The organism is Mycolicibacterium wolinskyi str. Jessa 2025 (assembly GCF_049241375.1).
In the GTDB taxonomy this organism is placed as follows: Bacteria; Actinomycetota; Actinomycetes; order Mycobacteriales; family Mycobacteriaceae; genus Mycobacterium; species Mycobacterium wolinskyi.
This window is the reverse complement of record NZ_CP185960.1, coordinates 6,286,413-6,341,527: the sequence shown is the minus strand read 5'-3', so window position 1 is coordinate 6,341,527 and position 55,115 is coordinate 6,286,413. Positions and strand designations below refer to the sequence as shown.

Below are 55,115 nucleotides of genomic sequence, written 5' to 3'. Positions count from 1 at the left end.
GACTGACAGGATTTTCTGGTCCGGTCCAGTTCATGCGCCGAGATCCTGGAGGCCTGGTAGAAGCTGCGTTCGACCATCCAACACAGCACGCGTGCCAGCGCACGAGCATCGTCGGGCCCGTCACCGAGCGGTACCCCACCTCGGACCAGCAGTGCCGTAACAGCTTCCGAGATCGCATACGCGGTGTCGGTCCACAAGCGGTCCACCTCGGGGATGGTGGACGCGAAGTCGACAGCCGCGCGCATCACGACACCGTGCTCGCGCCACTGTCGGGCAGTATGTTCCAGCGCGGCCTCGATCACCTCATGGATGGGCGCGGCGCGGCTGAGTGCTGACACTGAATCCTGTTGCAGCGCAGAGACGGTCCGAGCCACCAGGGCGATCAAGATGTCCTGCTTGGAGGCGAAATAGAAGTACAACGCGCTGCGGGTTATACCGGCCGTCTCCGCGATGTCGCCGACCGTCATGCGTACGTAGCCGCGGGTCGTGAGCAGAGTCTCGGCAGCATCGAGTATCTGCTGCTCGCGGAGGTCCCCCTTGCGCACCGTGGGTGGTGTTCCCCGGCGGGAAGGCCACGACTTGCTCATCGCGACCACGTCTGGCTCTTGTAGGTGCTAGTCGGCTGCAAGCTGTGCTCCGTCGGCGAAATCGGTGCTGCGGGAAAGGCTCTCCCACCGCCGGATGTCGTCGTCGACCGCGCTGCGGGCAGCGGCGATCAATCGGAGAGCGTCGGAGCCCAACACCAGGTGTGCGGGTGGTTCGTCGGTATCAAGGATCGACAACACCGCCTGAGCGGCTTTCGCCGGGTTGCCCAACTGGTTACCGCTCGCGTTGACGCGGGCAGTTCGGATCGGATCGAACAACGCGTCGTAGTCGGCGATGGAACGTTCGGCGCGCGTCATCGAGCGGCCGGCCCAATCGGTGCGGAAGGAACCCGGCTCAATCGCGGTGACGTGAATGCCGAATCCCGCGACCTCCTTGCGCAAACTCTCCAGCAGACCTTCCACCGCGAACTTGCTTGCGCAGTACGCAGACATCCCGGGGACCGCCATCAGGCCACCCATGGAGGTGACCGCCATCAGGTGGCCGGCGCGGCGTTGCCGCATGTAGGGGAGTGCCGCCTGCAACGTCGCGGCGACTCCGAACACGTTGGTGGCGAACTGGGCGCGGACCGCCGACAGAGGCGTCTCCTCGAAGATGCCCTCCAGGCCGTACCCCGCATTGGCGATGACGACATCGATGGGGCCGATCTCCGATTCGATGTCGGCCACTGTGCGGAACACCGCCGCATCGTCCGTCACGTCCAATAAGCGGGCATGTGCGCGTCCCGGCGCCAGTGCCTCGAAAGCCGCGACCTCGGCCGGTTTTCGCAGAGTGCCGACCACCCGGTCACCGGATTGCAGGGCGGCTGTCGCGAAGGCGCGCCCCAAGCCGGTACTCACTCCGGTGATGAAGATGGTTCGCACTGCGCCTCCCCGTCGATCGAGAACTTTGTTTCGAACTACTCGACATAGTGTCAAGTATAAATCGACGTATCGTCAACTCATAGCGCTCGGTGCTCTCCGTCCCCGACCCGTGTGACAGCTCGTAATACCTTGGCCGACAGGCTGTTCAACGATTGATATGCGTGGCAGAAGTCGGCTTCGATCACGACAAGATGTCACCGCTTGCACGCCTACCTACCAATAGGTAGGCTCAGGATATGGCTGCTGCCTCATCGACTTCGGAAGCGATTCTCCGTTGCGCACGCGCGTCCATCGTCGCCGGCGGCTACAACGGCTTCAGTTACGCCGATATCGCCGCGGTTGTCGGAATCCGCAAGGCGAGCATCCACCATCACTTCCCAACCAAGGTCGATCTCGTGCGGACGCTCGTGAGGCAGTACCGCGCGGAAGCCGAAGCGGGTATCGCCGAGATCGAGCGGCACGTCCCGGATCCGCTCGACCAACTCCGTAGTTATGCCGGATATTGGGAGTCCTGCATCGGCGATCCCGAAACCAGTTACTGCCTATGCGCATTGCTGGCCACACAGATTCCGATGTTGCCCGATGAGATCGTCGTGGAGCTGCGTGCGTACTTCCGGACCTTGTCGGCCTGGCTGACATCTGTACTGGAGCGCGGCGTGCGCCTGGGCAGTATCACCTTGACCGATGAGGCCCATTCCGAAGCTGAGACGCTGATGGCTGCCGTCCACGGCGCGATGTTGTCCGCGCGGGCCTACGGCGATCCGCAGGCCTTCGCTGCCATTACTCGACCGGTGATCGACCGACTCCGATCACGTACTTCACCGGACGAAAGCGGCACCTGAAACGACCATCCAGTAGGTAGCAAGGTCTCGAACCCGGAGCCGTGGCTGCCCGTGCCCTCATTCGAAACGACAGGAACAGATATGACGACGACGCGCGAACTTCGAGGCACCACTGTCGGGGGCGACACGTGGCTCAAACGGTATTACTTCACCCGAGCGGCCTTCTCCGTTGCGTGGGTCGGTGCCGCCTTCGGCTTCGGCGACGGCCCGGCGGCCGTTGTCGCTGCGCTGTTGCTGATCTATCCGGCGTGGGACGCCGTCGCCAATCTTGTTGATGCGCAGCGCAACGGCGGGCTGCGGCGTAATCGCACCCAGGCTTTCAACACCGCCGTGAGCCTCCTGACAACGGGCGCGGTAGCCATCGCCCTGACTCAGAGCATGAATGCGGTGCTGGGTGTGTTCGGAGTGTGGGCCGCCCTGTCGGGCACCCTGCAGCTTGCGACCGGTGTGCGGCGCTGGAAGAGCGTCGGTGCGCAGTGGCCCATGATTCTCAGCGGTGCCCAATCCACCTGCGCGGGAGTGATGTTCCTCATCACGTCGAATGCACCAGAGTCACCGCACATCACCGCCATCGCCCCTTATGCCGCCTTCGGCGCGTTCTATTTCCTGATCTCGGCGGTGTGGTTGGCCGTCAGCGATGCTCGTCGTCGCCGTGTGTCGCGGTGAAATGCACGACCGCGCCGGATCGGTCGAGCCGTTCGACGCGTAACCCCGCGTCCGTGAGCCAGCCGCGCAGGTCATCGGCCGTGCCGCCTGGCCCGAACGCCCCGGCGCGTTGGAAAGCGGCGATCAGCAGATCTTGCCGGATGCCGGCGCCGCGAACCACGGCGTCACCGACGATCTGGCCACCGGGTTTCAGGCAGCGGGCCATCTCACGCACGGCTGCCGCGGGATTGGGTAGGCAGTGCAACCCGTTGAAGCTCAGGCATCGGTCGAACTCGCCGTCGGCGAAGGGGAGGTGCTCGATGTCGGCTTCGGCGAACTCGATGTCGGAACGTCCCAATGCGGTTGCCCTGGCCCGGGCCCTGGCCAGCATGTCCGGTGAGATGTCGGCCGCGACATAGCGCAGCCGCTGATCCGGGCGCAGCCCGCGGAGCGCCAAACCACCCCCACACGGGATATCCAAAACCACTGTGCCGTCGGGCAGTTCGCCCAGCTCGGCGATGCTTTCGAACAGCAGCCGAGTGTCGGTGCCCCACAGCGCAAGCCCGGCCGGCCGGGCCAGCCACTCCCGCTCGACGCCGCTGTCGTACACCGCTCCGCCGAACCTGCCGATGGGGCCGGCCCAGTTCTTGGCCAGATCAGCCATGACTCCACCTTCCCGCCGTCCGGGTGGGCCGTCAAGGGGGCAGGCCGGTACATCAACGCGTCGCCGGGACTGATCTCGCGGAGCACAGATGCCGGTTACGGCTCGATGATGTGCGACGGGTCCGGTCTGCGCTCCGGCGGAGCCTGGCTGTAGTCGCCCCACGGTCCGTCGCGGCGCTCGATCGCCGCGCGCACACCCGCGTGGGCGGCGGTGTCGATGAAACTCAGCGCGTCGGGCGTGTTGCGCATCAAACCGTCGAGGATGCCGCCGAGCGTCTGGGTAGATGCCAGACCCATGTTCTCGTAGGCCTGATTGACGATGAGCTTCTGGGCCTGCAACTGCGACAACGGGATCCGCGCCAACTTGCCGGCGATCTCGGCAACCCTGGCCTCAAGATGCTCGAACGGAACGGACTCGTTGATGAGTTCGACTGCGGCGGCTTCTTTTCCGGTGAGCGGTTCACCGGTCAGCGAATGCCATTTCACCTTCGCCAGGCTCAGGCGGTACAGCCACATGCCGGTGAGGTAGGCACCCCACATGCGGGCATACGGGGTCCCGATGACCGCGTCGTCACTGGCGATCACGATGTCGGCGCACAGCGCATAGTCACTCGCACCGCCCACGCACCAGCCGTGCACCTGCGCGATCACCGGTTTGGATGCGCGCCAGATGGCCATGAACTTCTGGGTCGGCCCGGTTTCGCGGGCACTGACCATCGCGAAGTCCTTACCGGGATCCCAGCGGCCGTCGGTGTTCATCGCTTCGCCCCAGTGCTGGAAGCCGCCGCCGAAGTCGTATCCGCCGGAAAACGAGCGGCCTGCGCCTCGCAGGATGATCACTTTGATCTCCGGGTCGCGCTCCGCCAGGCCGATGGCCTTCTCGATCTCGTCGGGCATCGGCGGCACGATCGTGTTGAGCTGATCGGGCCGGTTCAGCGTGATGGTCGCGACCGGCGCGGCGGTGCGGTAGAGCAGGGTTTCGAACTCGTGGGCCATGGCAGCAGTCGAGTCACTTCGGACCGCGAAGTCAAGAGTCGTCGTGGCGCCGGCGAAAGTTCTGGAATGCGACCGCGAGGCGGACATCGGTCGGTGTGCGGTCCTCTTTGAGGCTCGATTCGGTGACGGCCAAGGCGATGAGGACGTCTGCCGCGGTGATGAACAAGCCGAACCAGTACATCCATTTGAGGCCCGGTTCCGGTTGGACGGCGAAGTACACCACGAGGAAGATCGGCCCGACGATGCCGAATATCAGGGTCATGCCCTGGATCGCGAGATAACGCCGGAATGCGTGCATCGGCGTCAGCATAACGTCGTCGGCATGCTGCGGCGTCTTGTTCGGCGCCGGTTACCCGCCGAGCATCCGCCACAGGAACTCGTAGGTCAGCGCTGCCTTGAACGCGGCCTGCTTGTTGTCTGCGGCGCCGCCGTGCCCACCTTCGATGTTCTCGTAGTAGTACACGCGATGACCGGCCGCCTCGAGCGCTGCGGTCATTTTCCTGGCATGGCCCGGATGCACCCTGTCGTCGCGGGTCGACGTGGTGATCAGGATGGGCGGGTACCGGCGGTCGCTCGAAATATTCTGGTATGGCGAGTATTTCGACATGAACTCCCAGTCGGCCGGGTTGTCCGGGTCGCCGTACTCGGCCATCCAGGAGGCGCCCGCGAGCAGCAGGTGGTAGCGCTTCATGTCCAGCAGCGGCACGCTGCAGACGAGCGCGCCGAACAACTCCGGGTACTGCGTGAGCATTACGCCCATGAGGAGCCCGCCGTTGCTGCCGCCCGACGCGCCGAGCTGCTCGACCGTCGTGATGCCTCGTCGCACCAGATCGGCGGCGACGGCGGCGAAGTCCTCGTACACCAGGTGCCGGTTCTCCCGCATGGCCTGGGTATGCCACCGTGGACCGTACTCGCCTCCGCCGCGGATGTTGGCCATCACGTAGGTGCCGCCGCGCGTCAGCCATGCCCGGCCGAGACCACCGGCATAGCTCGGTGTCAGCGAGTTCTGGAATCCGCCATACCCGTACAGCCACGTCGGTGAAGGCTCTGCGCGTTGCCCGACCACGAAATACGGGATCGCGGTGCCGTCGGCCGACGTCGCGAAGTACTGGGCGACGTTGATTCCGTCGGCGTCGAAGAACGACGGCGCGGACTTGAGCTGTTCCAGTGCGCCGCCCGCGGTTCCGTGCAGGAGCCGCGACGGCGTCGTGAATCCGCTTGTGTCGTAGAAGACTTCGTCGCCGAATGGGTCGGTGTCCACCACAACGGTCTCGTCGGACGGCGGGATGCCAGGGGCGTCCACGCGTTCCCAGCTTCCCGGTGTGACGATCTCGATGTGGCTCGCGACGTCGCGCCGCGTGACGAGCACCAACTTGTCTTTCGTCCAGCTGGCGCCCGACAGGCAGCTGTGCTCGTCGGGCTCGTACACGACGGTGAGATCGCGTGCACCGGAAAGGAAGTCCTCGAACTTGGTGGCCAACAGGCTGCCCGCGGTGTAGGTGACATCGCCGACCTGCCAATCCGTCCGCAACGAGATCAGCATCCACTCGCGATGTGTCGCGGTCGTCGCGTCGGTCGGGACATCGATGAGAATCAGTTCGCCGTCGCGGAGCTCGTAGCGGATGCGGTTGTAGAAATCGGTGTACCGGCCCAGCCGGGTGTGTTCAAAGCCGGGGGTGCGGTCCACGCCGGCGATGACGCGTACATCCGTCGGCTCGGCCTCAAACACCGTTTCGGCATTCTCCAGCGGCTCGCCGCGGCGCCAGCGCTTGGCGATGCGCGGATAACCGGACTCGGTCATCGAGCCCTCACCGAAATCGGTGCACACCAAAACGGTGTCCTCGTCCTCCCAGGACACCGAGGACTTTGCCTCCGGCAGCTCGAAGCCGCCTTCGACGAACTGTTTTGTCCGCATATCGAATTCACGGACCACCGTGGCGTCGGCGCCGCCGCGGGACAGGCTGATCAACGCGAGCGTGTGTTCGGGTTCGATCACCTCCGGGCTCGACCACACCCAGTTCTCGTCCTCGGCGCGCGCGAGTTCGTCGACGTCGATGAGCACCTCCCACACCGGATCGTCGGTGCGGTAACTATCCAGTGTGGTGCGTCGCCACAGACCACGTGGATTGGCCTCGTCGCGCCAGAAGTTGTACAGATAGTCCCCCCGCCTACCCACATAGGGAATGCGGGCGTCGGTGTCGAGCACCTCGAGCACTTCGGCGCGCAGCTCCTCGAAACGCTCGCCGCCGAGCTCTGCGAGCGTCGCGTCGTTGTGGGCGCGCGCCCATTCCAGCGCGTCCTCGCCGGTGATGTCCTCGAGCCACAGATACGGGTCGTCTGCCATCACCCCATTGTGGCCGTGGGCGTAGTGTGAGCTGCGTAACACCGCTGACGAGGAGTCGACAATGACCGTCTTTTCCCGGCCGGGTGCGGCCGATGCCTTGATGTCGTTCGAGGCCCGTTATGACAATTACATCGGCGGTGAGTGGGTGGCTCCCGCCGAGGGCCGGTATTTCGAGAACCCGACACCGGTGACGGGTCAGGTGTTCTGTGAGGTGGCGCGCTCGACGGAGGCCGATGTCGAGAAGGCGTTGGATGCCGCGCATGCGGCGGCGCCGGCGTGGGGTAAGACCGCGCCTGCCGAGCGGGCGGTGATCTTGAACAAGATCGCCGATCGGATCGAGGAGAATCTGGAGTCGATCGCGCTGGCGGAGTCGTGGGACAACGGTAAGCCGATCCGTGAGACGCTCAATGCCGATATCCCGTTGGCGGTCGATCATTTCCGCTACTTCGCCGGAGCCATCCGCGCGCAGGAGGGAAGTCTGAGCCAGGTCGACGAGGACACGGTCGCCTATCACTTCCATGAGCCGTTGGGTGTGGTCGGTCAGATCATTCCGTGGAACTTTCCGATCCTGATGGCGGTGTGGAAGCTGGCGCCGGCGCTCGCCGCTGGTAATGCGGTGGTGCTCAAGCCGGCTGAGCAGACCCCGGCTTCGGTGTTGTATCTGATTTCGTTGATCGGTGATCTGTTGCCCGCGGGTGTGGTCAATATCGTCAACGGGTTCGGGGTGGAGGCGGGCAAGCCGCTGGCATCGAGCAATCGGATCGCCAAGATCGCTTTCACCGGTGAGACCACCACGGGCCGGTTGATCATGCAGTACGCGAGCCAGAACCTGATCCCGGTGACCTTAGAGTTGGGTGGCAAGAGCCCCAACATCTTCTTCTCGGACGTGATGGCGGCCGGCGACGACTTCCAGGACAAGGCTCTTGAGGGCTTCACGATGTTCGCCCTCAACCAGGGTGAGGTGTGCACGTGCCCGTCGCGATCGCTGATCCAGGCCGACATCTATGACGAGTTCCTGGAGCTGGCCGCGATCCGCACCAAGGCGGTGCGCCAGGGTGACCCGCTCGACACCGAGACCATGATCGGATCGCAAGCGTCCAACGACCAGTTCGAAAAGATCCTGTCCTACATCGAGATCGGCAAGAGCGAGGGTGCCCGCGTCGTGACCGGTGGCGAGCGTGCCGACCTCGGGGGTGACCTGTCCGGCGGCTACTACGTGCAGCCGACGGTGTTCGAGGGCAACAACAAGATGCGGATCTTCCAGGAGGAAATCTTCGGCCCCGTCGTGGCCGTGACGTCGTTCAAGGATTATGACGACGCCATCTCGATCGCCAACGACACCCTCTACGGCCTCGGCGCCGGCGTGTGGTCGCGCGACGGCAACACCGCCTACCGTGCGGGTCGTGACATCAAGGCCGGTCGGGTGTGGACCAATTGCTACCACGCCTACCCGGCACATGCGGCGTTCGGCGGCTACAAGCAGTCGGGCATCGGCCGCGAGAACCACAAGATGATGCTCGACCACTATCAGCAGACCAAGAACCTGCTCGTCAGCTACAGCAACAAGGCCCAGGGTTTCTTCTAAAGTGCCCAGCGTCGGCTTGTGTGCGAGAAATCGCGCAGAACTCGCACGCAAGCCAACGTTCGAAAGGAAAACATGACCAGTCGAGCTCTGATCACCGCGGCCGCCGCCGACCTCCTCGCCAAACTGCAGGATCGCCACGGCGCGTTGATGTTTCACCAGTCCGGCGGGTGCTGCGACGGGTCGTCGCCCATGTGTTACCCCGACGGCGACTTCATCGTCGGCGACCGCGACATCCTGCTCGCGGTGTTCGACGTCGGTGACGGCGTGCCGGTGTGGATCTCGGGTCCGCAGTTCGAGGCGTGGAAGCACACCCAACTCGTGATCGACGTGGTTCCCGGCCGCGGCGGTGGCTTCAGTCTGGAAGCTCCCGAAGGCATGCGCTTCCTGTCGCGGGGCCGGGCATTCACCGAAGCCGAAAATCAGGAGTTGGCCGGGCAGCCACCCATCACCGGGGCGCAGTATGCCGATGGCGCGCGCCCGGTGCGGGAGGGCAGCTTAATCGTCGCCGAAGCCGAAGAGGCGTGCCCGATTCCGGGACGCTGACGCGCTCACGGAACCTTCTGCAGCGTGAACTGGACGACGTCGACCTGGCGTCGCCGGAAGAGTTTCGCGCACCCGGTCAGGTACTTCATGTACCGCTCGTAGACCTCTTCGGACTGGATCGCGACGGCCTGCTCCCAGTTGGCCTCCAGGTTGGCCGCCCAGATGTCGAGCGTCTTGGCGTAGTGCGGCTGCAGCGACTGCTTGCGGGTCACGGTGAACCCGGCCTTGGTGGCGAGTTCGTCGACCATCGGCACCGACGGTAGCTGCCCGCCGGGGAAGATCTCGGTGAGGATGAACTTGATGAACCGGGCCAGCTCGAAGGTGACCGGGATGCCGAGCTCCTGTGCGTCCTTCGGATGGATCCCGCAGATGGAGTGCAGCAACATCACTCCGTCCGGCGGCAGGGCCTGGTAGGTCTTGGCGAAGAACGCGTCGTAGCGGTCGCGGCCGAAGTGCTCGAACGCGCCGATGGAGACGATGCGGTCGACCGGCTCGTCGAACTGCTCCCATCCCTCCAGTAGGACGCGCCTTTTGCGCTCGGTGTCCATGCCCTCGAACATCTGCTTGACGTGCGCGGCTTGGTTTTTCGACAACGTGAGCCCTACGACGTCGACGTCGTAGCGTTCGATCGCGCGGCGCATGGTGGCTCCCCAGCCGCAGCCGATGTCGAGCAGCTTCATACCCGGCTCGAGGCCGAGCTTGCCGAGCGCCAGGTCGATCTTGGCGAGCTGCGCCTCTTCCAACGTCATGTCGTCGCGTTCGAAGTATGCGCAGCTGTACGTCTGGGTGGGGTCCAGGAACAGGCGAAAGAAGTCGTCGGAGAGGTCGTAGTGGGCTTGGACGTCGGCGAAGTGGGGGGTCAACTCTGGCATATTGACACCTTTCTGCTGGGTCGATCGTCTGCGGGCAGGGGAGAGCCACCCGACGACCGCGGAGAAGGGATACCCGGGTCGTCGCCGCCCACACATCGGATTCGTAGCCGGCGGTGCCGTGGATGGGTACGAATCGATCGACCGGATAGTTCAACGCTGCACAACTTCCGTTCATATGTTCAGATAGACAGATGTTGCTGCGGTGTGGCGCTCCCCGGCTGTTCCGGTTGACGACGACGGCCTGCGCCGCGGCTGTGTTGGTGCTCGCCGGTTGTGCGACGTCTTCCGGACCGGGCGAACCCGACCAGATCGTCTTGGCCGACGGGCAGGAACTCGGGAATTACAACCCGGTCTCCGGATACGGTGAGCTCGGTGTATCACCCCTCTACGAGGGGCTGTACCGCCCGCGCAGCACAACCGACGCGGCGGTACCCGACCTGGTGCCCGCCTTGGCGATCGCGCGTCCGGAACCGGTGGGGCCGCGGCGATGGAGAGTAGCGCTGCGCGACGGTGTCAGGTTCTCCGACGGCAGCGCCTTCGATTCCGCCGACGTCGTCGCGACCTACGCCGCGGTCAAGGACCCCGACGTGGCTTCGGAAATCTCGACGCATGTCGAACCCATCGTCAACCTCACGGCCGACGGTCCGAACGCCGTCGTCGTGGAGACGACGACTGCGGCCGACGTGACGCCCTTTCTCCTGCTGGGAATCCTGCCTTCCGAAAAGATCGAGTCGAAGCCCGCTGCCGAGTGGAGCGTGAACGCCCAGCCAGTCGGTACCGGCCCCTACCGGCTGGACAGCCTGCGCCCCGACCAGGCGGTCATGGTGGCCCGCGACGATTACTGGGGCACCCGGCCCAGGTCCGGCGCATCGTCTACACCTACACCCCCGACGACAACGTGCGCGCACAACGCATCGTGGCCGGCGAAGTCGACGGTGTGAACCTGCCGCCCAAGCTGATCGACTCGATCGACAGTGACACCGTGCGCACGGTGGCCGCCCAGTCGGCCGACTGGCGTGGCGTCGCCCTGCCGGCCGGAAATCCGTTCACCGCCGACCCGCGAGCACGTTTGGCGATGAACTTCGGTGTGGACCGCGACGCGGCGGTTCGCGACGTGCTGGCGGGGCATGGCCGTCCCGCGAGCACTCCGATCGCCGCCGTATACGGGTCCGCATTCAATCCCGATGCGCAGTTCGGCTTCGACCTGACGAAGGCGGGTACGATCCTCGATCAGGCCGGCTGGCGCCCGGGTCCCCAGGGTGTGCGCGAAAAGGACGGTGCGAAAGCATCTTTCGAGCTTCTCTACAACGCGCAGGACAGCTTGCGGCGCGACCTCTCGGTCGCATTCGCCGCGGCGATGAAACCGCTCGGGGTTGAAGTGCGCCCACGCGGCACGAGCTGGGACGAGATCGACACCCGCTTCGGTGACTGCGCGGTTCTCCTGGGCGGCGGATCGACTCCCTACAGCATCGATTCGCAGGTGTACGACACCCTGCACACCCGCGTCCCCGATTCGTCCCCGTACTCCAATCCCGGTGACTTCACGGCACGCAACCTCGACGGGCTCCTTGAGCGAGCACGCGATTCCGCGCCGGGAGCAGAGAAAGACAGGCTGTACCGCGATATTCAAGCGGCATACATCGCTGAGCCGTCGTATGTCTTCCTGGCTTTCCTACACCACACATACGGATACCGTGACCTCGGCTGGAAACAGGCCCAGCCCATTCTCGAACCGCATTCCCACGGAGTCTCTTGGGGCCCGTGGTGGGACGTCGCCGCATGGACACGCTGACGTTCCCACGGCCGGACGTCGACCGTCGAGTCCGGGCCGCGGTGCGACTGTTGGGTGTGCGGGCCGCGATCGCCGTGCCTGTGACCGTTGCGGTTTCGGCCGCGATGTTCGCGGTGGCGTCGTTGTCTCCGTTCGATCCACTGGTCGCCCACCTCGGTGCCAACTACCAGACGGCCACCCAGTCGCAGCGCGACGCGGTCCGCGCCGCCTACGACACCGAACAACCGTGGTGGCAGGCGTGGATCGACTGGATGTCGGGCGTGCTCCGCGGTGATCTGGGTTGGTCATCGACTCAGTCGCAGGCGGTCACCACGGTACTGACGGAGCGTATGCCGTTCACGCTGGCGCTGTCCGGCCTGGCGCTGATGACAGCGGCGATCTCGGCAATTCTCTTGGGCTGCATAGCCGGTATGCGACGCGGCGGGGTACTCGACCGGCTCTGCACGGGCCTTGCCGTCATCTGCGCCGCGGTACCGCCCTTCGTCATATCGCTGGCTTTGGTCGCGGTGGTCGCGGTCGGGCTCAGATGGCTGCCTGCCTCGGGAGCCAGCGATCCCGGGGACGACTACACAGTCGGCGGTGTGCTCACACACGGTGTGCTGCCGTTGATTGCGCTTACCGTGTCACAGATTCCCTGGCTGCTGCTGACCATGCGGACAGCGGTGGTGCAGGCTTGTGGTTCCGACGCGGTGCGTGCCGCCCGAGCGCGCGGTATCCACGGCTGGGCACTGTTGCGTGGTCACATCGCACCGGTTTCGGTGTTGCCGACATTGGCGTTGCTCGGCACCCGGCTTCCTGAGCTGATCGCCGGGGCCGCCATCGTGGAAACCGTGTTCGGCTGGCCGGGTATGGCCGCGGTACTCGTGGAATCGGCTGCGGCGCTGGACTTCCGGTTGCTGGCGGCGTTGACGGTGGGTTCGGCGCTGGCAGTCTTGACCGGGTCGGCGCTCTCGGACGCGGCAGCCGTCGCGCTCGACCCTCGGATCGGGCTGACGGCATGACCGTGCTGCAGGATGCGCGAGACCGGGTGGGCCGGCCCTGGCTTGTGATCGGGGCGATCGTCGCCGCCGCCGTGATCATTCCGGTGTTCGCCGGGGAGCAGGTCGCCGATTTCGGTGCGGCGCTTCGTCCGCCGGGCGCGGACCATTTGGCGGGGACCGACCACTCGGGGTATGACCTGCTGGTGCGATCGGCCGAGGGGTTGCGGATCTCCTTGGTGATCGCCGCGGTGTGCGCGCTGGCTGCGACGGTGCTCGGTCTGGTGATCGGCGTGGGTTCGGCCCTGGCCGGTGGGTGGATCGACGCGACCGTGATGCGCGTGGTCGACGGCTTCAATGCGCTGCCGCATCTGGTCGTGGGCATCGTCATCGCCGCGATGTGGCGCGGCGCTCCGTTGGCGATCATCGCGTCGATCGCGCTGACGCATTGGCCCGCGGTCGCGCGCGTCGTTCGCGCCGAGCTGCTGTCGCTGGCCGACGCCGGCTGGGTGCAGTCGGCACGGCTGGCCGGCGCGTCGCACGGGTTCATCGCGCGCCACCACCTGGTTCCGGCCGTCACCGGGCAGGCACTCGTCGCGATGGTCATGCTGCTGCCGCATGCCGTGTGGCACGAATCGACGCTGTCTTTTCTCGGGGTGGGGCTGTCACCGGACCGGGCCAGCCTCGGCACCATGCTGGGTCAGGCCCGCGGCGACGTGCTGACCGGAGCATGGTGGACGCTCGCGGTGCCGGCTTTCGCGCTGATGGTCACGGCGTTGGCATTCGCCTCGGCGGGCGCGGCGGTGCGCCGACGAAACGCCCCGCCGGGCGGGCAGGTGTGGTGATGGCACCTCACGCCGCACAGTTGCGCGAACTGACCGTCGACATCGCCACCCGCCGGGGTCGCGATGCGCGCGCGGTACGCGTGCTCGACGAAGTCGACCTGGTGGTCGAGCAGGGCCGGGTGACCGCGCTGATCGGCGAGTCCGGGTGCGGAAAGTCGCTGGTGGCCGGTGCGCTGTGTGGGCTGCTGCCGCCGGCGGCGCGGGTTTCCGGCCGCATCCTGGTCAGCGGCCAGGACATGACCCTCGCCGGAGAGTCCGGCTGGCGTCCGCTCAGGGGCCGCCACGTCGGGTTCGTGCCGCAGTCGGCGGCCACATCGTTCACACCGGTGCGCACGATCGGATCGCAGCTCGCCGAGGTGTGCGAACTCCTCGATTCCGAACGCACACCCGGGCAACTGATCAACGCGGTGGGGCTGGCCGCCGACGTCGCTGATCGCTATCCGCACGAACTGTCCGGCGGCATGGCGCAGCGGATGGCCATCGCCGCCGCGCTGTCGGGACGACCACGGCTGCTCATCGCCGACGAGCCGACATCGGCACTCGATCCCGACAACGCGGCCATGGTGTGGCGGCTGCTGGCAGACGCGGCGGCCGACGGCGCGGGCGTGCTCGTCGTCACCCACGATCTGCCGTCGCTGCTACGTGCGGCAGCCTGCGACGACATCGCGTTGATGCGAGCCGGAACCGTCCTGCGGCAGGCGGCAGCCGCCGAGTTGCTCGATGACGCGGACGACTATGTGCGGCGGTTCTTCGCGGCGGTCGCGCTGTGAGCGCTCGCTTGGAGGCGCGCGGCGTCACCGTCTCGTTCGGTGGGCGGAGAGTTCTCGACGCTGTCGGACTCGCCGTCGGTGGCGGCGAGATCGTCGGTGTCACCGGACCGTCCGGGTGCGGCAAGACCACACTGCTGCGAGTCCTCGCCGGATTGCGGCGACCGGACGAAGGTGAGGTGCGCTACCACGGGAGCCTCGCCCCGCCCCGGCAGGCAGCGGTCGCGTTGGTGGCCCAGCATCCCCGGCTGGTGTGCAATCCACGCTGGACACTCGGCCGCATCATCGCCGAACCGGCGACCATCCGGCGGGAGACCGTGACCGTCGCCGCCGTCGCGCGTCGGGTCGGGCTCGACGAATCGTTGCTGGAACGCTATCCCGGGCAGGTGAGTGACGGTCAGTTGCAGCGGGCCTGCCTGGGCAGGGTTGTCGTGCAGCGGCCCGAGTTCTTGCTGTGCGACGAGCCGACGGCGATGCTCGATCCGATCGCGACCGACGACGTTGCCAAGCTGTTGCACGACATCGCCAGGGAAGGCGCCAGCCTGGTGTTGGTCAGTCATGACGCGGAACTGGTCAGTGCGTTGAGCACCCGCACACAGGTGTTGCCTGCCGCATGAGCGGCCCAGTTCGCACCGGACCGTGTGGGCGGACAACTCCGCCCACTAGGGTGGGAGCGTGACCCACTTTGACGTCGTCGTTCTCGGAGCCGGTCCCGGTGGATACGTCGCGGCCATTCGTGCCGCCCAGCTGGGGCTGAATACCGCCATTGTCGAACCCAAGTACTGGGGCGGCGTGTGCCTCAATGTCGGGTGTATCCCGTCGAAGGCACTGCTGCGCAACGCGGAGATCGCCCACATCTTCAACAAGGAAGCCAAGACCTTCGGCATCAGTGGTGAAGCCACGTTCGACTACGGCGCGGCATTCGACCGCAGCCGCAAGGTCGCCGACGGCCGCGTCGCCGGTGTGCACTTCCTGATGAAGAAGAACAAGATCACCGAGATCCACGGGTACGGGAAGTTCACCGGGCCCAACAGCCTTGAGGTCGATCTGAACGACGGCGGGACCGAGAAGGTCGAGTTCGACAACGCGATCATCGCGACCGGATCGTCGACTCGGCTCGTACCGGGCACGTCGCTCAGCGACAACGTGGTCACCTACGAGACCCAGATCCTGTCGCGCGAGCTGCCCGGCTCGATCATCATCGCCGGGGCCGGCGCGATCGGCATGGAGTTCGCCTACGTCCTGAAGAACTACGGCGTCGACGTCACGATCGTCGAGTTCCTGCCGCGCGCACTGCCCAACGAGGACGCCGAGGTCTCCAAGGAGATCGAGAAGCAGTACAAGAAGCTCGGCGTGAAGATCCTCACCGGTACCAAGGTCGAGGCCATCGACGATCAGGGCTCGAGCGTCAAGGTCACCGTCAGCAAGGACGGCAAGTCCGAAGAGCTCAAGGCTGACAAGGTGCTGCAGGCCATCGGCTTCGCGCCCAACGTCGAGGGCTTCGGCCTGGACAAGGCGGGCGTCGCGCTCACCGATCGCAAGGCCATCGGGATCGACGACTACATGCGCACCAACGTGCCGCACATCTACGCGATCGGCGATGTCACCGGCAAGCTCCAGCTCGCCCACGTGGCCGAGGCGCAGGGTGTCGTCGCAGCCGAAACCATCGGCGGCGCAGAGACTTTGCCGCTCGGCGACTACCGGATGATGCCGCGCGCCACGTTCTGCCAGCCGCAGGTGGCCAGCTTCGGCCTCACCGAAGAACAGGCCAGGGAAGAGGGCTACGACGTCAAAGTCGCCAAGTTCCCGTTCACCGCGAACGGCAAGGCGCACGGTCTGGCCGACCCGACCGGCTTCGTCAAGCTGATCGCCGACAGCAAGTACGGTGAGCTGCTCGGCGGCCACCTCATCGGGCCGGACGTCTCCGAGCTGCTGCCCGAGCTGACGCTGGCCCAGAAATGGGACCTGACGGTCAACGAGCTGACCCGCAACGTGCACACCCACCCGACACTGTCGGAGGCGTTGCAGGAGTGCTTCCACGGCCTGGCCGGCCACATGATCAACTTTTGAGAAACGAAATCGTCGCCGGCATAGCCGGATTGGTGGTCGGCCACATCCTGTGGCTGGCCGCCATCACGTTGGCGACCGACAGCTCGAGAGTCACCCGGTGGGTGTTGGTGGTCGCCGGGCTGTCGTTCGCCGGTGCGCTGGCAGCCGCGTGGTTCGGCTGGCGCAAATATCAGAACAAGTCACTTGTGTGGGCGGCGTTCCTGTGGTGCCTGCCCGTCTCACCCGTGCTGTTCTCACTCGCCGTGCTCGGGGTGACCTACCTCTAGTCCGGCGACTTGTGCACCTACCGTAACGCCCACCGTTACGGTAGGTGCACAAATCACTCGTCAGTCCGGGAAGTCCAGCGGCATTCGCAGCGTGGCCATCGTGGCGGCCAGGCCGTCGTATTGCGCTGCCAGCATGCAGAATTCGATGAGCTGCTGCTTGTTGAGGTGCTTGGTCAGCGTGGCCCAGGTTTCCGACGACATGGAGCGCGTCACGACGAATTCGTCTGTCGCGGTGATGAGTACGCGCTGACGGTCGGTCAGACCCGCGGCGTCGGGCCCCTCGAAGATCTTGGCCTGGGTTTCGGCGTCCACGCCGCGGCTACGGGCGAGCCTGCGGTGCTGCTGGAGTTCGTACTCACAATCCCGCAGATGCCCGACCCGCAGGATGATCAATTCGGCATCCTTGCGGGGCAGCTTGCCGAGCTTGCCGAGCAGCACGCCCGAATACGGCAGCCAGGCCAGGAACAGCAGCTTGTGCTGTCCGAGCACATTGAACAGCGTGAACCTCGGGGCCCGGATGGCCCGCGCGCCAAGCTTGGCGATGGCCCAGTTGATCGGTCCCAGCTCCCGGAATCCGCCCGGTGCGATACGGGCGGGCTCTAATGCGCTCACTCAACCGAGTCTGGCACAGCGAGGCCGTCAGGACTGCTTCACCAGATACGGCGACACGGTCGATCGGTGCTCGTCGAGATCGAGGGCCCGGCCGAGGGCGGGGAACGCGCGTTGCGGGCAGTTGTCGCGTTCGCAGACCCGGCAGCCCGACCCGATGGGGGTCGCGACCTCACCGGACAGGTCGAGGCCTTCCGAGTAGACGAGTCGGTGGGCGTGGCGCAGTTCGCAGCCCAGCCCGATCGCGAAGGTCTTGCCCGGCTGCCCGTATCGCGACGCGCGACGCTCCACGGTGCGCGCGACCCACATGTAATTGCGGCCGTCGGGCATCTGGGCGATCTGCACGCCGATCTTGCCCGGGTTGCTGAACGTCTCGTAGACATTCCACAGCGGGCACGTACCGCCCGATGATGAGAAGTGAAAACCGGTGGCGGACTGCCGCTTTGACATGTTGCCCGCGCGGTCGACGCGCACGAACGAGAAGGGCACGCCCCGCATCGACGGGCGTTGCAGCGTGGAGAGCCGGTGCGCGATGGTCTCGTAGCTCACCGAGTAGAACGCCGAGAGCCGCTCGACGTCGTAGCGGAAGTTCTCGGCCACGTCGTGGAACTGGCGGTACGGCAGCACCGTTGCCGCGGCGAAGTAGTTGGCCAGCCCGAGCCGTGCCAGCGTGCGTGACTCGTCGCTGGTGAACATGCCTTCGTCGACCAGCTTGTCGATGAGGTCGCCGAACTCCAGGTACGCCAGCTCGGCGGCCATCTTGAACACCTGCTGACCGCGGGAGAGGTGATTGCCCATCTCCAGCGTCTTGGTGGCCGGGTCATAGCGGTGCAGGACGGTGTCGCCCAGATCGATGCGCCGCACGATGCGAACGTTGTGCACGGTGGTCAGCCGATTCGACAGCTCGCCGGCCAGATCGCCGCGGTGCATCCGGATACGGGCAGTCAGGTCCTCGGCCGCGGTGTCGAGCTCGTGCAGATAGTTCTGCCGTTGGTAGAAGTAGTCGCGCACCTCTTCGTGCGGCATGGTGATCGATCCGCTGCCACTGCCGTCGGAGTACCGGTCCTCGGTGGCCGCCGCGAGTTGGGTCGTGGTCAGGCGGTAGCGCCGGTGCAGGTTGACCATCGCGCGGGCGAGGTTCGGATGCGCGGAAACCATGTCGGCGATCTCGCTCAGCTCGACGTCCACGCCGAAGTCGCGGTCCATCGTCACCTCGCGCAGTTCGGCGACCAGCCTGGTGTCGTCCTGCGATGCGAAAAAGGTCGCGTCCACACCGAACACCTCGGTGATGCGCAGCAGCACCGCGACCGTCAGCGGCCGGACGTCGTGTTCGATTTGGTTGAGGTAGCTGGGGGAGATCTCGAGCATCTGCGCCAGCGCCGCCTGGCTGAACCCACGCTCGCTTCGCAGCTGCCGCACTCGTGAGCCGACGAAGGTTTTTGCCACGTCAAACAGGCTAACAACGTTGCAAAGAGTTGACTTCGCATTCTTGGCAGATTGGTGCTTAGGGCTGCGTAGAGACGCCTGGCATGATCGCCCTAGGCCACCGATTGGGGGAGATTTAGATGACGGGCACCGCAGGCAAACCGACGACCGGGCTGGGCAAGACGATGATGCCGGTGCCCGATCCCCATCCCGACGTCTTCGACCGGCAGTGGCCACTGCGGGTGGGCGATATCAACCGGGTCGGCCGGCTGCGATTCGACGCCGCGTGCCGTCACATCCAGGACATCGGCTCCGACCAGTTGCGGGAGATGGGGTTCGAGGAGACCCACCCGTTGTGGATCGTCCGGCGGACGATGATCGACCTGATCCGGCCCATCGAGTTTCAGGACATGCTGCGGATGCGCCGGTGGTGTTCGGGTACGTCGAACCGGTGGTGTGAGATGCGTGTGCGCATCGACGGCCGCAAGGGCGGGCTCATGGAGTCCGAGGCGTTCTGGATCAACATCAACCGCGAGACGCAGGGGCCCGCCCGCATCTCCGACGACTTCCTCGAGGGCCTGCGACGGACGACCGACGAGGCCCGGCTGAGATGGAAGGCCTACCTGAAGGCCGGCAGTCGTGACGACGCCGACGAGATCCGCGAATACCCGGTCCGGGTGTCCGACATCGACCTGTTCGACCACATGAACAACTCCGTCTACTGGACGGTGATCGAGGACTACCTGCACACCCATCCCGAGCTCCTTGAGGAGCCCTTGCGGGTGACGATCGAACACGACGCTCCGGTCGCGCTTGGCGACAAACTCGAGATCATCTCGCACACGCACCCGCCCGGTTCGACCGACAAGTTCGGCCCGGAGCTCACGGATCGGACTGTTACAACGCTCACATATGCGGTCGGCGAGGAGACGAAAGCCGTCGCAGCTCTCTTCTCGATCTGAATCCATCAGGTTTAACAGTACGAGCGTACTGACCAGCGAAAACTGGTTACTCGGCGGTAGCTTCTGAACCGGTACAGCCATCATATTTCTTCGCAAACTTTGCAAGTTAACGCGGCGGTTTGGCGAAAGTTGGCAACTGAAACGGGTGGACCTGCGGATATGTGCTGTGCCATGGTCGGATTAGCACAACAGTGAAGCTGCTGCGGCGTTAACAACCAACGACGCGTACGGCGCCGCAGCGTCTTAACAACCGAAGGAGAAGTCCTATGTCGACCGTGGGCACCCCGAAATCACCGGAACAGATCCAGCACGACTGGGATCACAACCCCCGCTGGAAGGGCATCACCCGCACCTACACCCCGGCCGACGTCGTCGCATTGCAGGGTTCCGTCGTCGAGGAGGCCACGCTGGCCCGCCGCGGCGCCGAGGTGCTCTGGGAGCAGCTCCACGACATGGACTTCGTCAATGCGCTCGGCGCGCTGACCGGCAACATGGCCGTCCAGCAGGTCCGCGCCGGCCTGAAGGCCATCTACCTGTCGGGTTGGCAGGTCGCCGGTGACGCCAACCTGTCCGGCCACACCTACCCCGACCAGAGCCTGTACCCGGCCAACTCGGTGCCGCAGGTGGTCCGCCGCATCAACAACGCGCTGCTGCGCGCCGACGAGATCGCCAAGGTCGAGGGCGACACGTCGGTGGAGAACTGGCTCGCCCCGATCGTCGCCGACGGTGAGGCCGGCTTCGGTGGCGCGCTGAACGTCTACGAGCTGCAGAAGGCGATGATCGCCGCCGGTGTCGCCGGTTCGCACTGGGAGGACCAGCTCGCCTCGGAGAAGAAGTGCGGCCACCTCGGTGGCAAGGTGCTGATCCCGACCCAGCAGCACATCCGCACCCTGACCTCGGCCCGTCTCGCGGCCGACGTCGCCGACGTGCCGACCGTCGTCATCGCCCGCACCGACGCCGAGGCCGCCACGCTCATCACCTCCGATGTCGACGAGCGCGATCAGCCGTTCATCACCGGTGAGCGCACCGCCGAGGGCTTCTACCGGGTCAAGAACGGCCTGGAGCCCTGCATCGCCCGCGCCAAGGCCTACGCGCCGTACTCCGACCTGATCTGGATGGAGACCGGCACCCCGGACCTGGAGCTGGCCAAGAAGTTCGCCGAGGGCGTCAAGAGCGAGTTCCCGGACCAGATGCTGGCCTACAACTGCTCGCCGTCGTTCAACTGGAAGAAGCACCTCGACGACGCGACCATCGCGAAGTTCCAGAAGGAGCTGGGCGCGATGGGCTTCAAGTTCCAGTTCATCACGCTGGCCGGCTTCCACGCGCTCAACTACTCGATGTTCGATCTGGCTTACGGCTACGCCCGCAACCAGATGAGCGCCTACGTCGAGCTGCAGGAGCGCGAGTTCGCCGCCGAGGAGCGTGGCTACACCGCGACGAAGCACCAGCGCGAGGTCGGCGCCGGCTACTTCGACCGCATCGCCACCACGGTCGACCCGACCAGCTCGACCACCGCGCTGGCCGGTTCGACCGAAGAGGGCCAGTTCCACTAGGCCGGAGCCACTAGGCCGCATCCGCCGAGCGTGGGTCCTGTGTACGGATATCGCCGATAGTCCGCGCGCAGCCCCCACGGTCGCGGTTGTCAGGAGTTGACAGCGCAGGCCCCGCTCAGAATTCTTGGGCGGGGCCTGTCGCCGTGTTGAAGGGGAGTACGGAGCAAGTGAGCAATCCAATTGAACGAGTAGGCGTTATCGGCGCCGGGCAGATGGGTGCGGGTATCGCCGAGGTGTCCGCCCGTGCCGGCGTCGACGTCCTCGTCTTCGAGACCACTGACGCGCTCGTGACGGCCGGGCGCAACCGCATTACCAAGTCGCTCGAGCGCGGTGTCAGCGCGGGCAAGGTCACCGAGCGCGAGAAGGACGCCGCACTGGCCAAGCTGACGTTCACCACCAAGGTCGCCGACCTGGCCGACCGTCAGCTCGTGATCGAGGCGGTCATCGAGGACGAGGCCGTCAAGAGCAAGATCTTCGCCCAGCTCGACGAGGTCATCGCCGATCCCGAGGCCGTGCTGGCGTCGAACACGTCGAGCATCCCCATCATGAAGCTGGCCGCGGCCACGAAGAACCCGAGCAGGGTGCTCGGCCTGCACTTCTTCAACCCGGTCCCGGTGCTGCCGCTGGTCGAGCTGGTCACCACGCTCGTCACCACCGATTCCGCCGCGGCCCGCGTCGAAGAGTTCGCCAGCACGGTCCTCGGAAAGCAGGTCGTCCGTTGTGCCGACCGGTCCGGCTTCGTGGTCAACGCGTTGCTGGTTCCGTACCTGCTCGCAGCGATCCGGATGGTCGAAGGCGGCTTCGCCACGATCGAAGATGTGGACAAGGCCGTTGTGGCGGGGCTCTCCCATCCGATGGGCCCGCTGCGGCTGTCGGACCTCGTCGGACTCGACACGCTAAAGCTCATCGCGGACAAGATGTTTGAGGAGTTCAAGGAGCCGCTGTATGCCGCGCCGCCGCTGCTGCTGCGCATGGTCGAGGCGGGGCAGCTCGGTAAGAAGTCGGGTCAGGGCTTCTACAAGTACTGAACCCACCCGAGCTGGCACTTGACGCTTGTCTTAGCTAGTCTACCCACCGAAGGGCCTGCTGGCTGGGTCGTTGAGTCTGCGCGGATACGCGTCGGCCCAACCGTTGGGCGTCAGCAGAAGAGAAACGCAAAGGGTTACTAGTCGCATGTCACAAGTCGAGTCCGAACTCGCGCCGTATTACGAAGAGTCGCAGTCGATCTACGACATCTCAAACGATTTCTTCGCGCTGTTCCTCGGACCCACCATGGGTTACACCTGCGGCTACTACGAGCGCGATGACATGACGCTCGACGAGTCGCAGAACGCGAAATTCGACCTCGCGTTGGGCAAGCTCGACCTCAAGCCGGGTATGACGCTGCTCGACATCGGTTGTGGTTGGGGCGGTGCGCTGGAGCGCGCACTCATCAATTACGACGTGAACGTGATCGGAATCACGTTGAGCAAGGCGCAGTCTGATTACGCGCGCGAGCGGCTGGCCAAGATCGACACCCAGCGCCATGTCGAGGTGCGGCTGCAGGGCTGGGAAGAGTTCAACGAGCCCGTCGACCGCATCGTGTCGATCGGCGCGTTCGAGGCCTTCAAGGCCGAGCGTTACCCGGTGTTCTTCGAGCGGGCCTACAGCATCCTGCCGGAGAACGGCGGGCGGATGCTGCTGCACACCATCCTGGCTCACACCCAGAAGTTCTTCCGGGAAAACGGGATCAAGCTGACCATCAGCGACCTGAAGTTCATGAAGTTCATCGGCGAGGAGATCTTCCCCGGCGGGCAGCTGCCCGCGGTCGAGGACATCGAGAAGCTCGCCGACGACTCGGGCTTCAAGCTGGAGCGCATTCACCTGCTGCAGCCGCACTACGCGCGCACGCTGGACATGTGGGCGGCCAACCTCGAGGCCAAGAAGGCCGAGGCCATCGCGATGCAGGGTGAAGAGGTCTACGAGCGGTACATGAAGTACCTCACCGGTTGCGCGGACTTCTTCCGTCGCGGCATCACCAACATCGGCCAGTTCACGCTGGTCAAGTAGGTCTGACGAGCAATAGCTCCTATGTCAAGCGGCAGCTGATTGTTGGGTGTGGTGTGGGATTTGGCGGTCGGTGAGCAGGGCTTGGTAGACGCGGCGGCTGATGCGGCGTTTGAGGCAGCGTCGGGCTTTGGCCTTAGTTTTGCCCTCGGCGATCAGTCGGTGATAGTAGGTATGGCCTTGGCTGCCTTCCATCCGGGCCTGGGTGACGGCGATGCGGTGGATGGCGGTGTTGAGTTGGCGGTTGCCTGAGCGGCTTAACCGCATTTGGCCGGCGTTGGCGCCCGACCATGCCGGGATGGGTGCCACGCCGGCATGGCAGGCGAAGGCGGCCTCGCCGGTGAACCGTTCGATGCCGGCGGCCTCGCCGACGATCTTGGCCGCGGTCAGCTCCGCGCAGCCGTCGATGGCCAGCAGTGTGGGAGCGAGGTCGCGGATGCGGGCGGCCAGGCGCTTTTCGAGGGCGTTGATCTCAGCGGTGAGTCGGATGATGTCGGCCAGCTCGTCACGCGCGATCTCGGCGATGAGCCCGGCAAGGGTCTGCAGCCAGTCCTGTAGGGCTTGCTGGTGTGTGGTCAATTTGAGCTTGCGCGCGGCTGGGGCCTGCTCGGGGTCGAGTTCATGGACATGCCAGCGCAGTCGATTGATCGCCGAGGTGCGTTGGGCGACAAGGATATCGCGGCGGTCGGTGAGCAGCTTGAGCTCGCGTGAGGTCTCGTCATGGCAGGCCACTGGAAGGTCGGGTTCACGCAATACCGCCCGCGCGACCGCCTCGGCATCGATGGGATCGGACTTGCCCCGGGTGCGTGCGGACTTGCGTGTCTGGGCTGAGAGTTTGGTGGGTACCCGCACCACCTTCTGCCCGGCACCAAGCAGGTCACGTTCGAGCCGTGCCGACATGTTGCGGCAGTCCTCGATACCCCAGATCAGATCCGTGCCGAACTGTTCGCGTGCCCATATCAACGCCGCCTGGTGGCCCTCGGTGGTGGCCTTGACGGTCTTTTCGCCCAGCCGCCGGCCCACCTCGTTGACGGCGACAAAGGTGTGTGAGCGCTTGTGCACATCGGCGCCAACAACAATCATGAGAGTTGCCTCCTTCGCTCTGTGGAGAGGGTGTTGAGGTTGGACCGGTCGGCCGACACATCTCAGTCGGGGCGATGCCACGCTCCTATCAAGTCAGGTCGGCCGGTCCGTCTCACCTGATGCCGGCACTACTGCTCAACGCCAACCCCGAGGGCGACAGACGCGTAGGGAGCCAGACACCAGGTGAAACGTAACCAACCACCGCGCCACAGCAGCTGTCACGCAGACCCGCCGTAAACCCGGCACACTCACAATGACACTGAGACGCGTAGGTACCCGAAATCCGGTATTTCGGGGTACCTGCGCGTCTGCTCGCGCTTGAGAGATCAAGCGGAAGCCAACCGCTTCTTCTCCGCCTCGATGTCGAAATCGGCTGGCGGCCAGGTCATGTCGAGACCTTTGAGCGCTTCGATGAGAAGTTCGGTGATGGCCAGCCTGCTGTACCACTTCTTGTCGCTGGGCACGATGTGCCAAGGCGCGTAGTCGGTTGAGGTGCGGTCCAGCATGGCCTGGTAGGCCTCTTGGTACTTGGGCCACAGCAGGCGTTCGTCGATGTCGGCCGGGTTGTACTTCCAGTACTTGTCGGGCCGTTCGAGGCGTTCGGCCAGGCGTGCCTTCTGCTCGTCGAGTGAGACGAACATCGCCACTTTCACCAAAGTCGTGCCTGCGTCGACGAGTTCGCGCTCGAACGTGTTGATCTCGTCGTAGCGCGCGCCCCACACGTCGGGCGGTACGAGGTCGTGCACGCGGACGATGAGGACGTCCTCGTAGTGCGAGCGGTCGAACACGCCGATGTGGCCCGCGGGCGGCAGGGCGTTGCGGATCCGCCACAGGTAGTGGTGGGCGCGCTCCTCCTCGGTCGGTTTGCCGAAGCTCGTGTACCGAATACCCTGCGGGTTGGCCGCTCCCACAACGTGTTTGACGATCCCGCCTTTGCCCGCGGTGTCCATGCCCTGCAGCACCAGCAGTACCGAGCGGTTGTCGTCGCCGCTCTTGTTGCGGGCGTAGAGCATCTCCTGCAGCTCGGCGAAGCGGTTGTTGCGCTCGGCCTGGAGCTCGGGGGCGTCGGATTTGGAGCCGCTGAAACCCGGAGTGTGACCGGTCTTGATGTCGGCGACCTTGTCGCCGGGCCGGAACGCCAGGTGGATGTGCGGCTCGTGCGTCCAGAGCTCAGGCAGGTCGGAGTCGGAGTCTTTACTCACGCGCCCTAGTCAAGCAGGCGTCGCGGCGGAACCGGCGACGGATGCGGCTGCGAGTTGAATTTCTCCAGCGACCCGCCGACCTCGACGATGCCGCACAGGGCATACCAGGACAGCATGGTCAGGTAGTCGATCAGCTCGTCGGTGGTCATCCGCGGGTTCGACATCCACGAGTGCGTCGCGAGCTGCACGCCGCCGACGGTGTGGAACGCCCACGCCTCGGCGCCCGCGGTGTCCATGCCCGCCTCGGCCATGCGCCTGCGCAGCATGACCGCGAGCATCCGCGCGATGATCTGCTCGGAATCGGCGACCGCCTTGCTTTTACTGGCCGAGTTGTTGGCCATCACGAACCGGTACGGCTCCGGCTCGGCGGCCACGGTCTCGACGTACACCCGGATTATCTCGCGGGTCAGGTCGAACCCGTCGAGATTCGACGACAGCGCCGCGGCCATGTTCGGGATCAGCGTCGTCTGTGCGAATCGCATCATGACGGCGGTGGTGAGGTCGTTCTTGTCGACGAAATAGCGATACAGGACGGTCTTCGACACGCCGATCTCGGCTGCGATCTCGTCCATGCTGACGTTGCTGCCCCGGTGCCGGATGGCTTCCAGGGTGCCGTCTACCAGCTCGTTACGACGCTCCACCTTGTGCTGGTGCCAGCGCCGCTTACGTCCATCGGTTTTCACCGCCGCCTGCGGAGTCTGCTGTGCCACTTTTCGCAGTAATTCCAATCCCTAGGTCCACTTGATACTACGGCGGATCGGCGCCCGTCGGCTTCGCGGATCGGCCCGCCACTCGCGGGATGGCGGATGATGGACGTGTGGCACATCGATTCGATGCGGAGAACCGCGCGTTGCCGGCGCCGCGGGCGAGTTTCGCCGAGACGCTGGCCGGTGCGGACAGCGCTGCCGACGCCGAACGCCGACGGGGTTTGCGGCGGATGAAGCTGGTGGCGCTGAGTTTTCTCGTCGGCGCCACCATCGTCTTTCTGGTGTGCACGTGGGCGCAGTCGAACGGGGCCCCGGGATGGGCGGGTTATGTGCGCGCGGCCGCCGAGGCCGGGATGGTCGGCGCGCTGGCCGACTGGTTCGCTGTCACCGCGCTGTTCAAGCATCCGCTGGGCATTCCGATCCCGCACACCGCGATCATCAAGCGCAAGAAGGATCAGCTGGGCGAGGGGCTCGGCACCTTTGTTCGCGAGAATTTCATGTCGCCCGAGGTGGTCGAGACCAAGCTGCGCGACGCGGAGGTCGCGGGCCGGGTGGGCAAGTGGCTTTCGGACCGGTCTCATGCCGAGCGGGTGGCGGCCGAGACGTCGACCGTGCTGCGCGTCGGGGTGGAGATGCTGCGCGACGAAGACGTGCAGCACGTGCTCGACCGCATGATCGTCAAGCGCATCGCCGAGCCGCAGTGGGGGCCGCCGATCGGCCGCGTGCTGGCCTCGCTGCTGGCCGAGGGGCGCCAGGAGGCGCTCATCCAGCTGTTGTGCGATCGCGCGTTCCAGTGGTCGCTCAATGCCGGCGAGGTCATCGAGCGCGTGATCGAGCGGGACTCACCGACCTGGTCGCCGCGCTGGGTCGACCATCTGGTCGGAGATCGCATCCACCGCGAGCTCATGGATTTCACCGACAAGGTGCGGCGCAATCCCGACCACGAGCTGCGCCGTTCGGCGACGCGGTTCATGTTCGAGTTCGCCGACGACCTCCAGAACGACGAGGCCACGATCCAGCGCGCCGAGAACGTCAAGGAACAGATCATGGCGCGCGACGAGGTGGCCAGGGCTGCCGAGACGGCGTGGACCGCGGCCAAGCGGATCATCCTCGAATCGGTGGACGATCCGTCGTCGGCGCTCCGGACGCGGATCGCCGACTCGGTGATGCACATCGGCGAATCGATGCGCGACGACGCCGAGCTCCGCGACAAGGTCGACAACTGGATCATCCGGGCGGCCCAGCATCTGGTGTCCGAATACGGCGTCGAGATCACCGCGATCATCACCGAAACCATCGAACGTTGGGATGCCGACGAGGCGAGCCGGCGCATCGAGCTCCATGTCGGCCGTGACCTGCAGTTCATCCGGATCAACGGCACCGTCGTGGGTGCGCTGGCCGGCCTCGTGATCTATTCGATAGCTCAACTACTCTTCTGACCTGCGCTAACTAGTGCTTGCAAAAGTTAGCACCCCGTCGTAGCGTGGTATTCGTCGGTAACGGATACCCGACCTACGAGGGGGTCACGCATGGCGCAAGATGAAAATCTCGCGGCTGTTGTGTCCAACGCTGCGCAGGACATCGGAAGCTTCATCCGGTCCCAGCGCGAGGCGGCACAGGTATCGGTGCGGCAGCTGGCCGAGAAGGCCGGCGTCAGCAATCCCTACCTCAGCCAGATCGAGCGGGGTTTGCGTAAACCGTCTGCCGACGTGCTCAACCAGATCGCGAAGGCATTGCGGGTGTCTGCGGAAGTGCTCTACGTCCGCGCCGGGATCCTGGAACCCAGCGAACCCAGCGAGGTCCGCGACGCCATCGTCAACGACGTCGGGATCACCGAGCGGCAGAAACAGGTGCTGCTCGACATCTACACGTCGTTTCGCCAACAGAACGAAGCCGCTGCAGGTGAGGAGCCGACGTCTGACTCAACTGACTAACACCCTTCGAACTGTCCGATGACAACCAGAACTTCATCCCTGGAAAGGAATTCAACAATGGCCGACAAGACCACCGCCAAGAATCAGCCGACCATCGAAGACCTCAAGGCCCCGCTGCTCGCCGCCGTCGGCGCCGCCGACCTGGCCCTGGCCACCGTCAACGAGATCGTCGCGAGCCTGCGTGAGCGCGCCGAAGAGGCCCGCACCGACGCCGAGACGCGCGTCGAGGAGAGCCGTGCCCGCCTGAACCGGCTGCAGGAGGACCTGCCGGTCCAGTTCGGTGAGCTGCGCGAGAAGCTGAGCTCCGACGAACTGCGCCGGGCAGCCGAGAGCTACGCCGACCAGGCCACCGCGACCTACAACAAGCTCGTCGAGCGCGGCGAGGCCGCCCTGGAGCGCCTGCGCAACCAGCCGGCTCTCGAAGAGGCCGCCACGCGCGTCGAGGGCTACACCGACCAAGCCGTCGAGTTGACCCAGGAGGCTCTGGGCACCGTGGCCAGCCAGACCCGCGCCGTCGGTGAGCGCGCCGCCAAGCTGGTGGGCGTCGAGTTGCCGAAGAAGGCCGAGAAGGCCGGCGAGAAGGCCACCGCACCGGCGAAGAAGGCCGCTCCGGCCAAGAAGACCACCCCGGCTGCGAAGAAGGCCGCTCCGGCCAAGAAGGCCACCCCGGCGGCGACCAAGGCTGCTCCGGCCAAGAAGGTCACCCAGAAGTAATCCCGAGGACGGGTATCTCAACCCGTCATTCGACGTCGACGATGGCGCCCGCATAGGCTGGTGAGGTGATACTTGCCAACCTTGCGGGCGTCATTGTTGCGGTACTCGTCGTCCTGGTCCTCATCGTGGGCGTCTACGCCTTCGTGCATGCGGCTATGCAGCGTCCCGACGCCTACACGGCCACGGGCAAGCTCACCAAACCGGTATGGCTCGCCATCATCGGCGTGGGGCTGCTGCTGGCGCTGTTGTTGCGCGATGCGTTCGGCGCTGCGATCTCGGCTTGCGCGACGGGTGTCTACCTCGTCGACGTCCGACCGAAACTGCTTGAGATCCAAGGAAAGTCGCGCTGAATCGATGCGCCTGTCCAAGGCCGCGCTCGGCGCGGTGGGTTTCGCCGCGGCTCTGACGTGCGTGTCGCCGGTGACACCGGCTGCGTGGGCCGAGCCCGCCACGCCCTATGTCGACCACGTCGAATGGGCCAAATGGGGTGACCTGTCGAGCCTGCGGGTCTATCCCACCGACACCGCGCGCCGGCTGGCCGCCCAGCCCGGCACCTCGGCGCAGGCCGACGAGGCCTGGGCGCAGGTCCTGGCGCTGTCACCGGACGCCGACATCGCGGGCATGCGCGAGCAGTTCCTGTGCCACTGGACGTTCGCCGAACTCGCCGAACCGGGCAAGACCAGCTGGAATCTCGAGCCGTGGCGCCCCGAGGTGCCGCCGGAGATGATGCTGGCCGCCGGCTGCAACCCCGGCGGCACGGAGGAACCCTTCTGATGGGCCGCTACACGCGCGGACAGGTCGCCGCGCTCGTCGATCACACGCTGCTCAAACCCGAGGCGACCGCGGCCGATGTCGCCGCCCTCGTCGCCGAAGCCGCCGACCTCGCGGTGTTCTCGGTGTGCGTGTCGCCGCCGATGGTCGCGGGCGCCGCGAAGGAGTGCCCGGCCGGGCTCGCGGTGGCCGCGGTGGCCGGCTTCCCGTCCGGCAAGCACCTGCCCGAGATCAAAGCCGCCGAGGCACGGTCGGCCGTCGCCGCGGGCGCATCCGAGATCGACATGGTGATCGACGTGGGTGCCGCGCTCTCCGGCGATCTCGCCGCCGTGGCGGCCGACGTGGCCGCCGTGCGGGCGGCGGTTGCAGACGCGACGCTCAAGGTCATCGTGGAATCGGCGGCGCTACTGGAGTTCTCCGGGCAGGCACTGCTGGTCGACGTGTGCCGCGCGGCGGAGCAGGCGGGCGCCGACTTCGTGAAGACCTCCACCGGATTTCACCCGAGCGGCGGCGCTTCGGTGCAGGCCGTCGAGATCATGGCCCGCACCGTGGGGGACCGGCTGGGTGTGAAGGCCAGCGGCGGCATCCGCACCGCCGAGCAGGCCGTCGCGATGCTCGACGCGGGCGCGACCCGGCTCGGGCTGTCGGGCACCCGAGCCGTGCTCGACGGTTTCAGCTAGCGCGGCTCACAGCGCCGCGAAGCACGGATCCTCGGCAGCCTTCGGCATCGAGGCGTTCTGCGTCGAGAACTGCGCCACCACACCGCTGTCGGTCACCTGCACGCTGTCGGCGTGGATGCCCATCGGGTAGTTCTCGGTGAGTTGCGAGGTGAACTGGTCGAGGATCGGCTGCAGCGTCTCGCGCGGCCAGGACAGGCCGATCGCGTTCAGCTCGGTGATCTGCAGCGAGATGCCCTTGTTGACCACGCGCGGCTTGGCGATGATCGTGCCGACCAGGCCCTTGAGCTCGATCGTGCCTGCCGACGGATTGGTCGAGACGTCCGAGATGGCCGAGCCGATGAACGGCAGCTGGACCATGTCGGCGACCGTCTGGCGGATGCCGTCGGTGGACCACGCGATGTTGGCGACCAGCGAACCGACCGAACCGCCCGAGTCCGCGGTGTCCTCCAGCCGGACGTCCTTGACGTGCAGCGCGACCTTCATGCCCTTGGCGTCGCGGATCTGATTGCCCGCCGTCTCGATGTTGATGTTGGTGTAGTGCCCGGACATGTGCTGCAGCAGGAACGGCGGCAGCGGGTCGAACGACGCCGTCGCACTGTCCTCCACGATGCACTCGACCACCCCGGCCACCACGGTGTCGGCGCGGTTGCGGGCATACAGCTCACCGCCCAGCAGGCCCGCCGCGACCAGGGCCAGCACGATCACGACCACCAGGACGATCGACAGCGGATCGGACAGCAGCTTCTTGATCTTCGCCATCGGCGACAAATCCTTCTGCGCGGGTGCGGCTGGGGGCGGCGCGGCAGGGTAATCGGGCGCAGGTCCCTGCGGAGGCAACTGCTGGGGCGATGCAGGCGGTGCTGGTGGGGCCTGGTCGGTGGGGCGGGCCCAGGGATCGGTCACCCCAGCGATTGTGCCTTACCGGACTGGGCAAAATGTGAGCGACCGAGCTCGGCGAGCGACGACCGGTTGCTCAGCACCGCGATGGCGTCGCGGGCCCCGCTCGCCGCGTCGAGGTCGATGTCGGCCAGCAGCAACTGCGGATCCGCGCCGGCCGTGGTGAGCACCTCGCCGGTGGGGGAGGCCACCAGGCTGCCGCCGACGCCCGTCGGCCCCGACTTGGCGATCTCCTCGCCCGGGTAGGCCTGATCCACCGCCGCGACGAAGCCGGTGGTGTCCAAGGCCCTGGCCCGCGCCAGCAGCGTCCACTGCTCAAGCTTGCCCGGTCCCGAACCCCACGACGCGTGCACGGTGATCAGCTGGGCGCCGCGTTGTGCCAGCGCGACGTAGAGCTCGGGGAACCGGATGTCGTAACACGTGGTGAGGCCGACCGGCACGCCGTCGACGGTGATGGTCACGGGTTCGAAACCTGGTGCGACGGTCCGTGATTCGGCGAATCCGAACGCGTCGTAGAGATGGATCTTGTGGTAGTGGGCTTCGACGCCCGGGCCGGTGGCCAACAATGTGTTGGTGACCCGGCCGTCGTGGCTGGGCGCGAACATCCCGGCCACCACGACGACGCCGGCGCGGGCGGCGATCGCGCGGACGGCCGACGCCCACGGACCGTCGAGTTCTTCTGCGACCGGACCGAGCGGAACCCCGAACCGGCACATCGTGGCCTCGGGGAACAACACCAGCTGTGCGCCGTCGTCGGCGGCGCGCCGCGTGTAGTCCTCGACGAGTTCGAGGTTCGACGACGGTTCGGTGCCGGTCGCGATCTGCGCCAGGGCAATTCGCATGGATCTCAGCCTACTGGCGCCACGGTCTGCCACGGGACCGTGAGGACCCCGTCGCGCATCCGGCGCCGTGGCGGTTCGACACTGAACCCCTCGGCGCGCAAAAGCTCCAGCATCGCCCGCCAGCGCACGCGCGGGCCGAACACCCCGTGACCGGCCACGCTGGCCCAGGCCCGGTCGGCCGCGGCCAGGAGCCGGTGGATGGGCTGGCCCGCGACGTTGTCGTGAATCAGCACCTTGGGCAGACGCTCGGCCAGATCCGACGGCCGCTCGATCGCGAACGGATCGCACGCGAGCGTCAGGCTCACCGGGCCCGACGCGTCCAACAACACCCAGCAGCATCGGCGGCCCAGCTCGTCGCACGTGCCGTCGACGATCAGCCCGCCCGGCGCGAGCTGGCGCTGCATCGTCGCCCAGGCGTCGGGCACCGCCTCGACCGGATACTGGCGCAGCACGTTGAACGCCCGCACCAGCACCGGCCGCCGACCCGCCAACTCGAACCCGCCGAGCGCGAACTCGACACCGTTGGCACCCGCGAGTTGGCGTGCCGTCGCGACCCGCTCGGGGTGGATCTCCAGGCCGACGACGCGGACGTCGGCGCGCACCACCTGCAGCCGCGCGGCCAGCTCCAGCGTCGTGACCGGCAGCGCGCCGTAGCCGAGGTCGACCACGAGCGGGTCGGCCGCCGTGCGCAGCGCGCTGCGGACCCGCGCCGAGTGCACCAACCAGCGGTCGCTGCGGCGCAGTCGGTTGTACCCGGTGGTGCCCCGGGTGATCGCCCCGACGGGCTTACCGGCCGGGCTCATAGCTTTCGACGCTACGTCACCGATCAGGAGTTATCGCTGATCCACACCGTGGTGAACCGCTGTTCGGCGATCAACAGGTCGACGAGCTGCGAGCCGATGAAGTTCTCGATCTTGCCGCCCACCAACGGGATCTTGACCTCGACGGTGATGTGCACCGCGAGTTTTGCCCCGGCGCCCGACGGCGCCAGTACCGCGGTCCCCGCGAGCGACACGGGCGCGCCGTGGATCACGCCGCTGACCGTCCCGTCGGCCTGACCGTCGCGGATCGGTTGCCAGGTCTCCTCGCGGCGGATGCTCAGATCGCCTTGGTGGAACTGCGACACCAGCCCGGGCAGCCGGTCCGACCGCAGAACCTGGGTGGTGACGACGTCGATGCCGCCGTCGTCGGTGATGGTCAGCCGGTCCAGGCTCGCGTCGTCGGCGCCCGAATCGGCGAGGCGGGCCAGCCAGTACCGTTCGTCGGCGAATGCGCGGTGGACCTGTTCGACGCTGCCGTCGTATTCGGTGGCCATGTCGAATGATCGCGGCATAGCTGGCCAGGCTACCGTTACCGGCCGTGGTCAGTTCGTATGTCGCAGGCGTGGAAGTCGCCGAGTCGGTTCCCCTGGCTCCGCTGACCACGCTGCGCGTCGGCCCTGTCGCTCGCCGGGTGCTGACCTGCACCAGCACCGAACAACTCGTCGGTGTGCTGCGGGCGCTCGATCTGGACGACGAATCGGTCCTGGTGCTGGCGGGCGGGTCCAACGTGGTCCTCGCCGACGACGCCACCGATCTGACGGTCGTGCGCGTGGCCAACACCGAGATCACCGTCGATGGCAACCTGGTCCGGGCCGAGGCGGGCGCGGTGTTCGACGACGTCGTGGTCACCGCCCTGGCACACGGCCTCGGCGGGCTCGAATGCCTTTCGGGCATACCGGGTTCGGCCGGGGCGACCCCGGTGCAGAACGTGGGCGCCTACGGGGCCGAGGTCGCCGACACCATCAGCCGGGTCCGGCTGTTGGACCGCCGCACCGGCGAGGACCGTTGGGCGCGGCCCGAAGAACTGCGGTTCGGCTACCGCACGAGTGTGCTCAAACACTCCGACGCGGTGATCGTCCTCGAGGTGGAGTTCGCGCTCGACCCGGATGGCCGCAGCGCGCCGCTGCGATACCGGGAACTGGCCACCGCGCTAGGCGCCGAACCCGGCGAACGAGCCGACCCGCTCGCGGTGCGCGAGGCGGTGCTGCGGTTGCGGGGCAGCAAAGGCATGGTGCTCGACGCCGAGGACCACGACACCTGGAGCGTCGGATCGTTCTTCACCAACCCGGTCGTGTCGCAGCCGGAGTTCGACCGCCTGCGGGCCGCGGTCGACGGGCCCGTGCCCAACTATCCCGCCCCGGACGGCGTGAAGCTCGCGGCAGGCTGGCTCGTCGAGCACGCCGGCTTCGGAAAAGGATTTCCGGGTGATGGCGCTGCCGCGCGGTTGTCGACGAAGCACGCATTGGCTCTCACGAACCGGGGCCAGGCGACGACCGCGGACGTGATTGCGCTGGCCAGGACGGTGCAGGCCGGGGTGCGCGAGGCGTTCGGGATCGAACTCACACCCGAACCGATTCTGATTGGATGCTCGCTGTCGGTACCCTAGATCCACGTGAGCCCAGCCGGTGATAATCAGGCCTCTGCGCCGCTGATCAACCGGCGGCGCGCCCTGACGGCGCTTGCCGTCGGAGTGGGCGCCGGTGCCCTGGCTGCGTGCTCGGGTAAGACGCCCGGCCAGGCCGAACCGGAGGCGGCCCCGGCCGCCCCGACCTTGACCTTCGAGCCCGTCGCCGACAGCGCCGACGTGCTCCCCACGGCACCGGTTGAAGTGAAGGTCAGCGACGGTTGGTTCCAGCGCATCAGCCTCACCAATCCGGACGGCAAAGTCGTCGCAGGCAAGCTCAACCAGGACCGCACGGCGTTCAGCGTCACCGAACCGCTCGGCTACGACTCCACCTACACGTGGGCCGGCACGGTCGTTGGCCATGACGGCAAGTCCGTTCCCGTAGAGGGCAAGTTCACCACCGTCGCGCCGCAGACCCAGGTCAGCGGTCAGTTCCAGCTCGCCGACGGCCAGGTGGTCGGGGTGGCCGCGCCGGTCATCCTGCAGTTCGACGCGTCGATCGACGACGAGCACAAGGCGATCGTCGAGAAGGCCCTGAAAGTCACCACGGAGCCGTCGGTGGAGGGCAGCTGGGCATGGCTGCCCGACGAGGTCGGCGGTTCGCGCGTGCACTGGCGCAGCCGCGAGTACTTCCCGCCGGGAACCAAGGTCAGCGTCAAGGCCCCGCTGTACGGCGTGGATTTCGGCGACGGAGCCTACGGCGCCGCCGATTCGACGCTCGATTTCGAGATCGGCCGCCGCCAGGTCGTCAAGGCCGAGGCGTCGTCACACCGCATCCAGGTGCTTGACGGGTCCGGCGCGGTGATCATGGACTTCCCGTGCAGCTACGGCGAAGGCGACCTCGACCGCAACGTCACGCGCAGCGGCATCCACGTCGTCACCGAGAAGTACGAGGACTTCTACATGACCAACCCCGCGGCGGGATACGCCAACGTGCGGGAGCGGTTCGCGGTGCGCATCTCCAACAACGGCGAGTTCATCCACGCCAACCCCGCCAGCTCGGGCGCGCAGGGCAACAGCAACGTGACCAACGGTTGCATCAACCTGTCGATCGAGGATGCGCAGCAGTACTTCAACACCGCGATGTACGGCGATCCGGTCGAGGTCACCGGCACCCGCATCCAGTTGTCCTACGCCGACGGCGACATCTGGGACTGGGCGGTGGACTGGGACGAGTGGACGGCCATGTCGGCGATCTCGGACAAGAAGCCGCCCGCCGACATCCCCGCCTCGGCCCCCGCGACGCCGACCGACGCCCCGACGCTGTCGGGGACGCCGACCACCACGACGCCTGCGCCCAGCCCCGCGCCGGGCGGTTAGGGTCCGTCGACCCTTCGGTTGAACCGGGACCCGCTGGCCCCGGTGACCTGGTCCCGCGGCCTCACGACGATCAGGTCCAGGTCGACGTGTGAGGGCCGGCTCGCGACGAACCCGACGACCTCGGCGATGTCCTCGGCCACGAGCGGAGTCACACCTTCGTAGACCTTGGCGGCACGTTCCTCGTCGCCGTCGAACCGGTTCAGCGAGAAATCGGTCTTGACCATGCCGGGTGCAACTTCGGTGAGCCGCACCGGTTTTCCGAGCAGCTCGCTGCGCAGCGTGCGGTGCAGTACCCCCTGGGCGTGCTTGGCCGAGGTGTAGCCGCCGCCGTTGTCGTAGATCTCGACCGCGGCGATCGAGGTGATCGTGACGATCAGGCCGTCGCCGGAGTCGATCAGCTTGGGTAGCAGCGCCCGCGTCACCAGCAGCGTGCCGAGCACGTTGGCTTCCCACATCCAGCGCCAGTGGTCCAGGTCGGCATCGGCCACCGGCTCCAGGCCCTTGGCCCCGCCAGCGTTGTTGACCAGCACATCGACCCGGTCCAGACCGGCCGCCAGGGCCGCCACGGAATCGGGATCAGTGACGTCCGCCACAACGGCGGTGCCGCCGATCTCATCGGCCAGTGCCTCGACGCGGTCCGCCCGCCGGGCCGCGCAGACTACGTGAAAGCCAAGGGATGCAAGGGTTTTGGCGGTCGCGGCGCCGATTCCGGCACTGGCGCCGGTGACCACCGCGACCCGACGGTCGGACTGTGGTGTCGTCATCTGCCCAACTTTAGTTGGCGTGCTAAGTTCGTCGTGTGTCCCAGAGCTCTCAGTCCCGCCTCGTGCGGCGTGCGTGTTGTTGTTGCGCACACCGCCGCGCCTGACTGCACCCGGACATAATTCGCTGTCCTGCTGAGTCGCCAGGTGTGGCCTCGACCCACCTACCGACCACCAGTAAGGACAATTCACGTGACCACCGCCACCGCCGCTCCCATCCGTCGCCCCGGCAAGACCGCCCCCCGCGCCAATCGGTCACTGACCTCGACCGGCGCGCGCTACCCGCAGTCGCGGCTGCTGCACATCGTCGCGCCGTCGCTCAAGGTTCCCGACGCCGCGCCCGCCGCGGTGTTCAGCGCGGTGCGGATGCGTGGCCCGATCGCACGTGACGCGGTCGCCCAACACACCCAGCTGAGCATCGCGACGGTGAACCGGCAGGTCACGGCCCTGCTGGAGGCCGGAATCCTGCGTGAGCGCGCCGATCTCGCCGTATCGGGCGCGATCGGGCGGCCCCGCGTTCCGGTCGAGGTGAACCACGAGCCGTTCCTGACGCTCGGCATCCACATCGGCGCCCGCACCACGAGCATCGTTGCCACCGATCTGTTCGGCCGCACGCTCGACGTCGTCGAGACCCCGACACCGTCCGGGCCGCAGGCCGCGGCGCTCGCGACGTTGGCCTCCAGCGCACGCCGCTACCTGAGCCGCTGGCACCGGCGCAGGCCGCTGTGGGTGGGCGTCGCGGCAGGCGGCGTGGTCGACAGTGCCACCGGCTATCTCGACCATCCGCGGCTGGGCTGGAGCGATGCCCCGGTGGGTCCGGTGCTGGCCGAGGCGCTCGGCCTGCCGGTGTCGCTGGCCTCGCACGTGGACGCGATGGCGGGCGCCGAACTACTCCTGAGCGGCAGGCGGCCCGACGCGGGCGGTGCCCAGGCCAGGACCAGCCTCTACGTCTACGCCCGCGAAACCGTCGGCTACGCCCTGTCGATCGACGGCCGGGTGCACACGCCGGCCAGCGGCCCCGGCACGATCGCGGGTCTGCCCGCGCAGTCCGAACTGCTCGGCGGCACAGGGCAATTGGAGTCGACGGTCAGTGACGAGGCGGTGCTGACGGCGGCCCGCAAGCTGCGGATCATCCCGGCGGAAGGTCCGGCGTCGACGCTGCCCGCGGTCCTGCGCGCCGCCCGGCAGGGCAACGAAAAGGCCCGCGAGTTGCTCGCCGACCGGGCCCGTGTGCTGGGCGAGGCCGTCGCGCTGCTGCGCGATCTGCTCAACCCCGACGACCTCGTGGTCGGCGGCCAGGCGTTCACCGAGTATCCCGAGAGCATGCCGTTGGTGGAGGCCGCGTTCGCGCAGCGCACCGTGCTCGGCCCGCGTGATCTGCGCGTCGCGGCGTTCGGCAATCGTGTGCAGGAAGCCGGTGCGGGCATCGTCTCGCTCGGCGGGCTCTACGCCGATCCGATCGGCGCCATGCGCCGCGCTCAAACCCGCCGATCGGCAGCGGTGTAGACATGTCTGTGTGCGCCTAGCAACAGACGGGTCCGACGTCTCATCGAACAGGCACCGGCCCGAGGCTCCTCGCCGTGTCGCAGTGCTGTCCGTGCACACCTCACCATTGGCGCAGCCGGGCACCGGGGACGCCGGCGGCATGAACGTCTACGTGCTCCAGACCGCGCTGCAGCTGGCCCGGCGCGGCGTCGAGGTCGAGGTGTTCACCAGGGCGACCTCGTCGGCCGACGCGCCCGTGGTGCCGGTCGCCCCCGGCGTGTTGGTGCGCAACGTGGTGGCAGGCCCGTTCGAGGGTCTCGACAAATACGATCTGCCCACGCAGCTGTGCGCGTTCACCGCGGGCGTGCTGCGTGCCGAGGCGACCCATGAACCCGGCTACTACGACATCGTCCACTCGCACTACTGGCTGTCCGGCCAGGTCGGCTGGTTGGCCAGGGACCGCTGGGCCGTGCCGCTCGTGCACACCGCGCACACGCTGGCGGCGGTCAAGAACGCCGCGCTCGCCGAAGGCGACTCGCCGGAACCGCCGCTGCGCGCGGTGGGGGAGCAGCAGGTGATCGACGAAGCCGACCGGTTGATCGTCAACACCGAACACGAAGCGCACCAACTTGTTTCGCTGCACAGCGCCGATCCTGCCCGCATCGACGTCGTGCACCCGGGCGTGGATCTCGACATGTTCACCCCCGGTTCGCGCGAGGCCGCACGGGCGGTACTGGGGCTGGCCGCCGACGAGAAGGTGGTGGCCTTCGTCGGCCGCATCCAGCCGCTCAAGGCGCCTGACATCCTGTTGCGGGCGGCGGCCAAGCTGCCCGGGGTGCGGGTCCTGGTGGCCGGTGGGCCGTCGGGTTCGGGGCTGGCCGAGCCCGACACCCTGGTTCGGCTCGCCGGCGAGTTGGGTATCACCGATCGCGTGACGTTCCTACCTCCGCAATCGCGCGAGCAGTTGGTCAACGTGTACCGCGCCGCCGACCTGGTTGCGGTGCCGAGCTACTCGGAATCGTTCGGGCTGGTCGCGGTCGAGGCCCAGGCCTGCGGCACTCCCGTGGTGGCCGCCGCCGTCGGTGGTCTGCCCGTCGCGGTGGCCGACGGCGTCAGCGGCGCCCTGGTGAACGGCCACGACGTCGGCGACTGGGCGGCCGCGATCGATTCCGTGCTACAGGCCGACCCTGGCGCGATGAGCCGGGCCGCCGTCGAACATGCCGCCGGATTCTCGTGGGCCCACACCGTCGACGCGCTGCTCGCGAGCTACTCGCGTGCGATGACCGACTACCGGTCCCGCCACCGCAGGCCGGCCCGCCGCGCCGGGCGGCGTTTCTCGATGCGGCGAGGTGTGCGCACGTGACGGGCATCGGAGACATCCGCGACGTCATCGTCGCCACGCTCGACGAGCACGAGCTGGTCTACCACCACCACGAGGGCGCCCACGGCGGCTTGCCCGGCATCGTCGTCGAACTGCCCGGCGAGCGCCGCCTGGTGACCAACACCATCCTGAGCATCGGCGAACACTCGGTGCGCGTCGAGGCGTTCGTGTGCCGCAAGCCCGACGAGAATTTCGAGGGCGTCTACCGGTTCCTGCTCAAGCGCAACCGCAGGCTCTACGGCGTCGCCTACACGCTCGACAACGTCGGCGACATCTATCTCGTGGGCCGCATGGCGTTGAGCGCCGTCACCCCCGACGAGATCGACCGCGTGCTGGGGCAGGTGCTCGAAGCCGTCGACTCCGACTTCAACACGTTGTTGGAGTTGGGTTTTCGTTCGTCGATCCAGAAGGAATGGGAGTGGCGGGTGTCGCGCGGCGAGTCGTTGAAGAACCTCAAGGCGTTCGAGCACCTCATCGAGGACTGACGACTCATGAGAGGATCGCTGACATGCCGACCCTGATCCTGCTTCGCCATGGCGAGTCCCAGTGGAACGAGAAGAACCTGTTCACCGGGTGGGTCGATGTCGACCTCACCGACAAGGGCCGTGCCGAGGCCGTGCGCGGCGGCCAGTTGATGGCCGAGCTGGGGTTGCTGCCCGACGTCGTCTACACCTCGCTGCTGCGCCGCGCCATCAACACCGCGAACCTCGCGCTGGACAAGGCCGACCGGCACTGGATCCCGGTGCACCGCGACTGGCGGCTCAACGAGCGCCACTACGGCGCACTGCAGGGCCTGGACAAGGCCGAGACCAAGGCCAAGTACGGCGACGAGCAGTTCATGGCGTGGCGGCGCAGCTATGACACGCCGCCGCCGCCCATCGAGAAGGGCAGCGAGTTCAGCCAAGACACCGATCCGCGCTATGCCGACATCGACGGCGGCCCGCTGACCGAATGCCTCAAGGACGTCGTCGAACGGTTCGTGCCGTACTACGAGGGCACGATCATCCCCGATCTGCAGGCCGGCAAGACCGTGCTGATCGCCGCGCACGGCAATTCGTTGCGCGCGCTCGTCAAATACCTCGACGAGATGTCGGACGAGGACGTGGTCGGCCTCAACATCCCGACCGGCATCCCGCTGCGCTACGACCTCGACGACAACCTCAAGCCGCTGGTCGTCGGCGGTCAGTACCTCGATCCGGAGGCCGCCGCCGCGGGCGCGGCCGCGGTAGCTGCACAGGGCGCGAAGTAGCCGGCCGCCGTCACCCGGGCTATTCGGCGAACGCAGGGTTACACGGGGTTAACAGCAACCAAACTCCTGTCTTTGGCCGTGTGACATGTCCCGTTTTGGCCGCACGCTGCTGGGATGACGTTCACCGGATGCGTACGATTTTCGCGTGAGCTTGGTGTCGGCGTTACTGCTGACGGCGGTCGTGGCGTTGCTCGCGCTGATCGTCGGTGCGGGCGTCGGCGCCGCAGTGGCCCCCCGCGTCATCGCCAGACGGCAGCGCCGCGCCGCGGACGAAGCGGGTATGACCGTTTCCCAGATGCTGCAGCTCGTCGTGTCGCTGTCGCCGACGGGCATCGTGGTCGTCGACACCTTCAACGACGTGGTCTACGCGAACGACCGCGCCGGTGAGCTGGGGGTGGTGAAAGACCGACTGCTCGACGACCGGGCCTGGCGCGCCGCCGAGCAGGTCTTTGCCACCGGGCAGAACATCGAGGTGGACCTGTCGCCGCGCAAGGTGGCCAACCCGGGACGGTCGGGCATCTCGGTTCGCGGCGAGGTGCGGCTGCTCACCGACGACGACCGCCGCTTCGCCGTCGTGTACGCCGACGATCAATCCGAGCACGCGCGCATGGAAGCGACCCGCCGTGACTTCGTCGCCAACGTCAGCCACGAGTTGAAGACGCCCGTCGGCGCCATGGGCGTTCTGGCCGAAGCCCTGCTGGCCTCGGCCGACGATCCAGAAACCGTGCGCCGCTTCGCCGAGAAGATGGTCGCCGAATCGCATCGGCTGGCCGACATGGTCGGCGAACTCATCGAACTCTCGCGACTGCAAGGCGGCGAACGGCTGCCCGATCTGGAGGCGGTCGACGTCGACACCGTTGTCGCCGAGGCGCTCTCGCGGCATAAGGTGGCCGCCGACAACGCCGAGATCGGGATCACCACCGACGCCCCGACCGGTTACCGTGTCCTCGGCGACGAGGCACTGCTGGTGACGGCCATCGCCAACCTGGTGTCGAACGCAATCGCCTACTCGCCCAACGGATCCGGCATCTCCATCAGCCGGCGCAGGCGCGGCGGCAGCGTCGAGATCGCCGTCACCGACCGCGGCATCGGGATCGCCAAGGCCGACCAGGAACGGGTCTTCGAACGGTTCTTCCGGGTCGACAAGGCTCGCTCGCGCGCCACCGGTGGCACGGGGCTGGGCCTGGCGATCGTCAAACACGTGGCCGCCAACCACAACGGAACCATCCGGCTGTGGAGTCAGCCGGGAACGGGATCGACGTTCACACTGTCGATCCCGGCCTATCCCTATCCCGACGACCCCTCAAAAGATCCAGACGAACGAGAGGATTAGCGAGACCTATGACCAGCGTGTTGATCGTTGAAGACGAGGAGTCGCTGGCCGATCCTTTGGCATTCCTGCTCCGCAAGGAGGGCTTCGAGGCCACCGTGGTGGGCGACGGCCCGTCCGCGCTTGCGGAGTTCGAGCGTTCGGGTGCCGACATCGTGCTGTTGGACCTGATGCTGCCGGGGATGAGCGGAACCGACGTCTGCAAGCAGCTGCGAGCCCGCTCCAGCGTGCCGGTGATCATGGTCACCGCCCGTGACAGCGAGATCGACAAGGTTGTCGGGCTCGAGCTCGGCGCCGACGACTACGTCACCAAGCCGTACTCGGCCCGTGAACTCATCGCCCGTATCCGTGCGGTCTTGCGGCGGGGTGCCGACACCGACGAGACCGGGCTCAGCGACGGCGTGCTGGAGGCAGGCCCGGTGCGGATGGACGTCGAACGCCATGTCGTGAGTGTCAACGGCGAGCAGATCACCTTGCCGCTCAAGGAGTTCGACCTCCTGGAGTACCTGATGCGCAACAGCGGGCGCGTCCTCACGCGCGGCCAGCTCATCGACCGGGTGTGGGGTGCGGACTACGTCGGCGACACCAAGACGCTCGACGTGCACGTCAAGCGGCTGCGGTCCAAGATCGAAGCCGACCCGGCCAATCCGGTGCACCTCGTCACCGTGCGCGGGCTGGGCTACAAGCTGGAAGGCTGACCGGGGCTCACTCGGCCGCACGGGTCGCCGGATGAACGGCGATCAGCCCTAAGCTGCTGCGCCGCTTGCACATCGCGGCCAGTTCGGCATAGGCCTTCTCGCCGAGCACCGCGGTCAGTTCCGGTGCGTAGGACTCCCACACCTGCTTCGTGCCGACGTGGGCGGCCGGATCGCCGGTGCAGTACCAGTGCAGGTCCGCACCGCCCTCACCCCAGCCGCGCCGGTCGTACTCGGTGATGACGGTCTTGAGTATCTGTGTGCCGTCGGGCCGCGTCACCCAATCCTGGCTGCGCCGGATCGGCAACTGCCAGCACACGTCGGGCTTCATCGTCAGCGGTTCGACGCCGAGCTTGAGCGCCTTGCTGTGCAGTGCGCAGCCGATGCCGGAACGGAACCCCGGCCGGTTCAGAAAGATGCACGCGCCCTTGTACTTTCGCGTGCGCAGGTTGGGCTTGCCGTCGTACTCGTCGTCCTCGAGGTAGCCCTTGCGGCCCAGGCCCTTCTCGCGGAACTGCCAGTCGTCGTCGGTGAGCTGTTTGACCGCGTCGTCGAGCCGCGCCCGGTCGTCGTCGTCGGAGAGAAACGCACCGTGCGAGCAACATCCGTCGTCGGGCCTGCCCTCGACCGTGCCCTGGCAGGCCGGCGTGCCGAACACACAGGTCCAGCGCGACAGCAGCCATGTCATATCCGCGGCGATCAGATGTTCCGCGTCATCGGGGTCATAGAACTCCACCCACTCGCGGGCGAAGTCGAGCTCCACTTCACCTGACTTCATGGTCTGCTCTTCGCGCAAGTGCTCAATCGCGACACGTGTCACGCCGCAAACGGTACTCGCATCTGCCCTAAGGCATTTCCCAATCGTGCGGTGTGCCGCGCCACAGACCCCGGGTCCGGCCACGTTACCGACCGCACGACCCATTAGGTTGGGGACGTGCGGTTAGGCGTGCTCGACGTGGGCAGTAACACGGTGCATCTACTCGTGGTGGATGCCCGCAGGGGCGGCCATCCGACCCCGATGAGTTCGACCAAGGCCGCGCTGCGGTTGGCCGAAGCCATCGACAACTCCGGCAAGCTCACCCGCAAGGGCGCCGACAAGCTGGTCGAGACGGTCGACGAGTTCGCCAAGATCGCCACCAGCTCGGGCTGCGCCGAGCTCATGGCGTTTGCCACCTCGGCGGTGCGCGACGCCACGAACTCCGAGGACGTGCTGGCCAGGGTGCGGTCCGAAACCGGCGTTTCGCTGCAGGTGCTCAGCGGTGTCGACGAGTCGAGGCTGACGTTCCTCGCGGTTCGCCGCTGGTATGGCTGGAGCGCGGGCCGGATCATCAACATCGACATCGGCGGTGGTTCGCTGGAACTGTCGAACGGCGTCGACGAAGAACCCGAGGTGGCGCTGTCGCTACCGCTCGGTGCGGGACGGCTGACCCGCGAGTGGCTGCCGGACGATCCGCCGGGCCGGCGCCGGGTCGCGATGCTGCGCGACTGGCTGTCGACCGAGCTGGCCGACGCCGGGGCGAAAATGCTCAAGCCCGGCCCACCGGACCTGGCCGTCGCGACCTCGAAGACCTTCCGGTCGCTGGCCCGGTTGACCGGCGCGGCGCCCTCCGGGGCAGGTCCGCGCGTCAAACGGACGTTGACGGCCACTGGATTAAGACAGCTCATAGCTTTCATCTCTAGGATGACGGCGGCTGACCGTGCTGAACTGGAAGGGGTGAGTGCCGAGCGGGCCCCACAGATCGTCGCCGGTGCGTTGGTAGCTGAGGCTAGTATGCGAGCACTGGAGGTCGAATCTGTCGACATTTGCCCCTGGGCACTGCGGGAAGGGTTGATCCTGCGGAAACTCGACAGCGAGGCCGACGGAACCGCCCTGGTAGGAACAGCGGCACGGGATGCTGGACGATAAGAGATAGCTAGCCCCAAAGGCAACACAGGATGACTGGACCAGAAGATAGCCACACCGGCACGCGCCCGATCTCGGTCGCGGAGTTGCTGGCAAAGAACGGAACGATCGGCGCACCGCCCGTCGGCGGCCGCCGTCGACGCCGGCGGGGCAACAGCGACTCGGTGACCGTGGCCGAACTCACCGGTGAGATCCCGATCGTCACCGACGAGGCGCCGGAGACGCGAAGCGAGCCCGAGACCCGCCGCGAGCCGGACCCGGCCCTGGTCGACACCACCATCGTGGCAGCCGTCGATGCCGAGCCGTCCGCGCGCAGCGGTCGCAACGGCGCCGCGACCCGCACCGAGGTCGAGCCGGAACCCGAGCCCGAGATCGACCCGGTGGAGGCCGATTACGACGCGCACCTGCAGGCGCGCGACGCCGACCCGGAGCCCGTGGAATTCCGTCCGCGCCCGCGCCGCCAGCAGTACTCCGGTCCGCGCGACTACACGCCGACGGGATCCGGCGCGGAGCGGATGAGCCCGGATCCCCTCGACGATCTGGACGACGACGATGCGGCGACGTCCAAGGGTTCGGCCAAGCTCGTCGAGTCGGCCGATGACGACGTCGACACCGACGACGATCGGGAGTCCTACCTCGGCTCCTCGATCGGCCCGCTGTTCGGCGGCCAAACGGTGGCCGACGATCTCGCCCGAAAAGGCCGTCCCGGTGTGGACGACGACGTCGACGACGATGCGAGCACCGTCGCCGCCGCGGCGGTCGACGACCGCGACGATCTGGACGAGCTCGACGAGGACGACGACACCGAGGGTTCGCCGCTCGTGCGCGGCGCGTGGATCGTCGGGCAGTGCATCATCGCGGTCGCGTTCGGCGCAGGCCTGTTCATCGCGTTCGATCAGCTGTGGAAGTGGAACACGATCGTCGCGCTCATCCTGGGCGTGCTCGTCATCCTCGGCTTGGCCGGTGGTGTGCGCGTGGTGCGCAAGACCGAGGACATCGGCAGCACCCTGACCGCGGTCGCGGTCGGAGCCCTCGTCACGTTCGGACCTCTGGCGCTACTGCAGGCGAGTTAGTACACCGGTACACAATTAGAATCAACGCCCTGTGCGCCCTGCCATCAAGGTCGGCCTGTCCACGGCTTCGGTCTACCCACTGAGGACCGAGGCTGCCTTCGAATACGCGGCCCGGCTCGGCTACGACGGGGTCGAGCTCATGGTGTGGGCGGAATCGGTCAGCCAGGACGTAGAAGCGGTAGCCGCTATGTCCGCCCGTTATGGGGTTCCGGTGCTCTCGGTGCACGCGCCCTGCCTGCTGATCTCGCAGCGGGTCTGGGGTGCCAACCCGATCCCCAAGCTCGAGCGCAGCGTGCGGGCCGCCGAGCAGCTGGGCGCGCAGACCGTCGTCGTCCACCCGCCGTTCCGGTGGCAGCGCCGCTACGCCGAGGGCTTCACCGAACAGGTGGCTTCCCTCGAAGCGGACAGCGACGTGCTCGTCGCGGTGGAGAACATGTTTCCGTTCCGGGCCGACCGGTTCTACGGCGCAGGCCAGACGTCCATCGAGCGCATGCGCAAACGTGGCGGCAGGCCGGGGCCCGGCATCTCCGCGTTCGCGCCGTCCTACGACCCGCTGGACGGCAACCATGCCCACTACACGCTCGATCTGAGCCATACCGCGACGGCGGGCACCGACGCGCTGGACATGGCCCGCCGGATGGGCGACGGATTGGTGCACCTGCACCTGTGCGACGGCAACGGCGCGTCCACCGACGAGCACCTGGTACCCGGTCGCGGCACGCAGCCCACCGCCGAGGTCTGCCAGATGCTGGCCACCGGCAACTTCGCCGGGCACGTGATCCTCGAGGTCACGACGTCCGGTGCGCGCACCGCCTCCGAGCGCGAAGCGCTGCTGACCGAATCTCTGCAGTTCGCCCGCAAGCACCTGCTGCGCTGAGCGCGGCTGCCACTGACCGGAGGACATACCCGCATGCCCGAATCCACCCTGTTCACCGATGCCATGGCGCTCACTGCGGCCGGCGACGGCGTCTATGACGGCCATCTCAACGAGCACTGGACGATCGGCCCCAAGGTGCACGGCGGGGCCATGCTGGCGCTGTGCGCGAACGCGGCCAGGACCGAGGCCGGGGGAGGAGCTCAGCCCATCGCGGTATCGGGCAATTTCCTGTGGGCGCCCGATCCGGGCCCGATGCGGGTCGTCACGACCATACGCAAACGCGGCCGCCGCATCAGCGTCGTCGACGTCGAGCTCAACCAGGGTGACCGCACGGCCGTTTCGGCTTCGGTGACGCTCGGCGAGCCCGAACACCATGTGCCGCCGCTGTTGTCGTTCAACCCGGTCGTGCCGCTGATGACACCGGAGCCGCCGCCCGGCCTGGAACCGATCGGCCCGGGCCATCCGATGGAGCACATCGTGCACCTCGCGCACGGCTGTGACATCCGGCCGGCCCTGCACACGCTCGGGCCCCGCACCGACGGCGGTCCGCCGGTCTTCGAGTACTGGGTGCGTCCGAAGGGCGTCGCTCCCGACGTCCTGTTCGCCCTCCTGTGCGGCGACGTGTCGGCTCCGGTGACATTCGCCGTCGAGCGCACCGGTTGGGCGCCCACTGTCCAGCTGACGGCGTTTATGCGGGCGCTGCCGGCCGACGGGTGGCTGCGCGTCATGTGCACCTCGGTGCAGATCGGTCAGGACTGGTTCGACGAGGACCACATCGTGGTCGACTGCGAGGGCCGCATCATCGTGCAGACCCGGCAACTCGCGATGGTGCCCGCCCCCGGCTCCTAGCGCCGCGTCGTGTAATGCTGTGCGCCATGTCGAGAATCGCGATCATCGGCGGCGGCAGCATGGGTGAAGCGTTGCTGTCCGGGCTGTTACGGGCCGGCAGGCAGGTCAAGGACATGGTGGTCTCGGAGAAGTTCCCCGAGCGCGCGAAGTACCTCGCCGACAAGTATTCGGTTCGGGTCACCTCGGTCGTCGATGCGGCCGAGAACGCCGACTACGTCATCGTCGCCGTCAAGCCTGCTGACGTCGCGAGCATCGTCGAGGAGGTCACCGAGGCCGCCGCGCGCGCCGAGACCGATTCCGCCGAGCAGGTGTTCGTCACGATCGCGGCCGGGGTGAGCACGTCGTTCTACGAGTCGAAGCTGCCCGCCGGTGCGCCGGTGATCCGGGTCATGCCCAACGCGCCGGTCGTCGTGGGCGGCGGTGTCAGCGCGCTCGCGCCGGGCCGGTTCGCCACCGCCGAGCAACTCAAGGAGGTTTCGGCGATCTTCGACGCGGTCGGCGGGGTCATCACGGTCGCCGAATCGCAACTCGACGCGGTGACCGCGGTGTCCGGTTCGGGCCCGGCCTACTTCTTCCTGATGGTGGAGGCCTTGGTGGACGCGGCCGTCGCGTCCGGCCTGTCGCGCGCGGTGGCGACCGATCTGGTGGTGCAGACGATGGCCGGTTCGGCCGCGATGTTGCTCGAACGTCTCGACGAGGTCGACGAGGCCGGGGGCGCCGCGATGGACACCACCGCGGCGCAGCTGCGCGCCACCGTCACGTCGCCGGCCGGAACGACCGCCGCTGGGCTGCGCGAACTGGAGCGGGGCGGCTTGCGCGCCGCGGTCGCGAATGCCGTGGAAGCTGCGAAAACGCGCTCTGAGCAGCTCGGAATTACATCAGAGTAGTTAGAGAAATTCCGATGGATTAGCCCACACCCGTCGCAGTAACCCCACCTGCCACGCTATTCTCCCCTTGTATGCGCGGGTTGGTGCCAGCGGTGGGGAAGCCGCTGGAACTGCCCGTGCCTGATTGATTGGGTTGCGATGACGTCTATGAACGGGCCATCGGCGCGGGATGCTGGCGACGGCCAGCCCCGAGCTCAATTTCTGACGGTCGCCGAGGTGGCGAGCTTGATGAGGGTCTCGAAAATGACGGTGTACCGGTTGGTGCACAACGGCGAGTTGCCTGCGGTCCGGGTGGGCCGATCGTTCCGGGTGCACGCCAAGGCTGTCCATGACCTGCTGGAGACCTCGTACTTCGACGCGGGCTAGGCGCACGGTGGCACCGGGCGTCGGTGTAGGCAGGCGTTTTCCGTTTCCCAGGCAGGCCCGGGTAAAGTAACCAGGTCAATCAACTAGCTGTCTAGGTAGCGGAGTCACCGGGGTTTATGGGTTCAGTCATCAAGAAGCGGCGTAAGCGCATGTCGAAGAAGAAGCACCGCAAGCTGCTTCGACGCACCCGGGTGCAGCGCAGAAAACTCGGCAAGTAGCCGACAGCCGCGGCCGCTAGGCTGAGCCGATGGATTCTGATGGACGTTCTGGGGGACGCCCGACGGGAGTCCCCGGCAATGCCGGAGGTACGGAATCCGCGGATGCGGCGCCCTACCCGAAAGTGGTTCTGGTCACGGGTGCGTGCCGGTTTCTCGGCGGTTATCTGACCGCGAGACTGGCACAGAACCCGCTGATCAACCATGTCATCGCCGTGGATGCGATCGCACCGAGCAAGGATCTGCTGCGCCGCATGGGGCGGGCCGAGTTCGTCCGGGCCGACATCCGCAATCCGTTCATCGCCAAGGTGATCCGGAACGGCGACGTCGACACCGTGGTGCATGCCGCGGCGGCCTCCTACGCGCCGCGGTCCGGCGGGCGGGCCACGTTGAAGGAACTCAACGTGATGGGCGCGATCCAGCTGTTCGCGGCCTGCCAGAAGACGCCGTCGGTTCGCCGGGTGATCCTCAAGTCGACCTCGGAGGTCTACGGCTCGAGCTCGCGTGACCCGGTGATGTTCACCGAGGAGAGCAGCGCGCGGCGGCCACCGGGCGAGGGTTTCGCCCGCGACAGCATGGACATCGAGGGGTATGCGCGCGGGCTGGCCCGGCGCCGTCCCGACATCGCGGTGACCATTCTGCGGCTGGCGAACATGATCGGCCCGGCGATGGACACCGCGCTGTCGCGCTATCTGGCGGGGCCGGTCGTGCCCTCGGTCGTCGGCCACGATGCCCGGCTGCAACTGCTGCACGAACAGGACGCGCTCGGCGCGCTCGAGCGCGCCACCGTGGCGGGCAAGGCGGGCACCTTCAACATCGGGGCCGCCGGCATCATCATGATGAGTCAGGCGATCCGCCGCTCGGGCCGGATCCGGCTTCCGGTGCCGCGTTCGGCGCTGTCCGTCGTCGATTCGCTGAGCCGGGCGACTCGCTACACCGAACTCGATCGCGAGCAGTTGAACTACCTGAGCTACGGCCGGGTCATGGACACCACGCGGATGCTCAACGATCTGGGATACCATCCGAAGTGGACGACTGCGGAGGCTTTCGACGATTATGTACGTGGTCGTGGATTGACTCCGATCATCGACCCACGATGGGTACGCTCAATGGAGAGTCGCGCCGTGGGGATGGCGCAGCGTTGGGGACACTAGTACTGACTCGATCCGGGGTGGGGAGAAGGTATCGACGTGGCGGGCGAACCTAAGGCGAAAGTCATTCCGCTACACGGGAATTCAAGCCGTGCATCGGCCACCCGCCGCGCTGCCCAGCGCACCGAGAGTGCGCGTCGACATCCTTCGCTGCTCGCGGATCCGGGGACGAGGGCCTCGGCCGAGCAGATCGCCGCGGTGGTGCGTGAGATCGATCAGCGGCGCAGCGCCGCATCGGGTGCGCCGCCCGTCGAGGACAGCCCGACCGAGCTTGCCAAAGCCATTGCGGCCGTATCGGAATTCGCGCGCAAACGCATGGCGGGCGACTACACCGTCGATGAGTTCGGGTTCGACGAGCACCTCACCAACGCTATCTTTCTTCCTTTGCTGAGAGTGTTCTTCCAGAACTGGTTCCGGGTCGAGGTCTCCGGCATCGAGAACCTCCCCGACACGGGTGCGGCACTCGTGGTGGCCAACCACGCCGGCGTATTGCCGTTCGACGGACTCATGGCTCAGGTCGCCGTGCACGACCACCATCCCTCGCACCGCCATCTCCGGCTGCTGGCCGCCGATCTGGTGTTCGACCTGCCGATGGTCGGCCAGGCCGCCCGCAAAGCCGGCCACACCATGGCATGCACGACCGACGCGCACCGGCTGCTGGCCAACGGTGAGCTCACCGCGGTCTTCCCGGAGGGTTTCAAGGGCCTCGGCAAGCACTTCAAGGACCGCTACAAGCTGCAGCGATTCGGCCGCGGCGGGTTCGTTTCGGCAGCGCTGCGGGCCAAGGCCCCGATCGTGCCGTGCTCGATCGTCGGCTCGGAGGAGATCTACCCGATGATCGCCGACGTGAAGCTGCTGGCCCGGCTACTCGGCCTGCCGTACTTCCCGGTGACGCCGCTCTTCCCGCTGGCCGGCCCGGCCGGCATGATCCCGCTGCCGTCGAAATGGCACATCCGGTTCGGTGAGCCGATCGACACCACGGGCTACGAAGAGGGCGCGGCCGACGATCCGATGGTCACGTTCGAGCTCACCGACCAGGTGCGCGAGACGATCCAGCACACGCTCTATCAGTTGTTGGCGGGCCGCCGGAACATGTTCTTCGGCTGAGGTTTTAGCCGCACCTTTCTTCGGCGAGCAGACGCGCAGGTACCCGAAAACACCAGTTCTGCGGTACCCAAGCGACTGCTCGCGCAGCGGCGGGTCAGCTCCCGGACTTTTGCCCAGCAATCATCCGCGCGATCGCGGCGTCGCGCGCCGCGGCGATCTGCGAGCTGATCTCGTCGGCCTCGTCGGGGTGGGCCGCCTCGCCGAGCATCGTGACGATGCTGGTCGCGATCGGGTTGCCGTCGTCATCGGTGACCTCGGCGCGGATCTCACAGATCACGGTGCCGTGCGACTCGATCACCGAATCCAGGTAGGAGTCGAACCACAGCTTGTCGCCCACGACGATCGGCCGGTGGAAGATCAGCTTCTGGTCGCGATGCAGCACCCGTTCGAGGTTGATCGGGACGTTGAACTTGTCGAAGAGCTCGAGCTGGACCCGGCGGCCGGCAACGGCCAGGAACGTCAGCGGCGCCACCACGCTGTCGTGCCCGTACTCCGCGGCGGCCTCGTCGCTGTAGTGGGCGGGGTGGTCGTCCTTGACCGCGCGGGCGAATTCGCGGACCTTCTCGCGGCCGACCTCGAAGTAGTCGGGGTAGCGGTAGTGAGTCCCGATGATGTCTGCGGCGATACTCATGTGCCCTGTACTGCTCCCTGTGCTCTCCGCATGAACCGTCCCTTGCTGCCGGGCACGTGCGTGCGGCCCGCCCGGTGCCGACATTTCGCGGCCCGCCCGGTGCCGACATTTCGCGGCCCGCCGCGGAAGCCTATCAGCGCGTCCGGATTGCTCAGCGAATGTCGTGGCGACGCGAGGCCACCGCGGCCAGCGCACCGCCGAGGGCACCGAGCGCCAACGCCGACGGGACCCCGATCCGCGCGGCCTTGCGCGCGGTGCGGAAATCGCGGATCTCCCAGCCCCGCTCGCGCGCCACATCGCGCAGCGCCGCGTCCGGATTGATCGCCACCGCGGTACCCACGAGCGACAGCATCGGCACGTCGTTGAAGCTGTCGGAGTAGGCCGTGCAGCGGCGGAGGTTCAGCCCTTCGCGGATGGCCAGCGAGCGCACCGCGTGGGCCTTGCCGGTGCCGTGCAGGATGTCGCCCACCAGCCGGCCCGTGAACACCCCGTCGACGGATTCCGCGACGGTGCCCAGCGCGCCCGTCAGCCCCAGGCGCTTGGCGATCGTGGCGGCCAGCTCGTAGGGCGTCGCGGTGACCAGCCAGACCTGCTGGCCCGCGTCGAGGTGCATCTGCGCCAGCGCCCGGGTGCCCGGCCAGATCTTGTCGGCGATGATCTGGTCGTAGATCTCCTCGCCGAGCTCGACGAGTTCGGCGGTCGACCGGCCCTCGATGAAGGCCAGGGCCTTGCGGCGGCCCGCCGCCACGTCGTCGCTGTTCTCCTTGCCGGTGAACTGGAACTTGGCCTGTGCGTAAACGATGCCGAGGATGTCGGAATAGGTGAAGTACTTGCGGGCGGCCAGGCCGCGCGCGAAGTGCACGAGCGACGAACCGTGCACCAGCGTGTTGTCGACGTCGAAGAACGCAGCCGCGGTCAGGTCGGGCGGCGGCGCGCTGGGGCCGGCGGACGCGTCGGCTTCGAGGTCGGCGGCCAGATCGGTGACCGCTGCTTCGGCGCTGGCCTCGCCGCCGAGTTCCTGAGCGGGCGCATCGGCACTACCGGATTCGGACACGAATTCACCCTAAGTCACGGTGGCGGGATACTGGCGGCGTGGAGCCCCAGCAGTCCGGTCCGGCGGATCGGCACACCGTGACGTTGCTGACCAGGGCTGGGTGCAGCCTGTGCGCGCGAGCCGCGGAGCAACTGGCCGCATTGCGCGACGAGCTCGGCTTCGAGCTGGTCACCACAGATGTCGACGTCGAGGCCGCCGCGGGCGACCCGGCCTTGCGGGCCGAGTTCGGCGACCTGTTGCCCGTCGTTTTGCTGAACGGAACCCAACACAGTTACTGGGAGGTCGATGAGCAGCAGTTGCGCAGCGACCTCGCCGACGGCATAGATCACTAGGTGAAATTTGGTGGCCGGGCAGGGAAACGATTACCTTGGTTGACGTGGTGATGAAGCCGTGAGTGTGCTGCTATTCGGGGTTTCGCACCGCAGCGCGCCGGTGTCTGTTCTCGAACAGCTGAGCACCGACGAGGCCGAGCAGGCCAAGATCATCGACCAGGTGCTCCAATCGTCACTGGTCACCGAGGCCATGGTGCTGTCCACATGCAACCGCGTCGAGGTGTACGCGGTTGTCGAGGCGTTCCACGGCGGTCTGTCGGTGATCGGGCAGGTGCTCTCCGAGCACTCCGGCATGGGGCTCAACGACCTCACCAAATACGCATACGTCCGCTACGCGGAAGCTGCCGTCGAGCATCTGTTCGCGGTGACCAGCGGTCTTGATTCGGCGGTCATCGGCGAGGCGCAGGTGCTGGGCCAGGTTCGCCGGGCGTATGCATCGGCCGAGGCCAACCACACCGTGGGCCGCACCCTGCACGAGCTGGCGCAGCGGGCGCTCTCCGTCGGCAAGCGCGTGCATTCCGAGACCGGTATCGACGCCGCGGGCGCGTCGGTGGTCTCCGTGGCGTTGGGCATGGCCGAGGCGAAACTCAGCGGCGGGCTCGCCGGCCGTACCGCGGCCGTGGTCGGAGCCGGGTCGATGGGCGCGCTCGCCGGGGCCCACCTCGTCCGGGCCGGTGTCGAGCGGGTGCACGTGGTCAACCGCTCCCTGCCGCGCGCGCGGCGGCTCGCGGAAAACCTGACCGAACAAGGCATCGTGGCCGACGCGGTGGCGCTGGAACACCTGCCGCAGGCACTGGCCGACGCGGATGTCATCGTCAGCAGCACCGGCGCGGTGCGCCCCGTCGTGTCGCTGGCCGACGTGCACCATGCGCTGGCTCAACGCAACGCGTCGGGCACCGAGCACCAACTGGTCATCTGTGACCTCGGCATGCCGCGCGACGTCGACCCGGCGGTGGCCGGTTTGCCGGGTGTCTGGGTGGTCGACATGGACCGCATCCAGCGCGAACCGTCGGCACGCGCCGCGGCCACGGACGCCGACGCGGCCCGCACCATCGTTGCCACCGAGGTTGCCAACTACCTCGCCGGGCAACGCATGGCCGAGGTCACCCCGACCGTGACCGCGCTGCGGCAACGCGCGGCCGACGTGGTCGAGGCGGAGCTCCTGCGGCTCGACAACCGGCTCCCCGGGCTGGACGCCGCCCACCGCGACGAGGTCGCGAAGACCGTACGCAGGGTGGTCGACAAGTTGTTGCACGCCCCGACCGTGCGGGTGAAACAGCTGGCAAGCGCCCCGGGTGGGGATAGCTACGCCGAGGCGCTGCGCGAGCTCTTCGAACTCGACCCGCAGGCCGTCGAGGCTGTGGCCGCCAGCGAATTGCCTTTCATGGCAACAGATCTCGATAAGACTGAGTAGAGATTGGCAAACTCCTCTAGGACGCGCGACACTCCGATCCGGATCGGAACCCGGGGTAGCTTGCTGGCGACCACGCAGGCCGGGACCATCAGAGACGCCTTGCTGGCCGCGGGGCATCCCTGCGAACTCGTCATCATCACCACCGAGGGCGACCGCAATCAGGGGCCGATCGCCGACATCGGCGTCGGAGTGTTCACCGCGGCATTGCGGGAAGCGATCCACGGCGGCCGCGTCGATATGGCCGTCCACTCCTACAAAGATTTGCCAACCGCGCGCGATGAGCGCTTCACCATCGCCGCGATACCCCGCCGTGAAGACCCCCGTGACGCGCTGGTCGCCCGCGACGGCCTGGTGCTGGGGGAGTTGCCGGCGGGTTCGGTGATCGGCACGTCGAGCCCGCGACGGGCGGCACAGCTTAGAGCACTGGGTCTCGGTTTGGAAATCCGCCCCCTAAGAGGCAACCTAGATACCAGGTTGAACAGGGTTACGAGC

General features: G+C 66.9%; 60 protein-coding genes and 1 pseudogene (2 of these 61 cut by a window edge). 41 read left to right on the top strand and 20 right to left on the bottom strand.

The window, feature by feature from the left end:
• Together ACOI2T_RS31490 and ACOI2T_RS31485 are read right to left on the bottom strand one after the other, a co-directional pair.
• A protein-coding gene (locus ACOI2T_RS31490) for a TetR/AcrR family transcriptional regulator (protein WP_409504432.1) crosses the window boundary here: on the bottom strand, positions 1-587 show its 5' portion. Its footprint begins 31 nt before the window's first position; only the first 587 of its 618 coding nucleotides appear in the window; its start codon is at positions 585-587; its stop codon lies beyond the left edge, outside the window.
• Positions 588-614: 27 nt separating this feature from the next.
• Positions 615-1,466 (bottom strand): oxidoreductase, encoded by an 852-nt coding sequence (locus tag ACOI2T_RS31485; protein ID WP_409504433.1) that lies wholly within the window; start codon positions 1,464-1,466, stop codon positions 615-617.
• Between the two features lie 236 nt (positions 1,467-1,702).
• On the opposite strand from ACOI2T_RS31485, the gene ACOI2T_RS31480 reads away from it, so the two are divergent.
• On the top strand, positions 1,703-2,308 hold the full coding sequence (locus ACOI2T_RS31480; RefSeq protein WP_409504434.1) for a TetR/AcrR family transcriptional regulator: 606 nt from the start codon (positions 1,703-1,705) through the stop codon (positions 2,306-2,308).
• Positions 2,309-2,389: 81 nt separating this feature from the next.
• The gene (locus ACOI2T_RS31475; protein ID WP_409504435.1) at positions 2,390-2,974 is read left to right on the top strand and encodes a DUF308 domain-containing protein; all 585 of its coding nucleotides are present in this window, start codon (positions 2,390-2,392) and stop codon (positions 2,972-2,974) included.
• Here the strand turns inward: ACOI2T_RS31475 and ACOI2T_RS31470 are convergent.
• The 4 genes from ACOI2T_RS31470 to ACOI2T_RS31455 all read right to left on the bottom strand — a co-directional run bounded on the left by ACOI2T_RS31470 (position 2,940) and on the right by ACOI2T_RS31455 (position 6,956).
• Positions 2,940-3,617, bottom strand: a complete 678-nt coding sequence (locus tag ACOI2T_RS31470; protein ID WP_409504436.1) for a class I SAM-dependent methyltransferase — start codon at positions 3,615-3,617, stop codon at positions 2,940-2,942. The genes ACOI2T_RS31475 and ACOI2T_RS31470 overlap by 35 nt on opposite strands.
• Before the next feature lie 95 nt (positions 3,618-3,712).
• The gene (locus tag ACOI2T_RS31465) at positions 3,713-4,612 is read right to left on the bottom strand and encodes a crotonase/enoyl-CoA hydratase family protein (protein WP_409504437.1); all 900 of its coding nucleotides are present in this window, start codon (positions 4,610-4,612) and stop codon (positions 3,713-3,715) included.
• A gap of 31 nt (positions 4,613-4,643) precedes the next feature.
• On the bottom strand, positions 4,644-4,910 hold the full coding sequence (locus ACOI2T_RS31460; protein ID WP_067849597.1) for a hypothetical protein: 267 nt from the start codon (positions 4,908-4,910) through the stop codon (positions 4,644-4,646).
• Between the two features lie 51 nt (positions 4,911-4,961).
• Positions 4,962-6,956 carry a prolyl oligopeptidase family serine peptidase gene (locus ACOI2T_RS31455; protein WP_409504438.1) on the bottom strand — a complete coding sequence of 665 codons (1,995 nt, stop codon included), beginning with the start codon at positions 6,954-6,956 and terminating at the stop codon, positions 4,962-4,964.
• A gap of 61 nt (positions 6,957-7,017) precedes the next feature.
• On the opposite strand from ACOI2T_RS31455, the gene adh reads away from it, so the two are divergent.
• Together adh and ACOI2T_RS31445 are read left to right on the top strand one after the other, a co-directional pair.
• Complete coding sequence (gene adh / locus ACOI2T_RS31450; RefSeq protein WP_409504439.1) at positions 7,018-8,541, top strand: aldehyde dehydrogenase; 1,524 nt, start codon at positions 7,018-7,020, stop codon at positions 8,539-8,541.
• A gap of 72 nt (positions 8,542-8,613) precedes the next feature.
• Entirely contained in the window at positions 8,614-9,084 is a 471-nt protein-coding gene (locus tag ACOI2T_RS31445) for a DUF779 domain-containing protein (protein ID WP_067849282.1), read from the top strand.
• A gap of 5 nt (positions 9,085-9,089) precedes the next feature.
• Here the strand turns inward: ACOI2T_RS31445 and ACOI2T_RS31440 are convergent, their stop codons facing one another.
• On the bottom strand, positions 9,090-9,956 hold the full coding sequence (locus ACOI2T_RS31440; protein ID WP_067849279.1) for a cyclopropane mycolic acid synthase family methyltransferase: 867 nt from the start codon (positions 9,954-9,956) through the stop codon (positions 9,090-9,092).
• 191 nt (positions 9,957-10,147) lie between these two features.
• On the opposite strand from ACOI2T_RS31440, the pseudogene ACOI2T_RS31435 reads away from it, so the two are divergent.
• From ACOI2T_RS31435 to ACOI2T_RS31405, 7 genes and pseudogenes are all read left to right on the top strand, one after another.
• Positions 10,148-11,748: pseudogene (locus ACOI2T_RS31435) on the top strand (ABC transporter substrate-binding protein).
• On the top strand, positions 11,736-12,749 hold the full coding sequence (locus ACOI2T_RS31430) for an ABC transporter permease (RefSeq protein WP_409504441.1): 1,014 nt from the start codon (positions 11,736-11,738) through the stop codon (positions 12,747-12,749). Before ACOI2T_RS31435 ends, ACOI2T_RS31430 begins: the two are co-directional and overlap by 13 nt.
• Positions 12,746-13,570: an ABC transporter permease gene (locus ACOI2T_RS31425; protein WP_409504442.1), complete on the top strand. Its 825-nt coding sequence runs from the start codon at positions 12,746-12,748 to the stop codon at positions 13,568-13,570. The genes ACOI2T_RS31430 and ACOI2T_RS31425 overlap by 4 nt, the downstream gene beginning before the upstream one ends.
• Positions 13,570-14,340 carry an ATP-binding cassette domain-containing protein gene (locus ACOI2T_RS31420; protein ID WP_409504443.1) on the top strand — a complete coding sequence of 257 codons (771 nt, stop codon included), beginning with the start codon at positions 13,570-13,572 and terminating at the stop codon, positions 14,338-14,340. Before ACOI2T_RS31425 ends, ACOI2T_RS31420 begins: the two co-directional genes overlap by 1 nt.
• Positions 14,337-14,954, top strand: a complete 618-nt coding sequence (locus ACOI2T_RS31415) for an ABC transporter ATP-binding protein (RefSeq protein WP_409504444.1) — start codon at positions 14,337-14,339, stop codon at positions 14,952-14,954. Before ACOI2T_RS31420 ends, ACOI2T_RS31415 begins: the two co-directional genes overlap by 4 nt.
• A gap of 58 nt (positions 14,955-15,012) precedes the next feature.
• Entirely contained in the window at positions 15,013-16,407 is a 1,395-nt protein-coding gene (lpdA, locus tag ACOI2T_RS31410) for a dihydrolipoyl dehydrogenase (protein ID WP_067849271.1), read from the top strand.
• Entirely contained in the window at positions 16,404-16,673 is a 270-nt protein-coding gene (locus ACOI2T_RS31405) for a hypothetical protein (RefSeq protein ID WP_085147643.1), read from the top strand. Before lpdA ends, ACOI2T_RS31405 begins: the two co-directional genes overlap by 4 nt.
• A 60-nt stretch (positions 16,674-16,733) precedes the next feature.
• Here ACOI2T_RS31405 and ACOI2T_RS31400 read toward each other — a convergent pair whose 3' ends face one another.
• Together ACOI2T_RS31400 and ramB are read right to left on the bottom strand one after the other, a co-directional pair.
• Positions 16,734-17,285: a carboxymuconolactone decarboxylase family protein gene (locus ACOI2T_RS31400; RefSeq protein WP_409504445.1), complete on the bottom strand. Its 552-nt coding sequence runs from the start codon at positions 17,283-17,285 to the stop codon at positions 16,734-16,736.
• Positions 17,286-17,312: 27 nt separating this feature from the next.
• Positions 17,313-18,728: an acetate metabolism transcriptional regulator RamB gene (gene ramB, locus ACOI2T_RS31395; RefSeq protein ID WP_067849262.1), complete on the bottom strand. Its 1,416-nt coding sequence runs from the start codon at positions 18,726-18,728 to the stop codon at positions 17,313-17,315.
• Positions 18,729-18,847: 119 nt separating this feature from the next.
• Between ramB and ACOI2T_RS31390 the strand changes: the two genes are divergently transcribed.
• The 4 genes from ACOI2T_RS31390 to ACOI2T_RS31375 all read left to right on the top strand — a co-directional run bounded on the left by ACOI2T_RS31390 (position 18,848) and on the right by ACOI2T_RS31375 (position 23,271).
• Positions 18,848-19,669, top strand: a complete 822-nt coding sequence (locus ACOI2T_RS31390) for an acyl-ACP thioesterase domain-containing protein (protein ID WP_409504446.1) — start codon at positions 18,848-18,850, stop codon at positions 19,667-19,669.
• A gap of 266 nt (positions 19,670-19,935) precedes the next feature.
• Entirely contained in the window at positions 19,936-21,222 is a 1,287-nt protein-coding gene (gene aceA, locus ACOI2T_RS31385) for an isocitrate lyase (protein ID WP_067849255.1), read from the top strand.
• Positions 21,223-21,434: 212 nt separating this feature from the next.
• Positions 21,435-22,250: a 3-hydroxybutyryl-CoA dehydrogenase gene (locus ACOI2T_RS31380; RefSeq protein WP_421877450.1), complete on the top strand. Its 816-nt coding sequence runs from the start codon at positions 21,435-21,437 to the stop codon at positions 22,248-22,250.
• A 145-nt stretch (positions 22,251-22,395) separates the two neighbouring features.
• Entirely contained in the window at positions 22,396-23,271 is an 876-nt protein-coding gene (locus ACOI2T_RS31375; protein WP_067849249.1) for a cyclopropane mycolic acid synthase family methyltransferase, read from the top strand.
• Between the two features lie 24 nt (positions 23,272-23,295).
• Here ACOI2T_RS31375 and ACOI2T_RS31370 read toward each other — a convergent pair whose 3' ends face one another.
• The 3 genes from ACOI2T_RS31370 to ACOI2T_RS31360 all read right to left on the bottom strand — a co-directional run bounded on the left by ACOI2T_RS31370 (position 23,296) and on the right by ACOI2T_RS31360 (position 26,263).
• Positions 23,296-24,351: an IS110 family RNA-guided transposase gene (locus ACOI2T_RS31370; protein ID WP_421874559.1), complete on the bottom strand. Its 1,056-nt coding sequence runs from the start codon at positions 24,349-24,351 to the stop codon at positions 23,296-23,298.
• 326 nt (positions 24,352-24,677) lie between these two features.
• Positions 24,678-25,553 carry a polyphosphate kinase 2 family protein gene (locus tag ACOI2T_RS31365; RefSeq protein WP_409502352.1) on the bottom strand — a complete coding sequence of 292 codons (876 nt, stop codon included), beginning with the start codon at positions 25,551-25,553 and terminating at the stop codon, positions 24,678-24,680.
• Positions 25,554-25,558: 5 nt separating this feature from the next.
• Entirely contained in the window at positions 25,559-26,263 is a 705-nt protein-coding gene (locus ACOI2T_RS31360) for a TetR/AcrR family transcriptional regulator (RefSeq protein WP_067849241.1), read from the bottom strand.
• 89 nt (positions 26,264-26,352) lie between these two features.
• On the opposite strand from ACOI2T_RS31360, the gene ACOI2T_RS31355 reads away from it, so the two are divergent.
• The 6 genes from ACOI2T_RS31355 to deoC all read left to right on the top strand — a co-directional run bounded on the left by ACOI2T_RS31355 (position 26,353) and on the right by deoC (position 30,359).
• Entirely contained in the window at positions 26,353-27,699 is a 1,347-nt protein-coding gene (locus ACOI2T_RS31355) for a DUF445 domain-containing protein (protein ID WP_409502351.1), read from the top strand.
• A 90-nt stretch (positions 27,700-27,789) separates the two neighbouring features.
• Entirely contained in the window at positions 27,790-28,194 is a 405-nt protein-coding gene (locus tag ACOI2T_RS31350; protein WP_067849238.1) for a helix-turn-helix domain-containing protein, read from the top strand.
• A 57-nt stretch (positions 28,195-28,251) separates the two neighbouring features.
• Positions 28,252-28,908: a heparin-binding hemagglutinin gene (locus ACOI2T_RS31345; protein WP_067849235.1), complete on the top strand. Its 657-nt coding sequence runs from the start codon at positions 28,252-28,254 to the stop codon at positions 28,906-28,908.
• 65 nt (positions 28,909-28,973) lie between these two features.
• On the top strand, positions 28,974-29,258 hold the full coding sequence (locus ACOI2T_RS31340; protein ID WP_067849232.1) for a DUF2516 family protein: 285 nt from the start codon (positions 28,974-28,976) through the stop codon (positions 29,256-29,258).
• Between the two features lie 4 nt (positions 29,259-29,262).
• On the top strand, positions 29,263-29,682 hold the full coding sequence (locus ACOI2T_RS31335) for a DUF2599 domain-containing protein (RefSeq protein WP_409502350.1): 420 nt from the start codon (positions 29,263-29,265) through the stop codon (positions 29,680-29,682).
• Entirely contained in the window at positions 29,682-30,359 is a 678-nt protein-coding gene (gene deoC, locus ACOI2T_RS31330) for a deoxyribose-phosphate aldolase (RefSeq protein WP_409502349.1), read from the top strand. Before ACOI2T_RS31335 ends, deoC begins: the two co-directional genes overlap by 1 nt.
• Before the next feature lie 6 nt (positions 30,360-30,365).
• Here the strand turns inward: deoC and ACOI2T_RS31325 are convergent, their stop codons facing one another.
• Genes ACOI2T_RS31325 through ACOI2T_RS31310 form a run of 4 tightly spaced genes read right to left on the bottom strand, consistent with a single transcriptional unit; the run spans position 30,366 to position 33,431 of the window.
• Positions 30,366-31,262: an LmeA family phospholipid-binding protein gene (locus ACOI2T_RS31325; protein WP_409502348.1), complete on the bottom strand. Its 897-nt coding sequence runs from the start codon at positions 31,260-31,262 to the stop codon at positions 30,366-30,368.
• The gene (locus ACOI2T_RS31320; RefSeq protein ID WP_085147629.1) at positions 31,259-32,098 is read right to left on the bottom strand and encodes a carbon-nitrogen hydrolase family protein; all 840 of its coding nucleotides are present in this window, start codon (positions 32,096-32,098) and stop codon (positions 31,259-31,261) included. The genes ACOI2T_RS31325 and ACOI2T_RS31320 overlap by 4 nt, the downstream gene beginning before the upstream one ends.
• A 5-nt stretch (positions 32,099-32,103) precedes the next feature.
• The gene (locus ACOI2T_RS31315; protein WP_409502347.1) at positions 32,104-32,901 is read right to left on the bottom strand and encodes a class I SAM-dependent methyltransferase; all 798 of its coding nucleotides are present in this window, start codon (positions 32,899-32,901) and stop codon (positions 32,104-32,106) included.
• 23 nt (positions 32,902-32,924) lie between these two features.
• Positions 32,925-33,431: a DUF2505 domain-containing protein gene (locus tag ACOI2T_RS31310; RefSeq protein WP_409502346.1), complete on the bottom strand. Its 507-nt coding sequence runs from the start codon at positions 33,429-33,431 to the stop codon at positions 32,925-32,927.
• Positions 33,432-33,457: 26 nt separating this feature from the next.
• Here ACOI2T_RS31310 and ACOI2T_RS31305 point away from each other — a divergent pair, with 26 nt between their 5' ends.
• Both ACOI2T_RS31305 and ACOI2T_RS31300 read left to right on the top strand, forming a co-directional pair.
• Complete coding sequence (locus tag ACOI2T_RS31305) at positions 33,458-34,525, top strand: UDP-N-acetylmuramate dehydrogenase (protein WP_409502345.1); 1,068 nt, start codon at positions 33,458-33,460, stop codon at positions 34,523-34,525.
• A 6-nt stretch (positions 34,526-34,531) separates the two neighbouring features.
• Positions 34,532-35,863, top strand: coding sequence for a L,D-transpeptidase (locus ACOI2T_RS31300; RefSeq protein WP_409502344.1), 1,332 nt, complete (start codon positions 34,532-34,534; stop codon positions 35,861-35,863).
• On the opposite strand, the gene ACOI2T_RS31295 is transcribed toward ACOI2T_RS31300, so the two are convergent.
• Positions 35,860-36,627: an SDR family oxidoreductase gene (locus ACOI2T_RS31295; RefSeq protein WP_409502343.1), complete on the bottom strand. Its 768-nt coding sequence runs from the start codon at positions 36,625-36,627 to the stop codon at positions 35,860-35,862. The genes ACOI2T_RS31300 and ACOI2T_RS31295 overlap by 4 nt on opposite strands.
• A gap of 189 nt (positions 36,628-36,816) precedes the next feature.
• On the opposite strand from ACOI2T_RS31295, the gene ACOI2T_RS31290 reads away from it, so the two are divergent.
• From ACOI2T_RS31290 to regX, 6 genes are all read left to right on the top strand, one after another.
• Entirely contained in the window at positions 36,817-38,130 is a 1,314-nt protein-coding gene (locus tag ACOI2T_RS31290) for an ROK family protein (protein WP_409502342.1), read from the top strand.
• 10 nt (positions 38,131-38,140) lie between these two features.
• Complete coding sequence (gene mshA / locus ACOI2T_RS31285) at positions 38,141-39,472, top strand: D-inositol-3-phosphate glycosyltransferase (protein WP_409502341.1); 1,332 nt, start codon at positions 38,141-38,143, stop codon at positions 39,470-39,472.
• A gap of 5 nt (positions 39,473-39,477) precedes the next feature.
• A complete protein-coding gene (locus tag ACOI2T_RS31280) occupies positions 39,478-39,975 on the top strand; it encodes a type III secretion system chaperone family protein (protein WP_374213955.1) in 498 nt (165 codons plus the stop codon).
• 23 nt (positions 39,976-39,998) lie between these two features.
• Positions 39,999-40,739 (top strand): phosphoglyceromutase, encoded by a 741-nt coding sequence (locus ACOI2T_RS31275; protein ID WP_110883658.1) that lies wholly within the window; start codon positions 39,999-40,001, stop codon positions 40,737-40,739.
• A 145-nt stretch (positions 40,740-40,884) separates the two neighbouring features.
• Positions 40,885-42,072 (top strand): sensor histidine kinase, encoded by a 1,188-nt coding sequence (locus ACOI2T_RS31270; protein ID WP_409502340.1) that lies wholly within the window; start codon positions 40,885-40,887, stop codon positions 42,070-42,072.
• Between the two features lie 8 nt (positions 42,073-42,080).
• Positions 42,081-42,767, top strand: a complete 687-nt coding sequence (regX, locus tag ACOI2T_RS31265; protein WP_067849191.1) for a two-component sensory transduction protein RegX — start codon at positions 42,081-42,083, stop codon at positions 42,765-42,767.
• 7 nt (positions 42,768-42,774) lie between these two features.
• Here regX and ACOI2T_RS31260 read toward each other — a convergent pair whose 3' ends face one another.
• Positions 42,775-43,542 carry a DUF3109 family protein gene (locus ACOI2T_RS31260; RefSeq protein ID WP_409502381.1) on the bottom strand — a complete coding sequence of 256 codons (768 nt, stop codon included), beginning with the start codon at positions 43,540-43,542 and terminating at the stop codon, positions 42,775-42,777.
• A 156-nt stretch (positions 43,543-43,698) separates the two neighbouring features.
• Here ACOI2T_RS31260 and ACOI2T_RS31255 point away from each other — a divergent pair, with 156 nt between their 5' ends.
• From ACOI2T_RS31255 to ACOI2T_RS31215, 9 genes are all read left to right on the top strand, one after another.
• Positions 43,699-44,670 (top strand): Ppx/GppA family phosphatase, encoded by a 972-nt coding sequence (locus tag ACOI2T_RS31255; protein ID WP_067849188.1) that lies wholly within the window; start codon positions 43,699-43,701, stop codon positions 44,668-44,670.
• Positions 44,671-44,699: 29 nt separating this feature from the next.
• Entirely contained in the window at positions 44,700-45,740 is a 1,041-nt protein-coding gene (locus tag ACOI2T_RS31250) for an Rv0497 family membrane protein (protein WP_409502339.1), read from the top strand.
• Positions 45,741-45,771: 31 nt separating this feature from the next.
• A complete protein-coding gene (locus tag ACOI2T_RS31245) occupies positions 45,772-46,617 on the top strand; it encodes a sugar phosphate isomerase/epimerase family protein (protein WP_067849183.1) in 846 nt (281 codons plus the stop codon).
• 33 nt (positions 46,618-46,650) lie between these two features.
• The gene (locus ACOI2T_RS31240; RefSeq protein WP_409502338.1) at positions 46,651-47,466 is read left to right on the top strand and encodes a thioesterase family protein; all 816 of its coding nucleotides are present in this window, start codon (positions 46,651-46,653) and stop codon (positions 47,464-47,466) included.
• A gap of 26 nt (positions 47,467-47,492) precedes the next feature.
• Positions 47,493-48,353 carry a pyrroline-5-carboxylate reductase gene (gene proC, locus ACOI2T_RS31235; RefSeq protein ID WP_110883669.1) on the top strand — a complete coding sequence of 287 codons (861 nt, stop codon included), beginning with the start codon at positions 47,493-47,495 and terminating at the stop codon, positions 48,351-48,353.
• Positions 48,354-48,491: 138 nt separating this feature from the next.
• Positions 48,492-48,719, top strand: a complete 228-nt coding sequence (locus tag ACOI2T_RS31230; protein WP_014876915.1) for a cell division/environmental response transcriptional regulator — start codon at positions 48,492-48,494, stop codon at positions 48,717-48,719.
• A 116-nt stretch (positions 48,720-48,835) separates the two neighbouring features.
• Positions 48,836-48,937, top strand: coding sequence for a 30S ribosomal protein bS22 (locus tag ACOI2T_RS31225; protein WP_003402602.1), 102 nt, complete (start codon positions 48,836-48,838; stop codon positions 48,935-48,937).
• Positions 48,938-48,966: 29 nt separating this feature from the next.
• Positions 48,967-50,088, top strand: coding sequence for an SDR family oxidoreductase (locus ACOI2T_RS31220; protein ID WP_085147607.1), 1,122 nt, complete (start codon positions 48,967-48,969; stop codon positions 50,086-50,088).
• A 36-nt stretch (positions 50,089-50,124) separates the two neighbouring features.
• Complete coding sequence (locus ACOI2T_RS31215; protein WP_067849171.1) at positions 50,125-51,192, top strand: lysophospholipid acyltransferase family protein; 1,068 nt, start codon at positions 50,125-50,127, stop codon at positions 51,190-51,192.
• 94 nt (positions 51,193-51,286) lie between these two features.
• Here the strand turns inward: ACOI2T_RS31215 and ACOI2T_RS31210 are convergent, their stop codons facing one another.
• Positions 51,287-51,823: an FAS1-like dehydratase domain-containing protein gene (locus ACOI2T_RS31210; RefSeq protein WP_409502337.1), complete on the bottom strand. Its 537-nt coding sequence runs from the start codon at positions 51,821-51,823 to the stop codon at positions 51,287-51,289.
• 151 nt (positions 51,824-51,974) lie between these two features.
• Positions 51,975-52,877 (bottom strand): HAD family hydrolase, encoded by a 903-nt coding sequence (locus ACOI2T_RS31205; protein ID WP_067849165.1) that lies wholly within the window; start codon positions 52,875-52,877, stop codon positions 51,975-51,977.
• Positions 52,878-52,915: 38 nt separating this feature from the next.
• On the opposite strand from ACOI2T_RS31205, the gene ACOI2T_RS31200 reads away from it, so the two are divergent.
• The 3 genes in view from ACOI2T_RS31200 to hemC are tightly spaced (at most 58 nt apart) and all read left to right on the top strand, a layout consistent with a single transcriptional unit that may run on beyond the window.
• Complete coding sequence (locus tag ACOI2T_RS31200) at positions 52,916-53,209, top strand: glutaredoxin family protein (RefSeq protein WP_409502336.1); 294 nt, start codon at positions 52,916-52,918, stop codon at positions 53,207-53,209.
• A gap of 58 nt (positions 53,210-53,267) precedes the next feature.
• Positions 53,268-54,623, top strand: a complete 1,356-nt coding sequence (locus ACOI2T_RS31195) for a glutamyl-tRNA reductase (RefSeq protein WP_085147603.1) — start codon at positions 53,268-53,270, stop codon at positions 54,621-54,623.
• 3 nt (positions 54,624-54,626) lie between these two features.
• Positions 54,627-55,115: the 5' portion of a hydroxymethylbilane synthase gene (gene hemC / locus ACOI2T_RS31190; protein ID WP_409502335.1), read on the top strand. Its footprint extends 477 nt past the window's final position; the window shows 489 of its 966 coding nt (coding positions 1-489); it begins with the start codon at positions 54,627-54,629; its stop codon lies beyond the right edge, outside the window.

What these genes read in the sequence shown, in the direction of transcription:
- adh (WP_409504439.1), top strand. Translation starts at nt 7,018, where the DNA reads ATGACCGTCTTTTCCCGGCCGGGTGCGGCCGATGCCTTGATGTCGTTC.
- ACOI2T_RS31355 (WP_409502351.1), top strand. Translation starts at nt 26,353, where the DNA reads ATGGCGGATGATGGACGTGTGGCACATCGATTCGATGCGGAGAACCGC.
- ACOI2T_RS31250 (WP_409502339.1), top strand. Translation starts at nt 44,700, where the DNA reads ATGACTGGACCAGAAGATAGCCACACCGGCACGCGCCCGATCTCGGTC.
- ACOI2T_RS31390 (WP_409504446.1), top strand. Translation starts at nt 18,848, where the DNA reads ATGACGGGCACCGCAGGCAAACCGACGACCGGGCTGGGCAAGACGATG.
- ACOI2T_RS31480 (WP_409504434.1), top strand. Translation starts at nt 1,703, where the DNA reads ATGGCTGCTGCCTCATCGACTTCGGAAGCGATTCTCCGTTGCGCACGC.
- regX (WP_067849191.1), top strand. Translation starts at nt 42,081, where the DNA reads ATGACCAGCGTGTTGATCGTTGAAGACGAGGAGTCGCTGGCCGATCCT.
- aceA (WP_067849255.1), top strand. Translation starts at nt 19,936, where the DNA reads ATGTCGACCGTGGGCACCCCGAAATCACCGGAACAGATCCAGCACGAC.
- ACOI2T_RS31420 (WP_409504443.1), top strand. Translation starts at nt 13,570, where the DNA reads ATGGCACCTCACGCCGCACAGTTGCGCGAACTGACCGTCGACATCGCC.
- ACOI2T_RS31470 (WP_409504436.1), bottom strand. Translation starts at nt 3,617, where the DNA reads ATGGCTGATCTGGCCAAGAACTGGGCCGGCCCCATCGGCAGGTTCGGC.
- ACOI2T_RS31460 (WP_067849597.1), bottom strand. Translation starts at nt 4,910, where the DNA reads ATGCACGCATTCCGGCGTTATCTCGCGATCCAGGGCATGACCCTGATA.
- ACOI2T_RS31440 (WP_067849279.1), bottom strand. Translation starts at nt 9,956, where the DNA reads ATGCCAGAGTTGACCCCCCACTTCGCCGACGTCCAAGCCCACTACGAC.
- ACOI2T_RS31345 (WP_067849235.1), top strand. Translation starts at nt 28,252, where the DNA reads ATGGCCGACAAGACCACCGCCAAGAATCAGCCGACCATCGAAGACCTC.
- ACOI2T_RS31430 (WP_409504441.1), top strand. Translation starts at nt 11,736, where the DNA reads ATGGACACGCTGACGTTCCCACGGCCGGACGTCGACCGTCGAGTCCGG.
- ACOI2T_RS31260 (WP_409502381.1), bottom strand. Translation starts at nt 43,542, where the DNA reads ATGAAGTCAGGTGAAGTGGAGCTCGACTTCGCCCGCGAGTGGGTGGAG.
- ACOI2T_RS31370 (WP_421874559.1), bottom strand. Translation starts at nt 24,351, where the DNA reads ATGATTGTTGTTGGCGCCGATGTGCACAAGCGCTCACACACCTTTGTC.
- ACOI2T_RS31475 (WP_409504435.1), top strand. Translation starts at nt 2,390, where the DNA reads ATGACGACGACGCGCGAACTTCGAGGCACCACTGTCGGGGGCGACACG.
- ACOI2T_RS31425 (WP_409504442.1), top strand. Translation starts at nt 12,746, where the DNA reads ATGACCGTGCTGCAGGATGCGCGAGACCGGGTGGGCCGGCCCTGGCTT.
- ACOI2T_RS31445 (WP_067849282.1), top strand. Translation starts at nt 8,614, where the DNA reads ATGACCAGTCGAGCTCTGATCACCGCGGCCGCCGCCGACCTCCTCGCC.
- ACOI2T_RS31295 (WP_409502343.1), bottom strand. Translation starts at nt 36,627, where the DNA reads ATGACGACACCACAGTCCGACCGTCGGGTCGCGGTGGTCACCGGCGCC.
- ACOI2T_RS31350 (WP_067849238.1), top strand. Translation starts at nt 27,790, where the DNA reads ATGGCGCAAGATGAAAATCTCGCGGCTGTTGTGTCCAACGCTGCGCAG.
- proC (WP_110883669.1), top strand. Translation starts at nt 47,493, where the DNA reads ATGTCGAGAATCGCGATCATCGGCGGCGGCAGCATGGGTGAAGCGTTG.
- deoC (WP_409502349.1), top strand. Translation starts at nt 29,682, where the DNA reads ATGGGCCGCTACACGCGCGGACAGGTCGCCGCGCTCGTCGATCACACG.
- ACOI2T_RS31465 (WP_409504437.1), bottom strand. Translation starts at nt 4,612, where the DNA reads ATGGCCCACGAGTTCGAAACCCTGCTCTACCGCACCGCCGCGCCGGTC.
- ACOI2T_RS31375 (WP_067849249.1), top strand. Translation starts at nt 22,396, where the DNA reads ATGTCACAAGTCGAGTCCGAACTCGCGCCGTATTACGAAGAGTCGCAG.
- ACOI2T_RS31240 (WP_409502338.1), top strand. Translation starts at nt 46,651, where the DNA reads ATGCCCGAATCCACCCTGTTCACCGATGCCATGGCGCTCACTGCGGCC.
- ACOI2T_RS31315 (WP_409502347.1), bottom strand. Translation starts at nt 32,901, where the DNA reads ATGAGCCCGGCCGGTAAGCCCGTCGGGGCGATCACCCGGGGCACCACC.
- ACOI2T_RS31380 (WP_421877450.1), top strand. Translation starts at nt 21,435, where the DNA reads ATGGGTGCGGGTATCGCCGAGGTGTCCGCCCGTGCCGGCGTCGACGTC.
- ACOI2T_RS31225 (WP_003402602.1), top strand. Translation starts at nt 48,836, where the DNA reads ATGGGTTCAGTCATCAAGAAGCGGCGTAAGCGCATGTCGAAGAAGAAG.
- ACOI2T_RS31275 (WP_110883658.1), top strand. Translation starts at nt 39,999, where the DNA reads ATGCCGACCCTGATCCTGCTTCGCCATGGCGAGTCCCAGTGGAACGAG.
- ACOI2T_RS31230 (WP_014876915.1), top strand. Translation starts at nt 48,492, where the DNA reads ATGACGTCTATGAACGGGCCATCGGCGCGGGATGCTGGCGACGGCCAG.
- ACOI2T_RS31455 (WP_409504438.1), bottom strand. Translation starts at nt 6,956, where the DNA reads ATGGCAGACGACCCGTATCTGTGGCTCGAGGACATCACCGGCGAGGAC.
- ACOI2T_RS31335 (WP_409502350.1), top strand. Translation starts at nt 29,263, where the DNA reads ATGCGCCTGTCCAAGGCCGCGCTCGGCGCGGTGGGTTTCGCCGCGGCT.
- ACOI2T_RS31310 (WP_409502346.1), bottom strand. Translation starts at nt 33,431, where the DNA reads ATGCCGCGATCATTCGACATGGCCACCGAATACGACGGCAGCGTCGAA.
- ACOI2T_RS31320 (WP_085147629.1), bottom strand. Translation starts at nt 32,098, where the DNA reads ATGCGAATTGCCCTGGCGCAGATCGCGACCGGCACCGAACCGTCGTCG.
- ACOI2T_RS31210 (WP_409502337.1), bottom strand. Translation starts at nt 51,823, where the DNA reads ATGAGTATCGCCGCAGACATCATCGGGACTCACTACCGCTACCCCGAC.
- ACOI2T_RS31220 (WP_085147607.1), top strand. Translation starts at nt 48,967, where the DNA reads ATGGATTCTGATGGACGTTCTGGGGGACGCCCGACGGGAGTCCCCGGC.